The sequence below is a fragment of the Phaeobacter sp. G2 genome, assembly GCA_025163595.1.
Taxonomy (GTDB): domain Bacteria; phylum Pseudomonadota; class Alphaproteobacteria; order Rhodobacterales; family Rhodobacteraceae; genus Pseudophaeobacter.
Genome location: CP104100.1, coordinates 170366 through 226900, shown reverse-complemented (window position 1 = coordinate 226900; position 56535 = coordinate 170366). Strand labels below are relative to the sequence as shown.

The window sequence follows — 56535 nt, the reverse complement described above, 5'->3', positions numbered from 1 at the left end:
GGATGTGGTCTCGCGCACCTCGGCCAGCTGCACGCCTTCTTCCTCGTCGATGGCTGCATTGGTACGCGGCACCACCACGGTTTCGCCATCAGTAAAGGGACTTGGCTGTGACACCAGCGGTGCCTCTTCGATCCGTAGCGTCAGGTTGCCCTGAGCCACCGCCACCCGGGAAATCCGCACATCGCTGCCCATCACAATGGTTCCGGAGCGCTGATCAACCACCACACGGGCCTTGCGCTGCGGTTCCACCAAAAGATTTTCCATCCGCCCGACAGCATGGGCGGTTGAGCGCGCATTGGTGCGTTTGATGTCGATCTCGACAGTTCCGGAATCGCGCATCAATGCAACGCCACGGCCAAATTCATCATTCACCGCGCGTTCGATCCGCTCTGCGGTGGTGAAATCCGGCTCCCGCAGGGCCAGACGCATGGTCGACAGCGACGACAGATCAAAACCGATCTCGCGCTCTACCCGCGCCCCCGAAGGGATATTGCCAGAGGTCGGAACCCCCTGGGTAACGCTGGCACCATCGCCTTCGGCAACAGCCCCACCCGCAAGAATGGTCCCCTGCGCCACCGCATAGATCTGACCATCAGCGGCGTTCAGCGGCGTCATGATCAAGGTGCCACCCAGCAGGCTTTTGGAATCGCCAATGGCCGACACCGTGACATCCACAGTACCGCCAACACGGGCAAAGGGCGGCAAGGTTGCGGTCACAAAGACCGCTGCCACGTTTTTCGGCCGGAACTGTTCGCCGGTTACATTGACCCCGAGACGTTCCAGAATGTTGGTCATGATCTCTTCGGTGAAGGGCGAGTTTCGCAACCCGTCCCCGGTTCCATTGAGACCCACCACCAGACCGTAGCCTACCAGATCGTTGCCGCGCACCCCGTCGAATTCGACAAGATCCTTGAGGCGAATTGCATTGGCCTGCGCCAAAGTCGGCAGCAGCAGGCAGGCGATCAAAAGGCGAAAAAATTTCATCATCACATGTGCTTTACAAGGCTGAGTTGGGCGCTGCGCGCAGTCACCGTATAAAGGATTTCCAGCTGGGTCTCTGTCGACTTCATCTTGGAGGAAACTTCATACTGATCGGCCAGAACAATGTCGTTGAAGGCCAGGCTGAGGCTGGTTTTACTGGCCTGATTGCGCGTGCTGACCCGTTCGAGCTGAGATTCCATAAAGCCGATATCCGCCTGCGCCTCAACCAAACGAGAGCTGCTGTCAGCCATTTCAGTAATGCCTGCGCGGGTCATGTCGATTTTGACTTCATCTGACAGCGCCACACCGGGTTCATCCATCAGGGCAAGGATCGCAAAGCTCTGCAAGGAATGGGTCAGGTCCGGGTCATCGGCCCGCAGAGACAGCGATACCGTCTCGCCATCGCCAATTTCGACCGGGGAAAGATCAGTGGTCGACCCATTGTACATCAACGTGTTAAATCCGGCGGGGTCTGCAAACCAGTCTTTCACCGCTTGAATAATATCGGCCGCATCGGTCAGACCGGCCGTTTCGAGCACCAGTTCACTCATCATTGTGTCGGCATCATTCAACGGTGATGTTCCCGTCGCCGTGCCGGAAAACAAGCTGCGTCCACCAGCCCAACCATTCAATGAACTGATTGCCGCGTCCAACTGACGACTGGCCTCCTTGGCGAACTGCTCCGCGTCGGTCGCGTTCAGCGTGGTGGAGACCGAAACGATGTCGTCACGCATCAGCTGCGTTCCTTCCTGAATACGCGACAGATTACTCTGCATGCTCAGGGCGAAGAGTTTGGTCTCATTGGTGGCGACGGTTTGGCTTTCGATCCGGTTCAGATTGTTTTCGATATCGGCCAGATAGGAAAAGTCACCGCCCAACTCCGCAGTCAGGTTGGATTTTTTGCCTGTGGAAACTTCTTGTGACAGCGTCGCCAGATCCAGCTTTAGTTCCGCATTGCGATTGCGCAGGAAACTATGAGTGGTCAGGTCGCCGTAGGAATTATAGATCATTCATTATATCCTCAGAAGAGATTCCATCATGTCATCAATGGTCGACAGCATGCGTGCATTTGCTGCGTAGGCATTCTCGATGAGCATCATGTTTTGCAGCTCGGCGTCCGAATCAACACCAAGGGCAAGCTCTGCCTGAGCCAGCTCGGTGTAACTGGTGGCAGCAAAGCTTAGCGAATTGTTGGCGCTGTCACTGTCTCGGGCAAACCGCGACATAAGAGAGGCGCTCAGCGTGTTGAGATCCGAAGAAATTGTGCCCAACTTGGTGGTCGAAACCGTCCGGTTTTCGCTGATGGCTTCTGAATAGGCGATCAGTTGGCTGGCATCACCGGGATCGCCTTCGGTGGCAGCATAGAGCCCATCCCGCAGACGCCAGGTTTCTGCCTGACCGTCCATGGCCACCAGATCATTCAATTCCAGCCGCGCCGCCAGGCCCACTGTATCAGCGGGATCAAAGGCACCGCCGCTGTCGGTAAAGATCCCCGCATCGGTCAGGCCAATAGTGGCATCCAACGCCGGATCCTGGAAGCGCTCCACCAGATCGCGGGCTACGGCATCCAGATCATTCTGCGCCTCAACCGCGACATTGTCGCGAATATCAAAGGCCGCAATCAAGGTGCCACCCCGCAACGGCCCGTTGATAGAGGTATCCATCGCCAAGCCATTGATCTCCAGCCCTGACAACAACCCGTTGTCCTGGGTCATCTGTGGCTCGATTGTGCGCTTGGCGTCAAAGCTCAGCTCTGATGCCCGACCATCCAGCAAGGCGACACCCCCAACGGTGAACAGAGCAACCCGGCCCTGATCCCGCTGCACGACGTTGACCGGGATCGCCTGGTTCACAGTATCAATCAACAGATCTCGCTGATCTTCCATTGCTGTGGTGCTACCACCTGCCGCCTGAGCAACAACAATACGGGCATTCAGCTTTTCCAGTTCTTTCAACTGACTGTTCAGTTGGTCAACCTGCAGATCAATCGAGGATTCAGCTGCAAGCCGCTGATTGTTCAACCCGTCGGCTGCGTCAGTAATGGATTGAACAATCAAGTCCGCCTTTACCGAAAGATCATGCAACCGTTCGGTTGAATCCGGGCGTGAGGTTGCTTCGACCAATGCCGCGTCAAAGTTTGAGATCTGCGTAGAGATCGACATATTGTCGTCCACGGTGCCAACAAAGTTGGACATCCGGGAATAGAAATCCGAGTAGACTCCGATCTTTGCATATTCAGCTTCCGCCTTGCGGGTGGTGGATTGCAATGCCGGATTAACATTGCGCTCCACATCCCCGATCCTGACACCAGCCGCATATTGGCTGGTGGACAGGTTCAGCTTTTGAGAGGAGTAGCCAGGCGTTAGCGCATTGGCCAGGTTCTCCGAAGTTACTTGGGACAGCCGCGCATTCGCGGTCAGTCCGGTCATCGCGGAGTTAAGTGCACTTGTGATAGACATGTCAGGCGCTCTTTCTAAGCCGGAGTCAAAGTATCAGCGACGCTTATCGCTTGATGTTGGTGGTTTCCTGAAGCATCTCATCGACGGTCTGGATCACTTTGGCATTGGAAGAATAGGCCCGCTGCGTCTTGATCATATCCGTCAGTTCGGTCGCCACATCGGTGGCTGATTCTTCCCGCGAATAAGAGGCAACTTCCCCTGTTGGTCCGTCACCCGCGTCCCACAAGAAGTAGGATCCACTGTCCGACGAGGGCAGATAGGTCTGGTTATCAAGTGATTTCAGGCCATTCAAATTAGGGACATCCACCAGTGGGATCTTGTAAATCACACGGCTGGCACCGGAATCATAGTTGGCGCGGAGATAGCCCTGCGGGTCAACTTCGACACCAACCATGGTGCCGACTTCGGAACCGTCTTTGGTGACCGAAGCCGGTGCAAAGGTATCGGAAAGCTGGGTGAACCCATCGCTCTCACCAATGGTGCCGACTTTGATTTCCATCGGCCCGCCATCAACATTGACCACAATGCTGCCGGTTGCCGGATCATAGGCACCGCCCGAAACCGCCGTGACCGAGGCAAGTGAACCACCCGCGGTACGACTGTCATTGAACGTCATGGTGTATTCGCCAATCACCGCGCCGCCAGAGGCGCTATCGGTGATCTGCATGGTCCATTCGTTCGAGCTGCCGCTTGCAGGAACCGTTGGCGTATAGGTAATGCCCAGTGTCTGCGAGCTGCCAAGGTTGTCATAATATTCAACCGTCATGTTGCGCACAGTACCCGCGCTGCCGGCCTCGGTATCAGTGGCGGGAAGGTTCACGCCCAGACCAACAGTTGTTGTCGGCTCGCCAGTCAGCTGGTTCATGTTGTACTGAACCGGCTCCAGCCCTTCGGCTGTGTCGCGTGGACCGTCTGAAACTGTACCATCCGGGTTGGCAGGCCAGCCGAGCAGGACCAGACCTGATTTTGTCGTCAGGTAACCTTCGTCATTGGTGCGGAAGGACCCGGTCGTGGTCATCAACATGGTTGGAGACCCATTGTCGCCCTGCACTTCGGTCAGGGAGGCGACGGGCAACATGCCACGGCCACTTACAGCCAGATCGGTTGCATTGTTGGTTCCGACAAGAGGTCCGCGCTGGTCAATCAGGCGCATATTGCTGGCGGAGACACCGCCCGCAGAATACCTGCCGCCAGAAGAGCCGACCACCATGGATTGGAAGTCTGTCTCTACTCTCTTGTACCCGCTTGTGGAGGAGTTTGCGATATTGTCCGAAATTGCGGCCAAAGAGCTCGCGTTTGCACTCAATCCGGAAACACCGGCATTCAGGGCGGAAGAAATGGTCATGTTGCGCCTTTCTGCTGCAATAAGTCGTTCTTGGAGCAACAGCTAGCGCATCAGCACTTAACGGGCGGCTAACAGATAAAATGCAATTTATACTGCGCCGCCCGAGGGTGAGTTATATAGGGTTCATTCACGCAAGAGGATGATTTCCACCCGGTTATTCCGGACCGCCATCGGATTTTTCACTGCCAGTTTTCTGTCCGCGTGCCCCGTAATCCGATGGATTCGGCTGGATTTCATACCACCCGATTCGAGCAGAGTTCGGGTAACATTTGCCCGGTTATGAGACACTTCCCAAACCGGATTCTGTGCCAGAACAACCGGATGCGACTGAATGTGCCCGCTGATCGCAATGTCATTGGTCACACTGCCACTCACCCGCGCCACCATGCGCACCAGGTCACGGAACAACGGAGTCGGCTCCGCACCACCGGCGGCAAAAAGATTGACCCCGTCTGTCTCGAACAGTTCGACAATCAGACCTTCATCGGTGACACGCGTAATGATGTGGCGTGACATCTCAACCGAAACCATGCTCTCACCACCGCGGCCCTGAAGCTGCTCTTCGATGGCGCGGAACTTGCTGTCTTCCTCGGCTTTCTCGGCATCACTGACGCCGGTCTGACCCTGGGCTTTCTGCGCATCCATCGGATTGATGTCAGAAGCCCCCGTACCGGACTGCGGCTGGATGTCTTCGGTAAACATACTGTCGCCCTGGAAGGCACCATTGCCGCCACCGGAAATCCGGCTGAGCGGAATCGATGGCGAAAAGTAATCCGCCAGACCCTTACGTTGCTTTTCAGTTGTTGCGTTCAACAGCCACATCAACAAGAAGAACGCCATCATGGCTGTCACAAAGTCTGCATAGGCCACCTTCCAGGCGCCCCCATGGTGGCCACCGCCACTAACGACTTTTTTCTTCTTGATGATAATAGGCGCCATTCCATTTTGTGCGCTCATATCCACCACCACTATTTTTCACCCACTCATGGGATATCAGGTGGGGTGCTAACTGGCCCTTAACAATTAAACTTGCCGGCAGTTAAGGCTTATAAACAGGGGGGTGGCATAGCCCAGTGCCCTGCTAGGGCCAGGGCTGCGGACAAAAAAGGTAGATGACTGCGCCCCGGCTTTGGCTGCTGGGGCGCAGGTCAGTTCTGTTAGGACTCAATCAGGATAGAGCCAAACGATTCGCGCAGCTTATTCTTCAGCACCTTACCGGTCCCGCCCAACGGCAGTTCAGTCACAAAAACCACCTTGTCCGGGATTTGCCAGCTGGCTACACGACCCTCATAATGGGCCAGAAGATCAGCCTCGGTCAGATCCGCGTCAGATTTGATTGCGATCACCACCGGGCGTTCATCCCATTTGGGATGCTGCGCCGCAATGGCAGCGGCCTGCGCCACCTGCGGGTGCGACATGGCAATATCTTCCAGTTCCACCGTCGAAATCCACTCGCCGCCGGACTTGATGATATCCTTGGAGCGGTCGCGGATAATCATGTAGCCATCGCCGTCAATGGTGGCGACATCGCCGGTGTCAAACCAGCCATCCATGGTCAGGGCACTTTTGTCCTGGCCAAAGTAGGTGTCGATAATCCAGTGGCCACGGATCTGAAGCTCACCCTGGGTTTCCCCATCATTGGCCAGCACATGGCCTGATTCGTCGACAATACGCAGCTCGACCCCATAGGGTGGACGGCCCTGGCCTTCGCGGATGGCGCCTTTTTCGGTGTCGGACAGATCATGATGCTTTTGCAGCAGATGATTCATCGTTCCCAACGGGCTGGTTTCCGTCATGCCCCAGGCATGGATCAGCTCCACCCCGTATTTGTCGCGGAAGGCCGGGATCATCACCGTTGGCAGCGCCGAGCCCCCCACAACGGTGCGGGTCAGGCTCTCGGCCTTGCTGCCGGTCTTTTCCAGTGCCTGCAACAGTCCCATCCAGATGGTTGGAACGCCCAGCGCCAGGGTCACCTGCTCACCGTCGATCAGCTTGACCAGGCTTTCGCCGTCCAGGTTTGGCCCTGGCAGCACCAGTTTGGCGCCAACACCAGCGGCAATATAGGGCACGCCCCAGGCATTCACGTGGAACATCGGTACCACGGCCATCACCGTATCCCGCGCCGAGATCGCCAGCCCATCCGGCTGGTTGCCCCCCAGCGAGTGCAGCACGGTGGTGCGGTGGGTATATTGAACCCCTTTGGGATTGCCGGTGGTGCCCGAGGTATAGCACAGGCTCGACGGCATGTTTTCATCCAGCTCTGGCCAGCTGTACGCATCACCTTCGGCGGCAATCAGCTCGTCATAGAACAGGATACCCGGCACAGCCTCGGCGGCGGCTTCATCGCGCGGGCCCATCAGCACGATGTGTTTGACGGTTTTGAAATGCTCCTTCAGCTGACCCACCGCGGTCACAAAGGTGGCATCAATGAACAAGACCTGATCTTCAGCATGATTGATGATATAAATCAGCTGCTCGGGTTTCAGGCGCGGGTTGATCGTGTGGCAGATCATTCCGGCGCCGGCGACACCAAAATAGATTTCCAGGTGCCGCTGGTTGTTCCAGGCAATGGTACCGCAACGGTCCCCCTGGGCCACGCCCAGACGCTCCAGCGCGGCGGCCAGTTTGCGGGCGTTGGCCTCAACCTCGCCCCAGCTGGAATGCACCACCTCCCCAGAGGTTTCGACTGAGGTCACTGTGGTTTCGCCGTGATAGCGCCCCGCATGTTCAATCAAAGAGCTGATCGTCAGCGGATTGTGCATCATCTTGCCAAGCATTTCGCCTGTCTCCTCCAAATTATTCTGCAGCCAGCGCTGCATGGCCACGGATCAGATCCGCAGCCTTTTCTGCAATCATAATGGTGGGGGCGTTGGTATTCCCCCCTATCAGCCGCGGCATCACAGAGGCATCTACAACGCGCAGCCCCGCCAGGCCCCGCACCTTCAAATCCGGATCGACAACAGCCATGTCGTCCTGCCCCATCTTACAGGTTCCCACCGGATGATAAATCGTATCCGAGCGCGCCCGGATGTGCTGCTCCAACGCTGCGTCATCCGGCTCTTCTTTGATAAAGAGTTCTTTGTGGATGTAGCCGGACAGCGGTGCGGTTTGCATCAGCTGTCGCGTCTTGCGCGCGCCCTTGATCAGCACGGCCAGATCTTCGGGATCCGACAGGAACTGCGGATCAATGCGCGGCGGCGCCATGGGATCACCGGAGGTCAACCCGACCGAACCCCGCGATTTTGGCCGCAACACACAGACATGGCAACTAAACCCATGGCCCATATGCAGTTTTCGCGCATGATCATCCACGATTGAGATGACAAAATGTAGCTGAATATCCGCGCGCTCCAGATGGCTTTCGGTCTTGAGAAAGGCCGCGCCTTCGGCAAAGGGGGTGGCAATCATGCCCTGGCCCGAAGACCGCCAGTTGGTGATATGTTTCAGCAAAGATAGGCTGCCCGGCAGGGATATGCCAAAGTTGTCGCGATCCTTGCTTTTGTAGGCCAGGGTGAAATCCAGATGATCCTGCAGGTTCTGGCCCACTCCGGGCAGCTCGTGCAGCATCTTGATGCCATGTGGTTCGATATCCTCAGCCCGGCCAACGCCCGACAGTTGCAGCAGTTGCGGCGAATTGAACGTTCCACCACAAAGCAGCACCTCGCGCTGCGCCATGACCTCTTTGTCCTGCCCCCCCTGGCGATAGGCAACGCCAGTGGCGCGCTTGCCTTCAAACAGCACCCTGGTGGCATGGGCTTTGGTCAGCACCGTCAGATTGGGGCGATCCATCACCGGATGCAGATAGGCCGCCGCCGCCGAGCACCGCTCACCGTTCTTATCCTGGGCATGAAACTGGGTGACCTGGTATTCGCCAATGCCCTCGTTATCGCCGCTGTTGAAATCGGCGACTTCGCGGATCTGCAGCGCCTGACCGGCCTCGACAAAGGCGCGGGTGATGGGGCGTGGGGATTTCTGATTGCTGACCTGCAGCGGCCCGCTGTCCCCGTGCACCGCATCGCCGCCGCGCTCGTTATTTTCGGCACGCTTGAAATAGGGCAACACCGCGTCCCAGTTCCAGCCGTCGCAGCCCAGATCGGCCCATTCGTCATAGTCCTTGGCATGGCCACGAACATAGAGCATGGCATTGATGGCGCTCGATCCGCCCAGGGCCTTGCCCCGTGGCTGATAGCCCTTGCGGCCATTCAGCCCCGGCTGCGGCACCGTTTCAAAGGCCCAGTTGTTGATCTTGGGTCGCCCCGGCAGCATCGCAACAACCGCAGCCGGAGCGCGCACCAGAATACCGTCCCCCTTACCGCCGGCCTCAATCAGACAGACCGTAGTGGCAGAATCCTCACTCAAACGGGCAGCCAATGTCGCCCCGGCAGAGCCACCTCCGACAATTACATAGTCAAATTTCATTGCGTTCCTCCCCATACAACCCTGTGGGTGGTAGCAGAGCCAAGCCAGCAGTATCTGTCCAGACTTACACCGCGTAAATCTGGACTATACCCAAACAGATGGCTTACGGGAAGAAACGGGGGGGGGGACAACTGGCACCTGCGCGCCTGCACCCCCGGTTTGCTTTGTGAAGTCTTTATGCTTTGGCTTGGGCGTCGCCGCCTTCTTCTGACCCGGCGCTGTCATCCGCCTTATCAGCCTCAGCGCTGGCGTCGATCTCCTCAACATCAACGATGTCTTGCACCACCACAGCGCCCGTGGCCGCGTTGCTTGCAGCTGCTGCGCCGGTGATCAGCGGTAGCATATGCACACCGGTGGCGCTGGCGACCTCCGGGGTTTCCGGGCGTTGCCAGCTCAGGGTGTCAAAGCTGGTGCAATGTTCACAAACCGGTGCCCAATCGGCATGGATATGGTTGCAGTTGCTGCACAGCCACTGCGGCCCCCGCGGCGCCGTCAAGGCCCGCGCCAGCCAGGCCTGGGTCACCGCATTGTCAGCGCCCTCGCCTTTCTCAATCGCCGCCATCAGCGTCAGCACCCGCGCATCCGGCGCCCGTTCCACCAGATCTCCCAACGCGCGGCGCGCCTCGGGGAAATCTTCGGCGACGATATGCAGCTCGGCCATGACCAGCCGGGTTTCGTCATCCTGTGGCTTTAGCCGCGCCAGCTGGTCAAAACGTTTCACCCGCTGCGCGGCGGTTTCCTCTGGCTCAACCTCGGCAAAGACATGGGCAAGGTCCGGGTGCGGCTGTGCCTCCCAGGCCTTTTTCAACACCTTGACTGCATTGCGTTTCTTGCCCTGCGCCAAATAGGCTCGCGCCGCCATCGCCGCTGCCGGAACCAGATCGGGCGATAGCCGATTGGCCTCAATGGCCTGTTCGCGCTGCGCGACTGTTGCCTCTTCGTCGATAACCCCACGAGAGGCGGAAAGCGCCAGCACCGCATCGCGACGTTTAAACACATCGCGCGGCAGCGTGCCCGATTTCAGCTTGGTGGACAGGGTTTTACGCGCCCCCGCCCAGTCTTCGGCCTGGGCCTGAAGCTGCAGCAACGTGTCCTGAACTTCTTCGTGTTTGGGACGCAGTGCTAGGGCCTTTTCGGCCAATTGCAGCGCGGTGACCCTGTCCCCCTCGGACAGCTTTTGCTTCATGATGCCGCGCACCCCGACAAAGCGGGTGGTCTGATTGCTCAGCAGGCGCTTATAGGCCTCTGCGGCCTTATGCGTATCGCCGGCCATTTCCGCCGCCTGCGCCGTCAACAGGTCGGTAAGTTCCGGATTATCCAGATACCGCGCCGCCTTTGACGCCTTGGTCAGCGCCAGACGCCCCTCGCCAGAGGCCAGCGCCATCATACCATCGGACAGCGCCTGATAGCCCTTGCGCTCGCGTCCCTTGTCAAAATAGCGCGACATCGCCGTTTCGTCCCCGTTGAGGAACTTGAGCGTGGCGATAAGCAGGGTCAGCAGCTTCAGGAAGATCCAGACCCCCAGCACCAACAGACCCAGCGCCAGCACCGATTGCAGCGCCCCCAGGGTGTATTCGGTCCCCGCTACGGTGATCTGCACCCCGCCTGCGGTTTCCATCAGAATACCCGCTCCAAAGGCAAGCAAGGCCACGAGGGCAACAAAGACCAGAATTTTCAACAATGACCAGAGCATGGCGGCTTCCTTATTTTGCGTTCAGGCTTTGGGCCAGTTGATCAACAGCGGCGATCGCTGCCAGACGAGTTTGCGCGGAGGCCAGCCAATCAGCAAAGACTGCACGGGCGGGCGCGGGCAGGGTCTCTACCTCTGCAAGTGCATCGGCGATTGAGCCAGATTGCAAAGCAGCCTCGGCGCGGGACAATACGGCGTCCGCCCCTTCGCCGTCTTGTGGAGTCACCGAACGGGCCCCCAGATGGCGGTTGACGTAGTCCATCAGGCTACCGCTTTCTGCGCTGTCCTGCCGCGCCAGGGCCAATGCCTCGCGGGCGAGGGGCGGATAGCTGGCCTGCAGACCAGACAGCGGGGTCACACCGGCGTCACCGCTGCCGGACAAAGCGGCGGGAACCGAGACCTGCAATCCCTGCAACTCAGCCAGTGGCGCGGCAAAGCTGCCGCCGGCATCCAGCGAGATGCGAATTTTAGCCAAGGCCAATTGCGCCGAGGCAATACGCGCCGATTCCAAACTTGCCTGTTCCGTAAGACGGGCCTCAGCCAGCATGTCTTCGACCTCAGACCGCTGGGTGGCCAGGCTTTGTTGCAGCTTGGCCAACTCGCCCTCAAAGGCGGCAACCGCCTCGGGGGAGGCCGCATCGGTGAGCGGGCGCGCCTCAATCTGATCCAACCGGGCGGTCAAAGCGGAAATTTCATCTGCACTTGCAGACCCGGATGCCGGATCATCGCGCAGGGTTTCTACAGTAGTTTCAAGCTCATCAAGCCGGGTCTGCAAAGGCGCCAGATCTGGCAGCTCAAGACCGCCCAATTGCCCCTGCAGCGCAGCAAGCTGCTCCTTGATCTCCGCCTGTTCCTTTGCATGAGCCGCCATATCGGCCTCATAAGAAGCCTTATCAAAGCCAGCGGATCCCAGCAGGCCACTCGGCAATACCGAGTTGAGAAGCCCGCCCTGGCCAACGGCAAAGCCCAAGACAGCGGCCACAGCCCCACCCAGGAGCGCCGCGCCGAAGCCACCGCGTTTTTCGATGATGCGTTCAATTTCGGGCTGAGCTGCGGGGGGCGCAGTCACGTCAGAAGACACGTCTTCCTGGTCTTTGGCCTCGACTGGATCTTCTGATGTCTCAGTCTCAGTCTCAGTCTCAGTCTCAGTCTCAGTCTCAGTCTCAGTCTCAGTCTCAGTCTCAGTCTCAGTCTCAGTCTCAGTCTCAGTCTCAGTCTCAGTCTCAGAAGAGATCACCGCGTCATCCGCGTCCTGATCAACCCCCTCGGCTGTGATCTGATCCTCAGCAACCGCGCTCTCTGTTTCAGAGATTGGTGCATCTTTTGCCCCAGGGTCCTGCGTGCCAGCCGCAGGCTTGGTCACTTCATCCGCAGTTGTCTTGTCAGCCACACCGGCCTCCCCTCGATTCTCAAATCACCTAAACGCCCTACAATGCCCCGACCCTACTGCGCCGGATTGCCACCCTCAAGGTGCGTCAATCGAACTGCGGCATCGCGGACCATCACAGCCATACTACTGGCATCTGGCGTCCTACTTACCTGCAAGTCCTTGTAGTTCAAACCCTTCAGCTCAGCCGCAACGGCCTGACTTAACGCAATCAAAGACAAATTAACTTGATCCAGCCCCAGACAGGCAAAATGCCGCGCAGTTCGTGGTGAAAAAAGCGGCGCAATAACGGCATCTTGCGCCAGGATGCGCTGCTTTGCCTCCTCGCTGGGCGACAAAAGCTGCTGATCGTAGATCACCTGCCCCTCACAGGGCAGACCAGCACTGGTCAGCTGTTGCGCTATATCGCCACGGGTATGGCGCCCATGCAGATGCAGCAGGGGCGTGACAGGTCTGGCTTTGGAAAGATGAGCAATCAGCTCTGCTGCGGAGGCACCACAATACCGCGCCTGCCACCCTGCCTGTTCAGCGGCTTGGGTCGTGCGTTGCCCAACGCAAAAGGCGGGCAGCGCGGCGGGGGCGCTACGGGCGGCGGCCACCCCATTGGCGGAGGTGAAAATCACGCCCTGGTAGCCCGTGAGATCAACCGCAGTTGCAAGCGGCGTCACCTGCATCAGCGGTGCATGAATCACCTCTAACTGCGCCAGAATCTCCGCAGGCAGCTGCGCCACAAACCGCAAAGAGCCCTCCTGTGGCCGCGTCATCAACAGGGCAACCTTGGGCATTTTGCTACGGGATCCAGAGACCGGGGCGTCAGGCATGCTTTGGGCTCCTGGGATTGTTTGCATCACGTATAGGTGCTAGCTCCACCAGCAATCTGATGCAACGGGTAGACCATGACACAAAGCCTGACACTTTTGGGGTTGGAAAGCAGCTGTGACGATACTGCCGCCGCCGTGGTGCGGCAAGAGCCGGGTAAACGCGCCCAGGTGCTGTCTTCCATCGTCTTTGGCCAAACCGAACTGCACAGCGCCTTTGGCGGTGTTGTCCCCGAAATTGCCGCCCGCGCCCATGCGGAAAAACTGGATCTCTGCGTTGTAGATGCGCTGCAGGCTGCCGGGGTAACCCTGCAGGATCTCGACGCCATCGCCGTCACCGCCGGGCCGGGGCTGATTGGCGGGGTGATGTCTGGCGTGATGTGCGCCAAGGGCATTGCCGCCGCCACCGGTCTGCCGCTGGTGGGGGTCAACCATCTGGCCGGTCACGCCCTGACCCCGCGGCTGACCGATGATGTGGCCTATCCCTATTTGATGCTGCTGGTCTCTGGTGGTCACTGCCAATATCTGATCGCCCGTGGCCCCGAGGATTTCACCCGGCTGGGCGGCACCATTGATGACGCCCCAGGCGAGGCCTTTGACAAGACCGCGCGACTGCTGGGCCTGCCGCAGCCCGGTGGTCCTTCGGTGCAAAAAGAGGCCGAGACGGGCGATCCCAAACGCTTCCGCTTTCCCCGCCCGCTGATCCAGCGACAGGATTGCAACCTGTCCTTTTCCGGGCTGAAAACAGCGCTGATGCGGATGCGCGACCAGATTGTCGATGAAAAATCCGGCCTGACACGGCAGGACCGCGCCGATCTCTGTGCTGGGTTTCAGGCGGCTGTGGCGGATGTCCTGGCCTCCAAAACCCGCCGGGCGCTGGCCATCTATCTGGCGGAAAACCCTGCCACACCAACCTTGGCCGTGGCCGGCGGTGTGGCGGCAAATACCGCCATTCGCGCCGCGTTAGAGACTGTCTGTGGCGAGCTGAACACCCAGTTTACCGCGCCTCCGCTGGCCTTGTGTACGGATAATGCCGCGATGATCGCCTATGCAGGTCTAGAGCGGTTCCGGGCCGGGGCGCGTGACGGCATGGATCTGACCGCCCGCCCCCGTTGGCCGCTGGATCAATCCAGCCCCGCCATGCTGGGATCTGGCCGCAAAGGAGCCAAGGCATGACAATTTCCGTGCTGGGCGCCGGCGCCTTTGGCACCGCCCTGGCCATTTCCCTGGCCAAGGAAACGCCAGTTACCCTATGGGCCCGCGACAGCGCTCAGGTGGCGGATATGCAGCGGCAGCGATGCAACACAGCGCGCCTGCCTGATGTCCCTTTGCCAGCGCGTTTAACCCCGACCAGTGATTTCAGCCAGGCGACCGAGGCAGAGGTGCTGCTGCTGGCGGTCCCCATGCAAAAACTGCGCTCCGTTCTGCAGGCCCATCGCGCCGATTTGACGGGTAAGGTGCTGGTGGCCTGCTGCAAAGGGATAGAGCTGGAAACCGGGTTTGGCCCCATTTCGGTAATCAGCCAAGTCCTGCCCGCTGCCAAACCCGCCTTGCTGACCGGCCCCAGTTTTGCCGCTGATATTGCCCGGGGCCTGCCCACGGCCCTGACTCTGGCCTGCGGTGATGCCAAGTTGGGTCACCAGCTGCAACAGCAGCTCACCACCGCCAATCTGCGGCTTTACCGTACCACCGACACCAGCGGCGCCGAATTGGGTGGGGCGCTGAAAAACATCATCGCCATTGCTTGTGGCGCCGTCATTGGCGCCGGATTGGGCGAGAGCGCCCGCGCCGCCCTGATGACACGGGGCTATGCCGAAATGCAGCGTATGGCGCTGGCCTGTGGGGCAAAGCCGGAAACCCTGGCAGGGCTTTCAGGCTTTGGCGATCTCACCCTGACCTGCAGTTCCCCCCTGTCGCGCAACTATCAATTGGGATTGTCCATTGGCCGGGGCGACGGGTTTGATCCAAACATCACCGTCGAAGGTGCCGCCACCGCCCGCGCCACCGCTGCCAAAGCAAAAACTATGGGGCTGGATATGCCCCTGACCGAGACCGTCGTTGGGTTACTGAATGGTGACTTGACGATTGCCACTGCCAGCGCTCAACTGCTGGCACGCCCTTTGAAAGAGGAATAATATGCTGATAGCCCTGATCGCCCGTGACAAGCCGGATCACCTGCAAACCCGCGTGGACAACCGCGCCGCGCACCTTGCCTATATTGAAGACACCGGCGTTGTTGCACAGGCAGGACCCCTGCTGGACCAAAACGGTGAAATGGCCGGATCACTGGTTATCCTCGACGTTGAGGATATGGCCGCGGGCGAGGCATGGGCCGCAGAGGACCCCTATAACAAGGCCGGGCTGTTTGAGGCGGTTGAATTGATCACCTGGAAGAAAGTCATCGGCTGATGCGCTACTGGCTGTTCAAATCGGAGCCTTCGACCTGGAGCTGGCAGGATCAGATCGACAAGGGCGCGCAGGGTGGAGAATGGGACGGCGTGCGCAATTACCAGGCCCGCAACTTCATGCGCCAGATGGCCCTGGGCGACCGGGGCTTTTTCTATCATTCGCAAAAGGAAAAAGCGGTGGTGGGGATTGTTGAGGTCTGCGCCGAAGCACATCGCGACAGTACCGCTGAGGATGATCGCTGGGACTGCGTCGATATCAGGGCTGTTCGCAGCTTTTCCCAGCCCGTGACCCTGGATCAAATCAAATCGGACCCGCGCCTGGAAGAGATGAGTCTGGTCAAGAGCTCCCGATTGTCGGTGCAACCGGTCAGCCCGGAGGAATGGCAGCTGGTTTGTGCCATGGGGCAGACAGAAGCGGACTGATCTGACAATCTTGACCAAGACCTGATCTGGTTATGGGAGAGTAACTGTGGAAATTCTGAATGTTCTGGTGGCCGCCGCATCAGGTTTCGCCCTGGGCGCGGTCTATTACGGGATCCTGGCAGAACCCTGGATGGTCGCCGCCGGGATAAGGCGCGGCACCGATGGCAAGCCTGAAAGCGGCCAGACTGCGCTGACATTTGCGCTTGGCTTTGTGTTGCAACTGGTTGTGGCTGGCATGATGCGCCATGTCTTTACCCTATCGGGTATCAGCAGCGCCGGGGCCGGGTTTGTGGCTGGGCTTGGCGTGGGATTGTTCTTCATCACGCCCTGGATTGCGCTGAACAACCTGTATGCAGGGCGCCCGGTCAAACTGACAGTGATTGATGGTGGCTATGCCACCTTGGCCTGTGCTGTTATCGGCCTGGTGCTGTCGCTGTTCTGACAACCAGGCCGGGCAAAACCGCGCCAGGGTCGGCTGTCACAACAGCGCCCCAAAGCCTTTAAAATAGAAAAGGGAAGATCCAACCAAACAGTAGGATCTTCCCTTCCACCCCGCGTGCTCCACAGTCCACCACACGCGTATGAAAATTCCGTCCTAGCCGTCCTGGCTGGTTTCTTTGTGGTAGCTCACTTGTGGATGTTTTTGCAAACCCAATGCACGGACAATACCATTCAAATGCAAAGCACCCAGCGATTTTCGCCGGGTGCTTAACTCTCAAGAGCTATAATTTACATTCTAAAGCAATATCTTAGATAGGGTATTACTTCGCCTCTGGCTTAGCCGTAGACAGATTCTTTGCCAAAATGTTTGGTCAGCATGTAGTAGACAACCGCGCGATACTTATTGCGCTCGGACTTGCCATAGATCTCAACAACCTTGCCAATGGCTTCCATCAGCTCTGGCCCGTCCGCCAGGCCCAGCTTTTTGATCAGGAAGTTGTCTTTGACGGTTTCCAGCTCGCTCTCCTGGCTGGAGGCAACGGTGGAGGCGTCGGCATTATAGATCGCAGGACCACAACCAATGGTGACCTTGGTCAGCAGGTCCATATCGGGTTCCATACCGCATTTGTTTTTCAGATCATCAGCATATTGCGCGATCAGATCGTCTCTCTTACCCATAAACGTTCTCCAGCTACAGTGTTGTGGTCGGCCAAAATCAAGAAATTGCAGAGGCTTAACATAAGCCTAACGCCAGACGCCCGAGAGACAAAGGAAAAGATTCGCCTGCTTTTCCCCGCTGAAAGAACTCTGGGGCTCTTATGGTGGACGACAAGGATCGGACGGAGACCAACCATGACAGCAAGCAACAGAGACATCGCAATCTCATATTTGGACATGGAAGCTGCTGAGGATGTCGCTTGGGTAAAACAACGCGTTCAAAAAGCGTTGAAAACGAAGAGCAGCGCTGAGCTGCCATTTAACACTTTTTCTTTGGAAGTAGACCCCAAAAAGCAGACAGTCACCCTCCACCAAGACTGGTTCGGCTGTCAGCCAGAAATCTTTTCGGCCGACGAATTTTTCGACCTGGTTAGCACCAGTCGTTCTCGAAGAAAGAATGCGTAGAGCGAAGCGCTTGGGGAACGTGCTAAAGCGCTGAAAACACAAACGCCACCCAAGGTCTCCCTTGGATGGCGTCAATTTTCAGATCTGTATCAGATCTTAGTAGCGGTAATGCTCGGGCTTGAAGGGGCCTTCTGGGGTCACGCCGATATAGGCGGCCTGCTCTGGGGTCAGGCTCGAAAGTTTCACGCCAATGCGCTCAAGGTGCAGACGGGCCACTTTCTCATCCAGGTGCTTTGGCAGGATGTAGACTTCGTTTTTGTACTCATCACCACGCAGCCACAGCTCGATCTGAGCCAGAACCTGGTTGGTGAAGGAGGCCGACATAACAAAGGACGGGTGACCGGTGGCATTGCCGAGGTTCAGCAGACGACCCTCGGAGAGCAGGATCAGACGGCTGCCCGAAGGCATCTCGATCATGTCGACCTGTTCTTTGATGTTGGTCCACTTGTGGTTCTTCAGGCTTGCGACCTGAATTTCGTTGTCAAAGTGACCGATGTTGCCAACGATCGCCATGTCCTTCATCTCGCGCATATGCTCGATGCGGATCACGTCTTTGTTGCCGGTGGTGGTGATGAAGACATCAGCGCTGGAAACAACATCTTCCAGACGCACAACTTCAAAACCGTCCATGGCGGCCTGCAGGGCGCAGATCGGATCAACTTCGGTGACTTTGACGCGGGCGCCAGCACCAGCCAGCGAGGCGGCAGAGCCTTTGCCAACATCACCATAGCCACAGACAACGGCAACTTTACCGGCCATCATGGTGTCGGTGGCGCGGCGGATGCCGTCAACCAGCGATTCCTTACAGCCGTATTTGTTGTCGAACTTCGACTTGGTGACCGAATCGTTCACGTTGATCGCAGGGAAGGGCAGCTGGCCGTTCTTCTGCAGTTCATACAGACGGTGAACACCGGTGGTGGTTTCCTCGGACACACCCAGGATCGCTTCGCGGGTCTTGGTGAACCAGCCGGGGCTTGCCGCCATACGCTTTTTGATCTGGGCAAAGATGGCTTCTTCTTCTTCCGAAGTTGGCACTTCGATCAGATCGGTCTCACCTGCTTCCACACGGGCGCCCAGCAGCACATAGAGTGTTGCGTCGCCACCATCGTCGAGGATCAGGTTGGCGCCTTCTGGGAACATGAAGGAGCGGTCGAGATAGTCCCAATGCTCAACCAGGGTTTGGCCCTTGATGGCAAACACGGGAACACCGGCCTGCGCGATGGCGGCAGCGGCGTGGTCCTGAGTCGAGAAAATGTTGCAGGACGCCCAGCGTACATCGGCACCCAGCGCCACCAGTGTTTCAATCAGAACAGCTGTCTGAATGGTCATATGCAGCGAGCCAACGATGCGCGCGCCCTTCAGCGGCTTTTCTTCACCGTATTCAGCACGCAGCGACATCAGGCCCGGCATTTCGGTTTCTGCGATGTCCAATTCCTTGCGGCCAAACTCAGCAAGCGCAATGTCTTTTACAATATAATCCTCGGCCATGGTCCGCTCCGTTCTGGTTACGAGTTCACTTTGTCGCCGCAGGTAACATTGCAATGGTTTATAAGCAACGAATATAGGGGCATTCTCTGCCCAGAGCCCGCGTTTCCTGATGAAATTTTTATTTTCATCGCCGCAGCCCCGGGTTGGAAAGCCACCCCGGCGCGTGCAGGCTATCCGGCAAGACCCCGACCTGAAATAGCCTCGTCGCCCCCATAAAATCGCTTCCACAGCGGGACCCAAATCGCTAGGCAGGGGCAATCGCCCTACCACCGGACTTTACCCATGCCTGCTAAACCCGCCCGCGCCTGGCAACGTATGCTTTCAGGCCGCCGCCTGGATCTGTTGGACCCGACCCCGATGGATATCGAAATCAGCGATATTGCCCATGGGCTGGCCTTTGTGGCCCGCTGGAACGGTCAGACGCACGGCGATTTTGCCTATTCGGTTGCAGAACATTCGCTGCTGGTAGAGGTGCTGTTTTCGCGCATGTACCCCAAGGCGCCGGTAAAGTGGCAGCTGGCAGCTCTGCTGCATGATGCGCCTGAATATGTCATCGGCGACATGATATCTCCGGTGAAAGCCGCCGTGGGGCCGGGCTATAGCGAGCTGGATCAGCGTCTGACCTCTGCCATTCACATCAAATTTGGTCTGCCTGCGCTTTTGCCAAAAACCATCAAGGCGCAAATCAAACGGGCGGATAAGGTCAGCGCCTGGATGGAGGCGGTACAGATTGCCGGGTTTTCCGAATCCGAAGCAAACAAGCTGTTTGGCCGCCCCAAACCCGAAGTCATTTCCGGGCTGGCCATTGATCTGCGGCCGCCGCTGCAGGTGCGTCAGGCCTTTGTCGCCCGCCATGCAGATCTGTTGCGCAATCTGTAACAGCGCAACAACGCCCGGATCAGTCAGGTTTCTTGTTTTTGCGCTTTGGCTTGGCCTCGACAAAACCGCTCTGCCCACCGAGACCTTTTTCGTGCAAAATCTGGTCGCGCTCTTCCTCGGACAAGACCTGCCACTCAGCTGTTTCAGAGATGAAACCAAGGCGCGACAGGGTTTCGCCAATGATCTTGTGATTCAATTCACCAAAGCTCAACCGGCTGGATTTGCCGCCTTTTTCGGGCACCCATTCGGCGCGTAGCCCACCAATCACCACCGGATTGCATTTGCAAAAACTCTCAACGTGTTTTGCCAACAGATTGTTGGCACCGGAACTGCGCCGCAGGATCATCGCCACCTTTTGGTCAGGCCGGCCAACCATGGCAAAAAGATGTAACGCAGAGCCATCGGCGGCAATCACCTTTTTGGCGGCCTTGTAGCGGGCAACCTGCACCGTGAGACTGTGCTCCTGAGGATGGAAGATCTCATAGCCTTCGCCCTCAAGCAGGGACTCCAGCTGTTCTTCGCCCAACAACCCGCCCTTGCCCAGGCCCAGTTTTGAGCGGGAAATATAGATCTTTTCCGAGCCCTCGGGCTCTATGTGGGTGGCAAAACGGTCATGCACTGCGCGACGGAATTTGCGCGTCCCAACGGTGATCTTACCCAGGCCAAAGCCCTGCCCCGGCACCACCAGCTCTTCGACACAGGTTGGCCTGTCAACAACCTGAATAGGCAAATCCGTGCCAAACAGTGAGAGATACTCACGATGATAACCGCGCACCTCTTTGCCGACTTTGGGACGTTTGGGAATAAAGATAATGCCTCTGATATCCTCTTCGACACTGGGCAAAGCCCACAGACGCGAAGAGCTTTCGACCAGGAAATGGCCAAAATGTGCCCAAAGCACCCCTCCCCAGAGCCAACGCCCCTGCAGGGTTTCCCGCACCCTTTTGGGCCGTTCCGGTTCAATGGAAATGGGGCGAAACTTGCGCCATAACGCAGCTTCGGGGCAATAACTGCCATCTGCGTAAAAAACCCCCGCCGGCTGCACCAAGGCGCTGATCTTGGGGGGCACCACACAGGCGTCCGCCAGATTCAGCAGCTCTTCGGACCATCCTCCCGTTGGCAGAGGCTGGCCATCCGGATCAATTTCCGGTCCGCTGGTGTTGTTTGACATTTTGATCCCTACCGAGGGCTGCGTTTTGCCAGAATACGCTGCAGCGTCCGGCGGTGCATATTGAGCCGCCTCGCGGTCTCGGAAACATTGCGGTCACACAGCTCATAAATGCGCTGGATATGCTCCCACCGGACCCGGTCGGCACTCATCGGGTTTTCGGGGGGTGGCGGCAATTCGTCGTCGCCGCTCAGCAGAGCATTCATAATATCCGCCGCATCCGCAGGTTTGGACAGATAATCCGTCGCGCCAATTTTCACCGCAGCAACAGCGGTGGCAATAGCGCCATATCCGGTCAGCACCACAACCCGGCTGTCCGGGCGCTTTTCACGCAGCACTTCGACCACATCCAACCCATTGCCATCTTCCAGCCGCAGATCAACCACGGCAAAGGCCGGGGGGCGGGCGGTGGCGATGGCGCGCCCGCCGGCTACGGAACCAGCAGTTTCTACTTCAAAACCGCGTTTTTCCATAGCTTTGGCCAACCGCCGCAGAAAAGGTTCGTCATCATCAACAAGCAAAAGTGACTTGTCTGGTCCAATGTCCTGCAGTGCGTTCTCGGCCATACCCGGTTCTCCGCCAATTTTGCGCGTATTTATAAGCACATTCTTGAATTTGATACTAGCGACCCGGGCAGGAAGGTCAAACAGCTCATCCGCTGTTACATGTTTTCGACAAAGCAGCTGACCTTGTCCGCAATCTGTTCGGGGGTTTCATCGCGGCGGAAGAAATCGACAAAGCCAATTTCTGGAAGCACCAGATAGGCAAAGGTCGAATGATCGACCAGATAATAACCGTCATCGCCGGGCTGGCGTTTGAAATAGGTCTTATAGGCCCGGCTCGCCGCCTTGATCTGCTCCAGAGAACCCGTCAGACCGATCATCTTTTCATGCATGTTATAGGCAAAATCGCCCACCACTTCGGGGGTGTCGCGCTCTGGGTCGATGGAGACAAAAACCGGCGTGGCACTGATGCCCTGCTCAGCCAGAACGTCAATGGCTTCGGCATTGCGAGAGACATCCAGTGGGCAGACATCCGGGCAGAACGTGTAGCCAAAGTACAGAATCGACGGCTCGGTGAAGACGTCTTTGTCCGTCACCGTCTCGCCCTTGCTATTAACCAGCTCAAACGGGCCACCAATGGCATCACCACCGCTGGCGATCGTGCTGCCACGACATTGTGCAAACTGATCCGTCTCCCCACCACGGGTGAAAAACCAAGTGCCCCCAGCGAGGGCAGCGATAAATGCAACAGCAAGAAGAGAGTAGAGGCGAGCCATGTGATCACACTTTATGTTGGAGGAGGAGAGTTGATCGTTTTCGCCGCCAGACCTATCAAGAAACTCAGGCAATGCAACTGGGCGAGATGGTCACAGGTCTGCGAGCCGTCGTAAAATATCTCAAGCTCCAGGAGCTTTCGCATGCCCGACACAGAATTTGGCCTCATGCAGGGCGAAGACCGCAGCCATTGGATCCGGCTGCGGACCCTGATTATGCTGCGCTGGATCGCTATTGCAGGGCAGCTCATCGCCATCACCGTGGCGCAGCTGCTTTACAATCTGCAACTGGATCTCGGCCTGTGCCTTTTGGCCATTGGTGTTTCGGTGATCAGCAATCTGTTGGCGATCTTTGTCTTTCCTGAAAATAAACGCCTGTCAGAGTTTGAGAACTTTCTGATGGTGCTGTTCGATCTGCTGCAGCTGGGTTTCCTGCTCTACCTCACGGGTGGGCTGCATAATCCCTTTGCCTTGCTGGTGCTTGCGCCTGTGACCATTTCCGCTGCGATGATGGGGCTTCGGTCGACCCTGATCATTGGCGGCACTGCCATCATTCTGGTCACCCTGATGGCCGAATTCCACATGCCGCTGCGCACGGCGCAGGGCTTTGTCCTGCGCATCCCGGACATCTTTATTTTTGGCAATTGGACCGCCATCGTCATCGCCATTTTGTTCATGGGTGCCAACTCCTTTCGCATCAGTACAGAAATGCGACGCATGTCTGATGCGGTCGCCGCCACTCAGCTTGCCCTGTCGCGCGAACAAAAGCTCACCGATCTGGGCGGCGTTGTCGCTGCTGCCGCACATGAGCTGGGCACCCCACTGGCCACCATCAAGCTGGCCAGCGGAGAGCTGATTGACGAACTGGAAGACCATCCCGACCTGCGCGATGACGCCCAGCTTATCCGCGAACAGGCAGAGCGCTGTCGCCATATCCTGCGTGACATGGGCCGGGCTGGCAAAGATGACCTGCATCTGCGCCAGGCGCCGCTGTCGACGGTGATACACGAAGCCGCCGAGCCCCATCTCAATCGCGGCAGGGAGATCCTGTTTGATGAAGGTCCGCTGGAAGATGGCAGTTTTCAGCATCCAACTATTTTGCGCAAACCCGAGATCATTCACGGGCTGCGCAATCTGGTGCAAAACGCCGTCGATTTCTCCCGCACCAGAGTGTGGATTGATGCGACCTGGAACGACGATCAGATTTGCCTGCATATCTATGACGACGGGCGCGGGTTTCCACCGCATCTGATTGGCCGCATTGGCGATCCGTTTATGCGACGGCGACGCAGCGAAAGTGATCGAAAACAGCGCCCCGAGTATCAGGGCATGGGTTTGGGATTGTTCATCGCCAAAACCTTGTTAGAGCGTACCGGAGCCGAGCTGACCTTTGCCAATGGCGCCAGTAAACCACTGCCACATCCAACGGAGCGGCGCGGGGCCATTGTCAACGTAACCTGGCCGCGTGAGAAAATTGACGCCTTGGTGGGTGAAAATGCTGTACCCAAGGGAAAAAATAAATGGATAGAAGTTTAACTATTCATTTTTAGGTAATTAATTAAACTACAGTTAACCATTTCCGCGCCATCATAGGGAAAACCAGTCCAGACTAGAGGCAGAAAAATATGCAGAACATCATCTCGATTGAGTGGTTGATGCTGGCCACACTTTGCTGCGCCACTGCAGCCGTAGCCGTCTGGTGGCTGTCGCCCGAACAGCGTTCCAAAGGAATGGAGCAGGATCTGTTGGTCGGCGACGGGCGCACGGATGCCGTCTTTCTTTTTGACGACACCAACCTGATTGGCTGGTCCTCTGGTGCACGCAAATTCATCGGTGAACACGCGGAACATTTCAGCTGGAACATGCTGCGGGACCAACTGGCCCGTAACTATCCCGGCCTGCCGCAAAGCCCCGGTTTTCTCAAGGATGTGGGGCCGCTGGTTCTGTCTGGCACCGCCTCGGCCGAAAGCCGCGAGGCCCATTGTGAATGGATTGACGGCATCACCCGTGTGCAGCTGCGCCGCAGCACCCTGGAAGAACAAAACAAAAGCCTGGATCAAGAGCTCACCACCCTGCGCGCTACGGTCCATCAGGCCCCCTATCCAGTCTGGCTGCAATCCGACGAAGGCGCCGTGACCTGGTCCAACCTGGCCTATGATGATCTCAGCCATAAACTTCGCGGCCGCGACGCTGAATTCTCGGAACCGATGTTCGACAATCTGGATGAGCCGAAAAAGAGCGGCAAGGCCGAGCGGATCTCGATCCCGATGCCAGAAAGCACCAAACGCCTGTGGTACAATATCTCCACCACTGAAACCGAAGCCGGCTGGCTGTGCCATGCGGTGGATGTGAACGCCGTGGTCGATGCCGAGGTCGCCCAGCGCAACTTTGTGCAGACACTGGCAAAAACCTTTGCCCAGCTCTCCATCGGGCTGGCGATCTTTGACCGCAACCGTCAGCTGGTGCTGTTCAACCCGGTTTTGATTGATCTCACCGCCCTGCCCGCCGGCTTTCTCAGCTCGCGGCCAACTTTGATGACCTTCTTTGATCGGCTGCGCGACCAGCGCATGATGCCCGAGCCAAAGAACTATTCCAGCTGGCGCCACCAGATCGAAGACCTGCTCGAGGCCGCCGCCGAAGGCCGCTATCAGGAAACATGGTCGCTGCCCTCGGGCTCTGTCTATTCGGTGTCGGGACGTCCCCACCCCGATGGTGCCATTGCCTTCCTTTTTGAAGACATCACCGCCGAGGTCACCCTGACCCGTCAGTTCCGCTCTGAGCTCGAAATGGGCCAGTCGATCATGGACCAGATGGGCGAAGCCATTGCGGTATTTGCCAATGACGGCACCATGACCTTCTCGAATGAGACCTATCATTCGCTGTGGAAAATGGACCCCGATGCCAGCTTTGCCAAGGTTTCCATCATGGATGCCGCCCGCATTTGGCAAGACACCTGCAGCGCCACCCCCGTCTGGGGAGAAATCCGCGACTTTGTTGCCGGCAGCGATGGCCGCACACCCTGGTGGGCACGGGTGCAGCTGCGAGACGGCACGCCGCTGCTGTGCAAGGTGACTGCGATCCAGAACGGCGCAACCATGGTCAGCTTTCAGACCCCAGAGCCGGGCCTGCCGCCAAAAGAACAACAAAAGTTCGCCATCACTGATCAAAGCGGCTCTGTCTGACGACTACGGCAAGTCTCCAAAATCCAGGACCCAGAAGGGCGCGATCATCAACCAGGTGATTGCGCCCATCGCGCTTGCAGCCCGTGCAGCCCAGAGGCATTGTACGGCCATGACCAAACCCAGTGATCCAGCCCTCTCTGACCCGCCCTCTGCAACACCGGCACAGAGCCCAGTTTCCTGTCAGCTGACCTCTCCCGAGGCAACAACACAGCTGGCCAAACAGCTTGCGGCACAGTTGCAGCCCGGCGACTGTCTGTTGCTGGAGGGGCCGATTGGGGCAGGAAAAACCCATTTTTCCCGCAGTCTGATCCAATCGCTGATGACACATCCCGAAGATGTGCCTTCTCCCACATTCACTTTGGTGCAAACCTATGAGGTCCCCTCGGGTGAGCTGTGGCATGCGGATCTCTACCGTCTTTCTGCCCTCGAAGAGATTGAGGAACTTGGCCTGTCCGAGGCCTTTGATGACGCCATCTGCCTGATTGAATGGCCCGATCGTCTGGCCGAGCTGACACCGACGCATGCGCTGCACCTGGAGTTCTCGCTTGATCCGGCAGAGGAAGATTGCCGACACCTGACCCTGACCTGGAGCGATGCCAAATGGCAAAGCCGCATGGATGAGATTGCACATGACAGACCGTGACAGCCAGATATTGGCATTTTTGCACCGCGCTGGCCGGGGAAACTGGTGCCGTGCACCCTTGGCCGGCGATGCCTCGGCGCGCCGCTACGAGCGGCTGACCAGCCCGGATGGCCGCAGCTTGATCCTGATGGATGCCCCCCCGGGCAGTGGCGAGACCATTCGCCCCTTTGTCCGCATCGCCAATTACCTGCGCTCCCTTGACGTCAGCGCCCCCGCCATCCTGAGCGAGGATGCGGATAACGGCCTTCTGTTGACCGAAGATCTGGGCGATCAACGGTTCTACGAGGTGCTTAAACAGGACCCCAGTCAGGAAAAACCGCTCTATGCACTGGCCACCGATTTTCTGGTCCAACTGCACAAAGCCTCAGACGCAACTCCCCTGTCCGGTCTGGACACTCTGGGGCCCCGCGGCATGGCCGAGATGTCCAGCCTGGTGATCGAGCGCTATTGCGACGCCATCACCGGATCGGCAAACCCGGACATGAAAGCCCGGTTTGAAAACCAGTTTGAGGATATCCTGCGCGACACCGTGAAAGAGAGCATGGTTTTTGTGCACCGGGATTTTCACGTGCAAAACCTGATGTATCTTCCAGAACGCAACGGGTTGGCTCAGGTCGGCGTGATTGATTTTCAGGACGCCCTAATCGGACATCCCGCCTATGATCTTGTCTCGCTCCTGCAAGACGCCCGCCGTGATGTGCCAGCCGCCATCGAGGCGCAGATGATCAACCGTTACCTGCAGGCCACCGGATTGGACGACTCGGGGTTTCGCAGTGCCTATGCGGTGATTGGCGTCCAGCGTAACCTGCGCATTCTTGGTGTTTTTGCACGGTTGTCGCAGGATTTTGGCAAACCGCAATATCTGGAGCTGATGCCACGAGTCTGGACCCATGTCATCAACGGCTTGGAGCACCCTGCTCTCGCCCCTCTGGCGCAATGGCTGCTGCCAAAACTGCCTACTCCCACGCCTGAAAACCTGGCAAAGCTGCGCTGATGAGCGGCGCAACTTCCCCCCGCAGCTGCCCCAATGTGATGCTTTTTGCCGCCGGCTTTGGCACCCGAATGAAGGCGCTGACCCAGTCCTGCCCCAAACCGATGATTCCCGTCGCCGGCCAGCCGCTGATAGACCATACGCTACAGCTGGCTCAGGCGATCCAACCACAACGGATTGTTGCCAATCTGCACTATCTGCCGCAACTCCTGGAGGCGCATCTCACACCCAAGGCGGTGCTGCTGAGCCATGAAAGCCCGCAGGTGCTCGATACTGGCGGCGGGCTGCGTCAGGCGCTGCCGCTGCTGGGGACGGACCCCGTCTTTACCGCTAATACCGATGTGATCTGGAAAGGGGATAACCCATTTCAGGTGGCGCTGAACGCCTGGGATCCGGCGCGGATGGACGCACTATTGGTCTGTATCCCGATCAGCCGCTGCCGCGGCCGCACAGGCAGCGGCGATTTCACCTGCGACAGCGAAGGCCGCATCAGTCGGGGTGGAGATCTGGTCTATGGCGGCGTGCAGATTCTCAAAACCGAAGGGCTGCACCGGATTGAAGAAGAAGTGTTTTCCCTCAACCTTTTGTGGAACGATATCGCCAGCCGGGACCATCTGTTTGCGGTGGAATATCCGGGCCACTGGTGCGATGTGGGCCATCCCGAAGGGATCGCCATTGCCGAGGATCTGATTGCCAATGATGTTGTTTGAACCTCAGGACAGCCCACGCGTCTTTGCCGTTCCAAACGGCGTTGATTTCCCCCGCGCCCTGGCCCAGGGGTTGATCCAGCGCAGCAGATCGCTGCCGCCAGAAAACTTGGCGCGGGTCGAGGTCATTCTCAATACCTCGCGGATGATGCGCCGCTGCCGCGCCCTGTTTGAGGAAGGCCCGGCCCTGTTGTTGCCACGCATGCGTCTGCTCACCGACCTAGCGCGCGAGGCCAGCCTGCAGGGTTTGCCCCCGGCACTGCCGCCGCTGCGCCGCCGGTTGGAGTTGTCGCAGCTCATCGCCAAACTGCTGGATGCCCAGCCCGATCTGGCAGCGCGGTCCTCGCTCTATGATCTGTCGGACAGCCTGGCCAATCTGGTCGATGAAATGCAAAGCGAGGGCGTCAGCACTGAGGTCATTCGCAACCTGGATATCTCTGATATGTCCGGGCATTGGGCACGGGCACAGCAGTTTATCGGCATCGTCGACCAGTTTGTTGATCTACATAGCGACACCGTCGACACCCAGGCTCGGCAACGCCAGATGGTCGAGACCCTGATCGCCAAATGGGAAGTGGATCCGCCGCAGCATCCGGTGATCCTGGCCGGCTCTACGGGTTCGCGCGGGACCACGCATATGCTGATGGAAGCCATTGCCCGCCTGCCCCAGGGCGCGGTGGTGCTGCCAGGTTTTGACTTTGAGCAACCGCCCGAGGTCTGGCATCACCTGCGCGATGCACTCACCTCCGAAGACCACCCGCAATACCGCTTTGCCAAGTTGGTGGCGGATCTCGACATGGACCCCGGCGATGTGCAGCGCTGGAGCCCGGATCAGCCGACGTCACCAGCGCGCAACCGTCTGGTCTCGCTGGCCCTGCGCCCCGCCCCCGTCACCCACGCCTGGATGAGCGAAGGCCCAAGGCTCACCGAACTGGACGAGGCCTGCGCCGATGTCACCCTGGTGGAGGCTGCAAACCCCCGTGCCGAGGCCCTGGCGATTGCCCTGCGCCTGCGCCAGGCCGCCGAGGACGGCAAAACCGCCGCGCTGATCTCGCCGGATCGTATGCTCACCCGGCTGGTGTCCGCCGCATTGGATCGCTGGGGCATCTTGCCCGATGATTCCGCCGGCCTGCCGCTACAGCTGACGCCTCCGGGGCGTTTCCTGCGCCACGTGGCAGAGCTGTTTTGCCGGCCGCTCACGGCGGATGCATTGCTCACGCTGCTGAAACATCCGCTCACCCATGATGGCGCCAGCGCCGCTGCGGCGCGCGGCGAACATCTGCGCCACACCCGTGATTTTGAGCTGGACCTGCGCCGCAATGGCCCGCCCTTTCCCGATGCGGCAAGCTTTGAAGCCTTTGGGACGGACCGCGCCCTGACGCCCGGTTGGACGGAGTGGCTGTCGCAAAACTTTGCCGACCAGCAGGTCGCCAAAACACTGCATTTGACCGATTGGGTGGCGCTGCTGCGCACCCGCGCCGAGGCCATTGCCGCCGGCAGTCAGGTGCTGGCAGAGGGGGAATGCGGCACCCTGTGGGATAAAAAAGCCGGGCAAGAGGCGCGCGCGGTCTTTTCCAATCTGGAGGCTGAGGCCGCATATGGTGGTGCGATGTCAGCCCGTGATTTTGCCGACCTTTTGTCCGCCATCCTGTCTCAAGGAGAGGTCCGGGACCGCGACGCGCCCTATGGATCTATCATGATCTGGGGCACGCTGGAGGCCCGTGTGCAGGGCGCCGATCTAGTGATTCTGGGCGGCCTGAATGAGGGCAGCTGGCCGGAAGCGGCCAAACCCGATCCTTGGCTGAACCGACAGCTGCGCCATCAGGCCGGATTGCTGCTGCCCGAACGCCGTATTGGCCTGTCGGCGCATGATTTCCAGCAGGCCATTGCCGCACCCGAGGTCTGGCTGACCCGCGCCGCCCGCTCGGATGAGGCCGACACAGTGGCCTCCCGTTGGCTCAACCGCCTGACAAACCTGCTCTCCGGGCTGCCGGATCAGGGCGGGAAAGCGGCCCTGGATGCGATGCGGCAACGTGGGCAGGAATGGCTAGGCTGGGCAGAGGCTTTGGAACAACCAACCGAGTTGCCAAGTGCCCCACGCCCCTCCCCGCGCCCGCCCGTTGCCAGCCGCCCGCGTCGGCTGACCATCACCGAAATCCCACGCCTGATCCGTGACCCTTATGCGATCTACGCCAAACACGTGCTGCGCCTAAAGCCTTTGAACCCGCTGGTGCAGGAACCAGATGCCCTGCTGCGTGGCATCGTGGTGCATGAAATCTTTGAGGTGTTCATTCGTGACAGCCTGGAAGACCCCAGCCGCCTGACCCCTGAAAACCTGATTGAAACCGCCCGCAGCCTGCTGGAGCGGGATGTGCCCTGGCCGGTGGCGCGGATGTTGTGGCTCAGCCGGATCCAGCGCCTGGCAGGGGATTTCATCCTGGCGGAGCAAAACCGACAGTCCCGCGGCAAACCCCTAAAACTGGAAGCCCTGGGCGAGGCCCGGTTGCAGCCTTTTGATTTCACCATCGCCTGTCGCGCTGACCGCATTGATCAGGACGATCGCGGCTTTTTGCATCTTTATGACTACAAAACCGGCGCCCCCCCCTCGGAAGCGCAACAAAAGAAGTTTGAAAAACAGCTGCTGATCGAGGCCGCCATGGCCGAAGAAGGCGCCTTCAAGGAGATCGGCCCCGCCGAGGTCGCCCGCGCCGCCTTTATCGGGCTGGGCAGCACCCTGAAAGAAGTGCCCGCGCCGCTACAGGATCAGCCCCCGGCCAAGATCTGGGAAGAGTTGAAACAGTTGATCGGTGCCTATTTTGAACAGGACCAGGGCTATTCCAGCCGCCGCATGGTGCACCGGGATGACATTGCAGGCGATTATGACCACCTGGCCCGGTTTGGCGAATGGGACCGCAGCGCCATGCCCGAACCCGAGGATCTGACATGAGCAGCAGTGCCCCAAAACACCGCGATGCCGCCTCTGAGGCGCAGTTTCGCGCCGCCCGGCCTGACGCCTCCACCTGGCTGGCGGCCAATGCCGGCTCGGGCAAGACCAAGGTTCTGACGGACCGGGTGGCGCGGCTACTGCTCAAAGGTGTGCAGCCACAGCATATTCTTTGCCTCACCTATACCAAGGCCGCCGCCAGCGAGATGCAGAACCGTCTGTTTCAGCGACTGGGGGAATGGGCAATGCTGCGCGATGATCAGCTCACCGCTGCGCTCAGCGAGTTGGGGGAAACCAATACAGCTTCTGAGGATCTGGCCCAGGCGCGCACCCTGTTTGCCCGCGCGATTGAAACCCCGGGTGGGCTGAAGATCCAGACCATCCATTCGTTTTGTTCCTCCCTGCTGCGGCGTTTCCCGCTGGAGGCCGGGGTCAGCCCGCAGTTTTCCGAGATGGAAGACCGCGCCGCATCCCTGTTGCGGGCCGAGATTGTCGAGGACCTGGCCAAGGGCGATCTGGCGCATCTGGTAGAACCGCTGGCACGCCATGTTGGCGGCAGCGATTTTGAGGACCTCACCGCCGCCCTGTGTCAGCGCCGCGCCGAGTTTGAAACAAAGCTGGATTGGTCTGCATTGCTGGCCCGGTTTGATCTTACCGATGGGTTTGATCCGGCCGCGCTGGAGGCGCTGGTGTATCTGGGCGGCGAGGCAGAGCTGCTGTCGCGCACCCGCGCCATGTTGGAAACCGGCGGCACCACAGATCAACGCGCCGCCGCCAAACTGGCGGGGATCACCACCCCGACACTGGGTGATCTGGCCACACTGGAAGACATCTTTCTGACAGGGGCCGGCGCCGCTGAGCCGTTTACAGCCAAGATTGGCAAATTCCCCACCAAGAAGCTGCGCGAAGCAAATGTCAGCCTGATGGATCAGCTAGAGCCGCTGATGCTGCGGGTGGAAGACGCCCGCGCCAAACGGCTGGCCTTGGTGGCGGCGCGAAAATCCCACGACCTGCATCAGTTTGCCCAGGCCTTCCTGCCGGAATATGAGGCGCGCAAACAGCAGCGTGGCTGGCTCGACTTTGATGACCTGATCCTCAACGCCCGCCAGTTGTTGAACGATCCGGCGGTGGCCGCCTGGGTGCTGTATCGCCTGGACGGGGGCATCGACCATATTCTGGTAGATGAGGCCCAGGACACCAGCCCGGTTCAATGGGACGTGATCGAAAAGCTGGCGCAGGAATTCACCGCCGGGATCGGCGCGAGATCGGACGTGGAGCGAACGATCTTTGTGGTCGGCGACAAGAAGCAGTCGATCTATTCCTTTCAGGGCGCTGACCCGGATGCCTTTGACCGGATGCAGGTGGAATTTGCCAATCGCCTGTCCGAATCCGGCTCAAACCTGCAAAATGCCGCCCTGGAGTTTTCCTTCCGCTCCTCTGCCGCGATCCTGCGGCTGGTGGATCTGGTGTTCAAGGACAGCCCGCGCGCCGGGTTCCACAGCGACGCCCTGCACCGTGCCTTTAAATCTGACCTGCCTGGCCGGGTGGACCTGTGGCCTGCCGTGGACAAAACCGACGACGACGATGACAGTGATTGGACCGACCCGGTGGATCGCCCCGGCAGCCGCCATCACACGGTTATTCTGGCGGAACGCATTGCCGGCCAGATCAAGGAAATGATCGACAGCGGCGTGACCATCCCCGAGGATGGCCCACAACGGGGCAGCTTTCAGCGCCGTCCGGTCCATGCGGGTGATTTTCTTATTCTGGTGCAACGCCGGTCTGAGCTGTTTTCCGAAATTATCCGCGCCTGCAAGAATGCCGAGCTGCCCATTGCCGGCGCCGACCGGCTCAAAGTCGGGGCAGAACTGGCAGTCAAAGACATCGCCGCGCTCTTGTCTTTTTTGGCGACACCAGAGGATTCGCTGGCCCTGGCCGAAGTGTTGAAGTCGCCGCTGTTTGGCTGGTCCGAACAGATGCTGTTTGATCTGGCCCACCGCCGCAGCGGCAAACATCTGTGGCCGGCCCTGCGCGACCGGCGCCAAGAGTTTCCAGACACCCTGGCGGTGCTGGATGACCTGCGCGATCAGACCGATTTCCTGCGGCCCTTTGATCTGATCGAACGCATCCTGACCCGCCACCAGGGGCGGCAGAAATTGCTGGGCCGATTGGGACCTGAGGCCGAGGATGGCATCAATGCGCTGCTGTCTCAGGCGCTGGCCTATGAACGCTCCGATATTCCCAGCCTCACCGGGTTTCTGGTCTGGATGCAGACCGATGATCTGGAAATCAAACGCCAGATGGGGGCCTCGGGTGATATGATCCGGGTGATGTCGGTACATGGCTCCAAAGGATTGGAAGCGCCAATTGTGATCCTGCCCGATACCGCCAAACGCAACGCCCCCAGTGATGCGGAAATCATGGTGGCGAATGGCACCCCTGTATGGAAATTGCCCAAGGATCAGATGCCGGAACTGTTGTTTTCCGCCCGCGAGGCGGCGCAGGAAAAGCAGCAGAACGAACGGCTCAGACTGCTCTATGTGGCGCTGACCCGCGCCGAGAAATGGCTGATCGTCGCCACAGCCGGAACGCTGTCGAAAGAGGGCGACAGCTGGTATCAGCGGGTCGAGACGGCGATGCGTGAGGGCGGGGCCACGGCCTGCGATCTGCCCGGCGGCGAGGGCCTGCGGCTGGCCCATGGCGACTGGGACGGGCTGGATTTTGTCGCCCGAGAGGTGGCCGAAAAATCCACGTCAGTGTTGCCCGAGGTCTTTACCCGACCAGCGCCCGGCTATCTGCCGCCTGCGCAGACGCTCAAACCTTCCGACCTAGGTGGCGCCAAGGCCTTGCCCGGGGATCAGGGGCTGGACGAGGAAGAAGCCATGGCACGTGGCAGCAGGCTGCATCTGCTGCTGGAGTATTTGCCGCAAACGCCCCGTGCCGACTGGCAGACCCTGGCCAAGCGCCTGCTGCCGGAAGCCGCTGATCGGCAAGAGCTTTTGTCTGAGGCAAGCGCGGTTCTGGAAAACCCGGCGCTGGCGTCCATTTTTGCCCCTGAGACCCTGGCAGAGGTGCCGATCACAGCCCAGCTGGGAGAGCAGCGCCTTTATGGTATCATTGACCGGCTGATCGTGACGCCCGAGAGGGTGTTGGCGGTGGATTTCAAATCCAATGCGCAGATTCCAGAAAGCGCGCGACACTGCCCCAAGGGCCTGTTGCGACAGATGGCGGCCTATGGCCATGCCCTGTCGCAGATCTACCCCGGCCGCCAGATTGAGACTGCGCTTTTGTGGACCCGCACCGCCAGCCTGATGAGCCTGCCGCACGATCTTGTGACAGATGCGCTCAAGGAGGTGTTGGAACCTTGACGATCTGTTACGCTCTACCTAGGTTCCAACTCCAGTTGCCATAGATCTCAGGAGACATTCCCATGTCCACCGTAGCCGTCACCGACGAAACATTTGACGCCGAAGTCAAGAATTCCGCAGTCCCCGTTGTGGTGGACTTCTGGGCCGAATGGTGTGGTCCTTGCAAACAGATCGGCCCCGCTCTGGAAGAGCTGGCGGCAGAGTATGGCGACAAGGTAAAAGTCGTCAAAGTGGATGTGGACAGCAACCCGAACTCCGCAGCTGCCATGGGCGTGCGCGGCATTCCGGCGCTGTTTATCTTTAAGGATGGCCAGGTTGTATCGAACCGTGCCGGCGCCGCCCCCAAGGCCGCGCTGCAGAGCTGGATCAACGAGTCCATCTGATCCGATCCGCACAGAATTTTCGAAAGACGTCCCCGGGTGGGGGCGTCTTTTTCATTTCAAGGACAGTTTTATGACACCGGAATTTCGCCAAAAGGCCATTACCACCTGCAGCGACAAAATCGCCAAGAAAGGGGAGGGCGTTGGTCTGTCCTTTTACGCCTTTTTCAAGAACAAAAACGATGACCCTGAGCTGTTGATGCAGGTGGCAACCTGGTGGATTCGGGACCATCAGCTGGACCATTTTGAAAAGGCGGCAAAAATTCGCGATATGATGCGGGCCATATGATGCGGGCCGTTGCCTGAGCTCGCTGATCTGGCCAGATCGTTGTGCGCATTCGTCAGGCAGGGGGGCTTGCCCCCGTCGCCGCAGGTGGCTCCCCAGGGATATTTTTGGCCAAATGAAGATATGGGGTTTTCTTTTGGGCCGTGGCGCGGAGAGTGGCGGAAGAAAACGACTGGGAGACAGCCATGGCCAAGACAAGAGTATTGGTGGAATTCGGAATGGGCAGCTCGCTCAGACGGCAGGATTACACCGAGGCAGCAAAGCGCGCGATCAAGGATGCGCTGTGGCATAATTCGGTAAGCATCGCAGAGCTGTTTGATTTCCCCAAAGAAGCCATGATCATTGATGCGGAAATTGGTCTGGCAAAACCGGAACTGGTGGATGTGGCGGCGTTGAAAGCAATCTTTCCCTATGGCCAACCCAATATCACGGTGACAAAGGGCGGATTGGACGTGGCAAAACCTGATGGCGCGGGCGTGACCATCATTGCCAATGCTGCAGTCATTGTTTCCTTTGATATGGAGCGCCAGTCATGAGCGAAAAACGTATCATTTTAGAAATGGGCACCGGCAACGATCTATATGGTCAGGACTACACCAAGGCAGCGCGCCGTGCGGTGCAGGATGCCTTGCACCATTCCTCGATCACGCTGTTTTCCAAGCTGGGCATTGATCATGGCGAGATGCGGGTTGATGTCACCATTGCGGTGCAGGAGCCGGCGCAGGTGGATTGTGATCTTGTGGCACAGGATCTGCCACGCGGACGCGCCACAGTGCGGGCTGTCAAAGGCGGCTTGAATGTCACTGACCCCGCGTCCGATGGGGTGCATGTGGTGGCCACGGCCGCGATTGAGGCCTGGTTGCCGGATCAGTCTGCCAGCTACAAGCTCAGCTCCTGAAAAAGACAAAGCCGCCCCAAACTGGAGCGGCTTATCGCGTCTGGTGCTTCTGCACCCGGTCTGTCGGTCTCACAGTTTGTCGATATCCGCGCGGGTCACGCCGATGTCTTCCAGCTGTGCCGGAGAGAGCTGCGACAGCGCTTTGCGGGTCTGCCGGGATTCATTCCACTCAACCAGGTTGGTTTTGAAATTCATGATTCCGTCAACCAAACGAAGAACGGAGACTGCGCCCAGCGGCGCATGGAGGTTTGCGGTCGTCATTGCACTAGTCCTTTAAATTCGTGTGTGTTCGTGTTGTCTGTTTCTACGCCCCATGTAGGAGGGCTTACTGAGTCCTACAATTGCCCATTAAACAGCCCTGATTTGCGTTCTGTGCATAGCAAGTAAGCAATTTATTAACGCCCTCTTTAGGCGTCATGCTGAAAGCCGGAAAAACAGGCCGCCCCGACCGAGCCTTGTACCGGATCGGAGATGGATCCATATAGAAGGCAACAAAACTGGAGGCATAAATGGCAGATGATCAATTTCCCGGCTGGCACGGAACCACCATTATTGGTGTCAAAAAGGGTGATGAAGTGGTTGTTGCCGGCGATGGCCAGGTCTCGCTGGGGCAGACCGTGATCAAAGGCACCGCCCGCAAGGTGCGTCGTCTGTCCCCAGGAGGATTTGACGTTGTCGTTGGCTTTGCCGGATCCACCGCAGATGCCTTTACCCTGCTGGAACGGCTGGAAGCCAAGTTGGAAGCCTCGCCGGGTCAGCTGGCGCGGGCCAGTGTTGAACTGGCCAAGGACTGGCGCACCGATAAATACCTGCAAAAACTCGAAGCCATGCTGATTGTCACCGACGGAACCGAGCTTTTGGTGATCACCGGGGCAGGGGATGTGCTAGAGCCAGAGAATAATGTGGCCGCTATTGGCTCGGGCGGGAATTTTGCCCTCGCTGCTGCGCGTGGTATGATGGACAGTGACCGCAACGCCGAAGCCATTGCCCGCGACGCCATGGCGATTGCCGCTGATATCTGCGTCTATACAAATGGGCAACTGACCGTCGAAAGCATCGCTGCCGAAACTGGCACAGATAAAACCACCTCGGAGAGTTGATGTGAGCCAGATCGACCAGAACGACATTCGCGCCGCCGTTGGATCTGGCCTGATCAGCGAGGCCCAGGCGGCCTCATTGCTGGCGATGTCCCATAGCCGGCGTGGTGCGCGCGAAAACCTGGCACCGGGTGATGAACCCTTTGAGCTGTTCAAAGGGTTCAACGAGATATTCATCGTCATCGGTATGCTCATTCTGGCTTCGGGCTGGGCAGCGGTCACCGCTGCCTATATCGCTGGCTCTTTGGGGGGGTATGTCGAGAAAACCATCTCCTCTGCGGCGCTGGGGGCCGTGGTGCTGTGGGTCTTTGCCGAGTATTTTATCCGCCGTCGCCGCATGATCGCCCCGGCCATTGCCCTGTCTCTTTTATGGGCTGCAAATGCCGGGACCGGAATCACCGCCTTCTTTTCCGAGCCCTTTATGGTGGCGCAGAACGATCTTTCCAGCCTGCCGCTGCCAATGGCGCTGACCACTGCTGCGGTGGCGCTGTTCTGGCTGCGTTTCCGCGTGCCCTTTGCCATGGCGCTGATTGCCCTTGGCGTCTTTGCGCTGACCCTGTTGGTGGCAGCAGAACAAGCGGGCCGCCCAGAGGGGATCAGCGACTTCTTCCTGTTTTCCGCCTCTGGTCCCTTTGCCTGGGTGACACTGGCCGTTGGGATTGCCGTCTTTGCGGTGGCGATGCTGTTTGACCTCAGCGATCCTCATCGTGTCACCCGCCGCGCGGCACAGGGGTTCTGGCTGCATGTTGTTGCCGCCCCCGCACTGGTCAATACTATCGCGCTCAGCCTGCTGGAAAGCGGCACCTCCAGCGCCCAGATGACACTTGTTGCGGTGCTGCTGGGTTTTGCCCTGGTGGCCATTGTGATCGACCGCCGGTCTTTCCTCATCGCCGCGATCGGCTACAGCGTGACCCTGGCCGGCACCGTTTTTGACGGCGAAGGCGCCGCTATGACCGTCCTTCTGCTTGGCTTCTTCCTGGTGATCCTTGGTGCCTTCTGGGCCCGGATCCGGGCGGCCTTGCTCTCTCCTTTGGCTGGAGTGTTGCCGCTGCACCGCCTGCCTCCCTCTCACTAAACGGGACATCCCATGACAGACCTGACCCCCCGCGAAATCGTTTCTGAACTTGACCGCTTTATTATTGGCCAAGCCGATGCAAAACGCGCCGTGGCTGTAGCCATGCGCAACCGCTGGCGCCGTAAGCAGCTGTCGGATGATCTGCGCGACGAGGTATACCCCAAGAACATCCTGATGATCGGACCCACCGGTGTCGGTAAAACCGAAATCTCGCGTCGGCTGGCAAAGCTGGCCCGGGCGCCATTCATCAAGGTGGAGGCAACCAAATTCACCGAAGTCGGCTATGTGGGCCGCGACGTGGAACAGATCATTCGCGATCTGGTGGACAGCGCCATCGTTCAGACCCGTGCCTTCATGCGCGAAGACGTCACGGCCAAGGCTCAGAAAGCCGCTGAAGAGCGGGTCATCAGCGCCCTGGCCGGCGAGGATGCCCGCGAAATCACCCGCGAAGTATTCCGTAAAAAACTACGTGCAGGGCAGCTTGACGATGCGCTGATCGAACTGGATGTCGCTGACAGCTCCAACCCGATGGGCAATATGTTTGATGTCCCCGGCCAGCCTGGCGGCGGCAATATGGGGGTGCTCAACATCGGCGATCTGCTGGGCAAGGCAATGGGCGGGCGTACGGTGCGCAAAAAGATGACCGTTGCCGAAAGCTATGATGTGCTGATCGGCGACGAGGCTGACAAATTGCTGGATGATGAGGTCGTTAACCGCGCCGCCATTGAATCCGTAGAGCAAAGCGGCATCGTCTTTCTGGATGAGATCGACAAGGTCTGCGCCCGATCTGATGCCCGCGGCGGCGATGTCAGCCGTGAAGGCGTGCAGCGGGATCTGTTGCCGCTGATCGAGGGCACCACTGTCAGCACCAAACATGGTCCCATCAAAACCGACCATATCCTGTTCATTGCCTCCGGTGCCTTTCATGTCGCCAAACCCTCTGATCTGTTGCCAGAATTGCAGGGGCGTCTGCCGATCCGGGTCAATTTGCGCAGCCTGAGCGAAGCCGATTTTGTCCGCATCCTGACCGAAACCGACAATGCGCTCACCCTGCAATATACTGCGCTGATGAAAACCGAAGATGTCGAGGTAACCTTTACCGAAGATGGCATTTCTGCGCTGGCCAAGATCGCAGCCGAGGTAAACCATTCTGTGGAAAACATCGGCGCGCGTCGTCTGTATACGGTGATTGAACGGGTGTTTGAGGATCTGTCTTTTAATGCCCCGGAGCAGGGCGGCGAAAAGATCATCGTCAATGCCAGCTTTGTCAGCAAACACCTGGGCGAGCTGGCCAGCAAAAGCGACCTCAGTCGCTACGTGCTGTAGCACAGGGTGTAGCGCCGGGACTGTCCCCCAACAGAGATGTATTTTCATCTGGCTGTAGGCTTGCTAGCCTATGGCCAGTTTATCCGGCATGTTTCACCAAAGGTTATTTATGATTTTCCTCCGTTTGGCTGCTGGTCTCAGCCTTTGTCTGACCCTGGGCTGCACCGATCGCAGCCTGTCTCCGGTCACCCCCGAGGCATTGGAGCTTGGCACCCCCAAAACCATATTTGTCGCCACAAACCGGGTTGAACTGCCAGATGGATCCTTTGGCCCGGAACGAAGCGAAGACAACAGCCTGCTGGAGCTGACAGTCTCCATTCCGCCAAATCACACGCTGGGAAAACTGGAGTTCGGATATGCCGACCCAGACCCAGAAACCCAATTCACCCTGGCCGCGCGTCACCGGTTTCAAAACCCTGGTGATTTTGACCGCCGCCTGAATGCTGTGCTGCGTCAGTCCCCTGCCAACAGCCGAGACGTGGTTGTCTTTGTGCATGGCTACAACAGCACCCAGGCCGAGACCGCTTTTCGTGCGGCCCAGCTTACCCATGATCTGAATACGCCGGGCGCAACGGTGGTGTATTCCTGGCCAAGCCTGGGCAGTCCTTTGGGCTATGCCTATGACGGCGATAGCGTGATGTTTGCCCGCGATGGGTTGGAGCAGCTTTTGCGTCGCCTGAAAAACTCAGAGGCGCGGCGGATCATCCTGGTGGCCCATTCCATGGGCTCTGTCCTGACAATGGAAGCCCTGCGGCAGATCGAAATCAGATCCCCAAATTGGGCAGAGCAGAACCTAGCCGGGGTCATCCTGATCTCGCCGGACCTGGATCTGGATGTGTTTCGTAGCCAGATACGGCAGTTCAACAAGGTGCCTGAACCCTTTGTCGTCTTTGTGTCGAGCAAAGATACCATTCTCAACATCTCAAGACGTATTCGCGGAACCTATAGCCGCGAGCGCCTCGGTAGTCTCAGCTCCATCGAGGCGGTGTCAGACCTGCCCATAGATATTATCGACACAACTGCCTTTTCTGAAAATGCGGAATCTGGTCATTTTGTTGCGGCCACATCGCCCACGCTTTTGACCTTGTTGGTTGAGGCACAGGTCACCGAAAAAGCCTTTGATGCCAGACCCCATGATGTAGCGGAGTTCACAAAAGTTGTGCCAAGCGCTGGTCTAGGTAAAACAAATGTGGGCGAGGCCGTGTTGTTCACCCTCACCGGCGGCGAGCGCTGAACTGGTTAAGATCCTGACCCTGGCCTAACGGGTGCGACGGAGGTAGACATAATACGCGCCTTCGCCCCCATGGGTGACATGGGACTGGCTCACTTGCAAAACGGCCTGCGCCAGTGGCGGCAGCGCAAGCCATTGCGGCACGTGATGGCGCAACACACCACGCGGTACCGGGATAGGGCCGGGCTCATCGCGATCTTTACCCTTGCCCGTGACCACCAGAACCAGACGTTTGCCCGAGGCCTGTGCAGACAGGATAAACCGGGTCAGCGCCGGATGGGCGCTATCCACCCGCATCCCGTGCAGATCCAGTTTCCCTTCGGGTTTCAATTTGCCACGCTTCATCCGGCGAAAGGCTTTTTCGTCCATCTGCAAGGGGCTTGCAGCCAGCGCCTTGGCTGGCGTTGGTTTCAGACTATGCCGTTGCGGTTTTGGCTTTGCCTTACTTCCCAGCTCAAAAGCCTCCAAGAAGCTTTCAGGGCGCACCTGAGGCGCCTTTGCTGGTTTTGGCTTGGGCAAGGGCAGGCTGGGCGGCGAGGAATGGCTGCCCGGATGCAGGCGCTCGGTGTGCTCTACCACCTGATGCCAGAGTTCAACCTCTTCGGAAGTCAGCTTGCGCCTGCTCATTAGTATTCATCCGGTACCAGCGCAAAGGCGCGTTGAATTGGCAACAGAACCACCATCCGGCCCGGATCGCGCAGCCGACCTGCCGCTTGGCCTGCACTGTCGCCGGTGCCGTAGAAAACATCGGCGCGTTGCGCGCCTTTAATAGCGGATCCCGTATCCTGCGCAATCATCAAGCGGTGCATTTTTGTCTCACCGCCCTTTTCCATCCAGACCGGCGCACCAAGCGGCGTGTATTTGGGATCAACAGCCAGCGTGCGCAGCGTCGTCACCGACCTGTTCATGGCACCAACCGGACCTTTGGAGGGACGGATTTTGCGGATTTCCCGGAAGAAGACATAAGAGGGGTTATGCAACAACAACTCGCGGCCAGCAGCCGGATTGCGCCGTACCCAGGCCTTGATCACCTGAGCACTGACCTGATGGGCCTTGTAGATCCCACGCCGGACCATTTCGGTGCCAATTGACCGATAGGGGTGCCCATTGGCACCACCATAACCGATCCTGATTGTACCGCCGTCACTCAGTCGGATACGGCCGGAGCCTTGAATTTGCAGAAAGAACAGCTCAACCGGGTCATCCACCCAGGCGATTTCCAATCCCCGCCCCTGCATCACCGGCCCGGTGAGGATATCGCGACGCGGCAGCCAGGGGTTACTGTGCTTTGCTTCGGGAGGCATGCGGTAGACCGGGTAGCGAAACCGCGACGTGCGATACCGCGAGCCCTCCAGCTCGGGTTCGAAATAGCCGGTGAACAGACCCGGCGTTCCATCCTCGATCAACACGGGTCGAAAGAACAACTCAAAGAAACTACGCGCCCCGGCTTTGCCCTGTTCCTGCGCCAAGGTCTGCGCCTGAGCCTGCGCCAAGGCACACAGGTTTTGCCAGTCCTGATCCTTGAGATCGGGACAGGTCTCCAGAAATACCTTCAGAGCCGCTGCGTGGTTGTCTTCCTCCCAGCCATCCAGCTGAGAGAAATCCAACATTTTGTAAGTGGTTTCGGCATCTGCGCCGCTGGCCGTCATCGCAGCCCCCGCAAGAGCCGCTGCCCGGAAAAAATCCCGGAGCACTGCACTCATCCGTCCGTGGCCACCAACTGCCAGTTCGGATCATCACCGCCCATGCTGCGCGCAAAGACCCAGGTATCTTTCTGGCGTTTGATCGCTTTGGCATCGCCTTCGACGATTTCGCCTTCACGATTGCGCACAACCGAGGTCAGCTCGCCGACAAACCGCATGGTCAGTTCTGCCACGCCGCTTGCCTCATCAAAGATCGCATCAACCACGGCGGTTTCCCGCACGCCAATGAACTCAGCCTCAATGGTCAGGCCCTGATCTTCGCGCTGCGCAACGGCTTCGACAAAGCTGTCGAACACATCTTCGGCCAGAAAGCCCTGAAGATCGTTCAGCTCACCGTGTTCAAATCCCATCAGGATCATCTCATAGGCGCTGCGGGCGCCCTGGACAAATTCGCCCACCTGAAACGAAGGTTCCACCCGCTTCATTGCCGCCAAAGCCTTTGCCGGCTGCGATCCTTCTTCGACATAGTCTGTAATGTCGCGGTCTGGTCCGCCCTCGATCACCTCGAGATCAGGTCCGCTGCTGCGCTTTTGCGAGGGGGCAACGGCTGGTTTTTCAAAACCCTCGCGAGTGCCCAGAACGCTTCTGAGACGCAGGATCAAAAACACCGCAATACCGGCCAAAACCAAAAGACTAATCAAAGGCGACTCCATAAGAACCTCTCGCTGGATATTCCAAGCCCGGTTTGAAACCTGGGCGATCTCTCCTTATGTAGGGTGTCGGGGGTGGCAAGTCTACCGTCCAGCGTCTGTTCAGAGGAAACCGCTATATGTATATTTTTCTCGCCTTTCTGATGGTGCCACTTATTGAAATTGGCCTGTTCATACAGGTGGGCGGCGCCATTGGCCTATGGCCGACATTGGCCATTGTGGTGCTGACTGCAGTGCTGGGAACTGCCCTCGTGCGGTCGCAGGGGCGGCTGGCGCTGGGACAGATGCGTAACTCCTTTCAAAACCTGTCGGATCCGGCTGAACCTCTGGCCCATGGCGCGATGATCCTGTTTGCTGGTGCGCTGCTGCTCACGCCCGGTTTTTTCACTGATGCCATTGGCTTTGCCCTGTTGATGCCCCCGGTGCGGATTGCGGTGTATCACTATATCAGCAAGCGGGTCACAGTGGCGCAGTTCCAGATGGGATCCGGCGCCATGCATGGGCAGCGGCCAGGACAGGAGCGCGGACATCCCCACAGGGACCACCCCGCTGGAAGCGGCGACATCATTGATGGCGATTTTGAAGACGTAACGCCAAGCCGTCCCGGAAAAAAACCTTCGGGCTGGGTTGAAGGCCCAAAATAGACCCTGCCGTCTTTGCAGATCTTCCTAGCCGTTGAGATACCGGAACCAAGCTGTTAAGCACGGACCAAACAAAATTTTAGGAGTTTCTCAATGGCCGAAAATGGCACAAACGGGGCCACACAACAGCCCCAGGTTCAGATGAATATTCTGGGCCAATATATCCGTGATATGTCATTTGAAAACGTCATGGCCCAAAAAGGGGCCGGTGGCGAAGTTCAGCCCGACGTCAGCGTTGCGGTCAATCTGGATGCCAAGAAACGCTCGGTCGAGAACCAGTATGAGGTCATGACCAAGCTGAATATCGAATCCAAAAACAAAGAGGACGGCGACGTTCTGTTTGTGTTGGAACTGGAATATGTCGGCGTTTTCAACATTGAAGGCGTTCCAGAAGACCAGCTGCACCCCTTTTTGCTGATCGAATGCCCGCGCATGACCTTCCCCTTCCTGCGGCGCATCGTGTCGGATGTCACCCGTGACGGCGGTTTCCCACCGCTGAACCTGGACAATATCGATTTTGTTGCGATCTACCGCAACGAACTGGCGCGCCGTCAGGCCGACGCCGCTCCACAGCAGTAATCTGCACTGACACCAAAACAAAAACGCCGCTGACTTTGGTCAGCGGCGTTTTTTGTAGCTCTGAGGTATATTAGACCTAGGCCGGCTTTTGGTTCCAAAGGGCATCTTCACCCATCTTGGCAACAAAGGCCTCATGGGCCTCTGCCTCTTGCGCTGTCAGGCGCGATGGAAGCGGGGTAGGGCGCGGGGCAGGGCGCCAATCTTCGGCCATCTGCCCACCAGAGGAGGCATTGGTCGACAGGCCAAAGTCCGGCTGACGGCCCCCGATGAGCTCCAGATAGACCTCTGCCAAAATTTCGGAATCGAGCAGCGCGCCGTGTAGGGTCCGGTTGCTGTTGTCAATCTGGAACCGTCGGCACAGGGCATCCAGCGTCGCCGGCGAACCGGGAAAGCGTTTGCGGGCAATGGCCAATGTATCCAGCGCCTGCTCCATCGGCAGCTTGGGCAGGCCCATCCAGTCCAGCTCGGCATTGAGGAATTTCATGTCAAAGCTGGCGTTGTGGATCACCATCCGGGAATCACGCACAAAATCCAAGAAAGCCTGACCAAACTTGGCAAAAACAGGCTTATCCCGCAGGGTGACCTGGCCTTTTTCAGGTTTTTGCGGCGGCTCCAACAGGTCGGGACCAATGCCATGCACGCCAAAGGCTTCCTGCGGCATACTGCGTTCGGGATTGATATAGACGTGAAAGGTCTCGCCGGTTGGCATGTGGTTCAACAACTCAACCGCGCCGATTTCGACGATGCGATCGCCGGAAAACGGGTCAAAGCCGGTGGTCTCGGTATCGAGAACAATTTCACGCATCTGCTGATGTCTTTCCGCCCAAAGCCGGTTTCGCCTGGGTCTGTCTGATCTGGTCCAATATCGCGCTTACCTGCGTCTTTGCATGGTCCAGTGTGTCCGTTTCAATGACATAATCCGCGCGGGCAGATTTTTCATCAATGGGCATCTGTTTTGCCAGGATCTGTTCAAACTGGGCCTCCGTCATGGTGCCCCGCTCCAACACCCGGGCGCGCTGCGTAGCGGCGTCGACCCGAACACAAGCCACCGCATCCATCGCGGAGTCACCACCGGTTTCAAACAGCAGTGGAATATCAAAAACCAGTATATCGCTGGTGGCGGTGTCTTTGAACATCTGACGGTCCGCTGCCAGCAGCGGGTGCACTATTGCCTCCAGCTGCGCAAAAGCTGCGGGATCAGCGGCTAGAATCTGTTTCAAGGCCTCCCGGCTGACCGCGCCATCAAAAATCGCCGATGGAAAAGCCTGCTGCAGGGGCACAACAGCCGCGCCACCCGCTGCATACAGCCGATGCACCGCAGCATCAGCATCCCAGACGGCGCAACCCGCCTGCGCAAAGATCGCTGCGGTGGTGCTTTTGCCCATGCCAATGGAGCCCGTCAGCCCAAGATAAAATGTCATCGCAAAGCCGCCGCCCTGGTCGCGTCATCCACATCCGGGCGCTGGCCAAACCAACGTTCAAATCCCGGCACCGCCTGATGCAGCAACATGCCCAAACCATCAACCACAGTGCAGCCGACATCTTCGGCGGCCTGCAACAGGTCGGTTTTGAGTGGGGAATAGATCAGATCAGTCACCACCATATGCGGCTTTAACCCATCCAATGGCACCCGCAGGCGCGGTTTTCCCACCATACCCAGCGAGGTGGTGTTTACCACCAAAGCTGCCTCTTCGATAATGTTGCCGGCCAGAACCCAGTCAACAACCTGAATACGCTTGCCAAATTCCTTTTGGAGCTGCTCAGCACGGTCGCGGGTGCGATTGGAGAGCAGGATTTCCGGCACTCCGGCCTCAATCAGCGATGCCACCACCGCGCGGCAGGCCCCACCAGCCCCAAGAACCACTGCAGGGCCACTGCCCGGAACCCAATCCGGCGCGCCCTGATGCAGGTTGGTGATAAAGCCATAGCCATCGGTGTTATCGGCCAGGATACTGCCATCACTGCGAAAGATCACGGTATTGGCCGCACCCATCAATTTGGCCCGGTCGGTGACTTTATCCGCAATCTTCATCACCGCTTCTTTGTGCGGGATGGTGACGTTGACGCCAACAAACCCCGCCTTTGGCAGGGAGCGGATCACAGTCTCTAGGTCTTCCGGCTCCACATGCATCGGGATATAATGTCCAGCGATGCCATGCGTCTCGAGCCAATGCCTCTGTAACTGTGGCGATTTAGAATGCGCTACCGGACAGCCAATCACACCGGCCAGAGGGATTTTTTTATCACTCATTGTTCAATGACACCCTGTAGTCCCAAGTAGTTGAGAAGTTCTACCAGAGGTAGACCCAAAACATTAAAGTAACTCCCTTCAATGTTAGAAAACAAGCGTACGCCTTCTTCTTCCAACTTATAAGCGCCCACCGCGTGCTGGATGCTCTGCCAGTTGCGCGCCACATAAGAGGAGAGATAGCTGTCCGAACAGTTGTGCATTCGCAGCCGCACCTGACCAACATGACGCCAGATCGGTTCCCCATCCCGGTAGATCACCGCAGCCGACAGTAGCATGTGACGTTTGCCGCGCATGGCGCTAAGCTGGGCCAGCGCCTCTTCTTCGCTTTTGGGCTTTGACAGTAACCTGCCTTCAAAATCCAGCACCTGATCACACCCCAGGACCAGCGGGCCGGGGGTTTTCATGCTCACCTTGCGTGCTTTTGCCTCGGCCAGGGCATCGGCAATATCGCGCGGATCAGCGGCTTCGGCCAAAAGCGCCGCTTTGATCGAGTCTTCATCAACGCGGGCAACCTGGACCTCAAAGGGCACACCAGCCTGACGCAGAAGCTGCGCTCGGATCTCGGAACCAGAAGCCAGCAGGATGTGGGCAGACATGTGGAAAACCCCATGGAAAAGATGCGAAAGTTTATAGGATGGTTTGTATGGTTTTCCCAGATTTTGGCAAGTGCACAGGGAAAAGGGAAATTCCACCAAACTGCGCGCTGATTCCTCCGCCGGGGATTGGGATAACTTCTGAAGTCGGGATATCTTGTTCGTCCCCGATTCCTCCAAAGGTTATCCCCATAGTAATCTAGGTTAACAAATCGTTAATTATCCTTATTCATAAGGGTGTTAACCAAAGTGTCACCAATGTGGCAGCAATGAGGCCGCCTAGTTTTCCCCACTGGGGATAAGCGGGTGAAAAACTGAATAATCCACTGAAATCCTTGTCCCTACAAAAACATCATCCTTTAAATCTTTCTTTATTATTATAAGGGTGGACCATCTAAGCGTGAGAGAGAGACCGATGGACCTGACAGACTGGATGTTCACCCTCTACCCATATGCCAAATCGCTGCACATCATGGCGGTGCTCAGCTGGATGGCGGGTTTGTTCTATCTCCCACGGCTGTTTGTGTATCACGTGGAGCAGGCTGAGAAGGTTCCTGAAAGCCTGTCGATCTTTGTAACCATGGAACATAAATTGCACCGTTTCATCATGCGCCCAGCGATGATGGCGACATGGGGGGCAGGGCTGTTCATGGCGGCGACGCCTGGATTGGTCGATTGGGGCTCTGTGTGGCCCTGGAGCAAGGCTCTGGCAGTGATTGGTATGACCTGGTTCCACTATTGGCTTTTGATGCGTCAGCGGGACTTTGCTGCAGGGAAAAACAGGTTCACTGGGCGACGCTACCGCCTGATGAACGAAGTCCCGACGCTTTTGATGGTGGTGATTGTCATCTCGGTGATCTTCAAGTTCTGACACAACCGCCCCATAGCCGCTCTGGACGGGGCTCTGAGCGACTTTAAGCCTCTGTGAGAGGGTTTGACTTACGAGGTCTCACCCCCTATGTATGGCGTCCAACAGGCCCGTCCGGGCCCTCGTGTTCTCCGAACTTGATAATAATCGCTCACCCCAAATAGCCGGGGCAAAAAGGCCATATGTTAATGACCGTCGAATCCCTCAATCTTTCTGATCTCAAGGCGCAAAGCCCAAAAAACCTTCTGTCTATGGCGGAGGAGCTAGAGATCGAAAACGCCTCGACCATGCGCAAGGGCGAGATGATGTTCCAAATTCTGCGTGAACGCGCAGATGAAGGCTGGGAAATTGGCGGTGATGGCGTTCTGGAAGTGCTGCAGGATGGATTCGGTTTCCTGCGCTCGCCCGAGGCCAACTATTTGCCGGGTCCGGATGATATTTATGTTTCGCCGGAAATGATCCGCAAACATTCGCTACGCACTGGCGATACCATCGAAGGCCAGATCAAGGCCCCGCTGGAGGCAGAACGCTATTTTGCCATGACCAGCGTCACCAAGATCAACTTTGAAGATCCTGAAAAAGCGCGTCACAAGATCGCCTTTGACAACCTGACGCCGCTGTACCCGGATGAGCGTCTGAAGATGGAAATCGAAGATCCAACGCTCAAGGATCGCTCAGCCCGGGTGATCGACCTGGTTGCGCCTATCGGTAAAGGCCAGCGTTCGTTGATTGTGGCGCCGCCACGCACCGGTAAGACGATGATTTTGCAGAACATCGCAAACTCGATCGAACAGAACCACCCAGAGTGTTATTTGATCGTTCTGCTAATCGACGAACGCCCTGAAGAAGTCACCGATATGCAGCGGTCGGTCAAAGGCGAGGTTGTCTCCTCTACCTTTGATGAACCCGCAACACGCCACGTTGCGGTGTCGGAAATGGTGATCGAAAAGGCCAAGCGATTGGTCGAACATAAGCGAGATGTAGTTATCTTGCTTGATTCGATCACAAGACTTGGTAGGGCCTTCAACACCGTTGTGCCTTCCTCTGGCAAGGTTCTGACAGGTGGTGTGGATGCAAATGCTCTGCAACGCCCCAAGCGATTCTTTGGTGCAGCCCGGAATATCGAAGAGGGTGGTTCGCTCACCATCATCGCGACCGCACTGATCGACACCGGCAGCCGTATGGATGAGGTGATCTTTGAAGAATTCAAAGGGACCGGTAACTCTGAACTGGTTCTGGATCGCAAAATTGCCGATAAACGGGTCTATCCTGCCATCGATATTCTCAAATCCGGTACCCGGAAAGAAGAGCTTTTGGTGGACAAGGCCGATCTGGCCAAGACCTTTGTATTGCGGCGGATCCTCAACCCGATGGGCACCACCGACGCTGTGGAGTTCCTCCTGGGCAAGTTGAAGCAAACCAAATCCAACGCGGATTTCTTTGATTCGATGAACACCTAAAGCGCGAAGGCCAGTTAAAGAGGAAGGCCAAGATGGATACGATCTTTGCACTGGCCTCCGCACAGGGGAAGGCTGGAGTTTCAGTCATTCGCATTTCTGGCCCTCTGGCACTGACCGCAGCCAATCAGATTTGTGACCATCCTCTGCCTGCAAAAGGGCGGGGGCTGCGCTGCCTTCTGGATTTGGACGGCAGTCAGCTGGACGAAGCTCTGGTTCTTAGCTTTGCGGCGCCGGCCAGCTTTACGGGCGAAAACATTGTCGAATTTCAAGTCCACGGCAGTACAGCCGTGGTTTCGGCAGTTCTGGACCGTTTGACCAAAACCCCTGATCTTCGTCTGGCAGAGCCTGGTGAATTCACCCGGCGGGCGTTGGAAAATGGCAAATTGGACTTGGCACAGGTCGAAGCCCTGGCAGATCTGATTGACGCGGAAACCGAAGCCCAGCGTAAGCAGGCTCAGGTGGTTCTGTCTGGTGGTCTGGGACAGTTGGCCGAAAGATGGCGGGTGGATCTCATCCGGGCAGCATCGCTGATTGAGGTGACCATAGATTTTGCCGATGAAGATGTCCCTGTGGATGTCACTCCTGAGGTGACAGCCCTGCTGAGGGCAGTCGCCCAGGACCTGCAGGCAGAGACCGAAGGCGTCAAAATTGCAGAGCGCATTCGAGACGGTTTTGAGGTTGCAATCATCGGTGCGCCAAACGTCGGAAAATCTACGCTTCTCAATATGTTAGCAGGTCGTGAGGCGGCTATCACTTCAGAATATGCCGGCACGACGCGGGATGTGATTGAAGTCCGAATGGATCTTGGCGGGTTACCGGTGACACTTCTGGATACTGCCGGCCTCAGAGATACTGACGATCACGTTGAAGGCATCGGAATTGAGCTTGCCCGCAAACGCGCTGAACAGGCAGATCTTCGTGTTTTTCTGGTAGAACCGGATGAAGCGATTGATTTGAAAATGAAGCCTGGGGATATCCGTCTTCAGCCCAAGGCTGATATGCGGCAGGACTCGGATAGCGCCATTTCCGGGAAGACAGGGCAGGGCGTAGATCGCCTGGTTTCCCATATCTCTGATACATTGAAAGATCGCTCCACTCAGGTTGGCGTTGCCACCCGGACTCGTCACCGTGAGATGATGCTTGCCGCAATGCACAGCTTGACCGAAGCTCAACTTGTTTTGCAACGGGGATCGGAGTTCTATGAAATTGCCGCTGAAGATATACGGTCTGCCGTTCGATCCCTTGAAATGCTTGTGGGTCGTGTTGGCGTCGAGAATCTCCTTGATGAGATTTTCTCAAGTTTCTGTCTTGGAAAATAGGGAGTGTTTCACGTGAAACATTCAGATTTTGATGTCGTCGTCATTGGTGGAGGTCACGCAGGAAGCGAGGCAACCCATGCTTCGGCGCGCATGGGCGCGCGTACAGCCCTCATCACATTAACACGCGATGGTATTGGGGTGATGTCTTGCAACCCGGCCATCGGTGGCCTGGGTAAAGGCCACCTTGTTCGCGAAATTGACGCGATGGATGGCGTAATGGGGCAAGTAGCTGATCTTGCCGGTATTCAGTTTAGACTGCTCAACCGCCGCAAAGGCCCTGCTGTTCAAGGCCCCCGTGCGCAATCTGACCGCGGTATCTATCGTCGTGAAATGCTCAAAAGAACAGAATCCCAAGAAAACCTTGAGATCATCGAGGGGGAAGCGACAGATTTTTTGATGCGGGGCGCTACAGTGGGCGGCGTGGTCCTGTCAGATGGAAGTGAAATTCACAGCAGGTTCGTAATCCTAACGACTGGTACATTCCTACGGGGGGTGATCCATATTGGCGATGTGTCAAAGCCTGGTGGCCGAATGGGGGATCGACCTTCCGTAAAACTGGCAGAACGGTTGGACAGCTTTGAACTGCCGATGGGTCGACTAAAGACCGGCACGCCACCGCGCCTGGATGGGCGCACGATCAACTGGGATATACTCGAAGGACAGCCAGGAGATGAGGATCCCACCTTCTTCTCCTTTATGACTAAGGCGTTGTCGGCCAAACAGGTTATCTGCGGCATTACGCACACCAATGAAAAAACCCACGACATTATTCGGAAGAACCTTTCTCGATCAGCCATGTATGGCGGGCATATTGATGGTGTTGGTCCCAGGTACTGCCCTTCAATCGAGGACAAAATTGTCCGATTTGCAGATAAGACCTCGCATCAGATTTTCTTGGAACCCGAGGGGGCGACGGATCACACCGTCTATCCAAACGGAATTTCGACAAGCCTACCAGTGGATGTACAGTCGGATTACGTTCGTTCAATTGTCGGTTTGGAAAAGGCCGAAATTCTGCAGCCCGGGTATGCGATCGAATATGACTATATTGATCCACGGGCGCTCTCCTTGGATCTATCGCTTAAAGATGTTCCAGGTTTATATCTAGCGGGGCAGATCAACGGCACTACAGGATATGAGGAAGCAGCTGCGCAAGGTTTGGTTGCTGGCCTTAGTGCTGCCGCTAAATGTCGGGATGAAGAGCCGGTAATGTTTGGCCGGTCCAACAGCTACATTGGTGTCATGGTTGATGATCTTACCACGCATGGCGTTATAGAACCCTACCGAATGTTTACCTCGCGGGCTGAATTCCGTCTATCCCTGCGCGCGGATAATGCGGATCAAAGGCTAACACCTCTTGCGATAGAGGCAGGGTGCATCTCTGAAGAGAGAAGGATAGCCTTTTCGGAAAAGCTGGACCGTCTGGAAACCACCCGAAACGGTCTGGAAGCTGCTGTATTCACACCAAAGCAGATTTCGGCAGCGGGGATTTACGTCAATCAGGACGGGAACAAGAGAACAGGTTTTGAAATTCTCGCTTTCCCTGATGTGGGGTTTGAAGATCTCATCCCTTTGCTGCCAGATTTCGCTGATACAGATGTCGAGACAATGCGGCAATTGGAGAGAGACGCGCTATATGTGCACTATATCGCGCGTCAGGAGAAAGAGATCGCAGCGGTCAAGCGTGACGAAGGCCATGTGATCCCAGATGATTTTGATTATACAGCTATCGAAGGTCTTTCGGCGGAGTTACAACTGAAACTGACCGTCGCGAGACCTGAAACCTTGGCAAAGGCCAGTCGTATCAATGGGATGACGCCAGCAGGGCTGGCTCTGGTGTTGGCGCGGTTGCGTAAGAATATGCGTTCACAGGAGAAACTTGGATGAGCGAGAGAGCTCTGTTAGATCAGTTGAATGTTTCACGTGAAACAATAGAGCGGTTAGAAAAATTCGAGGAGGTTTTGCTAAAGTGGAACCCGCGAATAAATCTGGTCTCCAAAAGCAGCCTAACAGATCTCTGGCAGAGGCATATCGTAGATTCGGTACAGGTCTTCACCTGCGTAGAAGATGCAGGTCAGAGCTGGGTGGATATCGGCAGCGGCGGCGGGTTCCCGGGAATTGTTGTCGCCATCATGGCCGCAGAACGCTCACCTAAAACCAAGGTTACGTTGATCGAAAGCGATCAGCGAAAATCGGCTTTTCTGCGAACTGCAGCGCGGGAATGTGGAGTTTCAATTTCTGTATTGACCGAGCGAATTGAACAGGCTGTGCAGCAGAATGCAGACATACTGTCCGCGCGAGCGGTTGCTGATCTAGATGCTCTTCTTGAATTTTCCCAACGCCACCTGGCTGTTGACGGTACAGCTGTGTTCCCCAAAGGGGTGAACTGGAAAAAAGAAGTGGATAAGGCAGCTCAGCGATGGCGATTCGACGTTGAACCAATTACAAGTTTGACTGAGACTGAAGCAGTTATTCTTAAGATCAAGGGAGTCGCTCGTGCCTGATTTATCCCGCCCGGAGGGGCCTCGAATTATCGCGGTTGCAAATCAAAAGGGCGGGGTGGGTAAGACAACAACAGCAATCAACCTCGCGGCCGCTTTGGTTGAGACAGGACTGCGAGTGTTGGTGGTGGATCTGGACCCCCAGGGGAATGCTTCCACCGGCTTGGGCATCGAGAGTGCGGATCGAGATGCCACTACATATGATCTGTTGGTTGATGACGCCCCACTAAATGAAGTGATTCGTACTACAGAAATCGAAGACCTTTGCGTGATTCCTGCGACTGTTGACCTTAGTTCCGCTGATATTGAGCTTTTTGCCAATGAAAAGCGTAGCTTCTTGCTGCATGATGCGTTGCGGCAAACGGCGATGGACGAATACGATTGGGATTATGTGCTGATCGACTGTCCGCCTTCTCTTAACCTGTTGACCGTCAATGCGATGGTTGCATCCCATTCGGTGCTGATCCCCTTGCAGAGTGAATTTTTTGCCCTGGAAGGTGTATCGCAACTGCTGCTCACAATTCGGGAAGTCCGGCAATCGGCCAACCCTGATCTTCGGATTGAAGGGGTTGTTTTGACGATGTTCGACCGTCGCAATAACTTGTCGCAGCAGGTTGAACAGGATGCGCGAGACAATCTGGGCGATCTGGTTTTTCAAACAAAAATCCCGCGCAATGTGAGGGTCAGCGAGGCCCCGTCCTATGCTTTGCCAGTGCTCAACTATGATAGCAACTCCCTAGGGGCAAAGGCGTACCGTGCTTTGGCGCAAGAGTTGATATCGAATAACCAAACAGTCGCGGCTTGAGAGCGGAGTAGAAAATGTCAGAGAAAAGAAACAAACCCCGCGGATTGGGCCGTGGCCTGTCTGCCTTGATGGCGGATGTGAATTCCGAGCCGGTGAGCACAGAAGTGCAGGCCGCACGAAACGCAGAGGTTCTGGTCCCGATCGAGAAGGTGATTGCCAACCCTGATCAGCCGCGCCGTCAATTCCTGCAAGAGGATCTTGATGATCTAACGGCGTCGATCAAGGAAAAGGGGGTCCTGCAGCCCCTGATCGTGCGACCTCGGGATGGCGACATGTATGAAATTGTTGCGGGTGAGCGGCGCTGGCGCGCGGCCCAGGCAGCGCAGCTGCACGAAGTTCCGGTTCTCATTCGGGACTATTCCGATGTCGAGATGATGGAAGTTGCCATCATTGAAAACATCCAGCGCTCTGATCTGAATGCAATGGAAGAAGCCCAGAGCTATAAACAGCTGATGGAACGCTTTGGGCATACGCAGGAACGCATGGCAGAGGCGTTGGGGAAGAGCCGGAGCCATATTGCCAATTTGGTCAGGCTGCTGCACCTGCCAGAGGACGTGCGCGCCCTGGTCAATGACCGTAAACTGTCAGCGGGCCATGCGCGGGCTTTGATCACCTCGGACAATGCCTCTGAACTGGCGAGTAAAATTGTCAAAGGCGGGTTGTCGGTCCGGGCTACGGAAGCTTTGGTGAAAAAGGATGCCGCCGGGCTTCAGGCTTCTGCGGCTCCGCGCAGGTCGCCACGGTCAACAGATAAGGATGCAGATACCAAGGCGTTAGAGGGCGATCTTTCTGCCATTCTACGGATGAAGGTGTCGATTGATCACAAGGCAGGTGGCGAAAGCGGATCTGTCACCATTAGCTATGAGACGCTCGATCAGCTGGATGAGATTTGTAACATCCTGAGCAAATAGTCAGGCGCCAGGGCGGGTCCAGATAAAGGTCAGGACTGCTGTCAAGACGACAACCTGGATGAGCACCACATGGGAGGGGGCTCCCAATATAAGAGATAGCAACAGAACGGCGGCAATCGAAACGGTTGCCGCCTTTTTTGCGGCTGGACGAATGGCGCCACGTTCATTCCAATCCAGGATCAGGGGGCCAAATGTGCGGTGGTTGATCAACCAGGAATGCAGGCGTTCGGATGAGTTGGCAAAGAAGAAGGCCGCCAGCAGAAGAAAAGGCACGGTGGGCAGAAGCGGCAGCACGATACCTATGACGGCCAGACCCAGTGACAGTAACCCAAGCGCGGCATAGAGAAATCTCATCTGTCTAATCCAACTTCAATTAGGTCAATCAACCAGAAGTTCCCGAAGTACCGCATTCAGGACTGCGCGGCCCTGATCTGTCGCGCGAATTACCTGATCCGATGTAGTTACCATGCCAAGATTAACAAGGTCGTCAACGCGGTCCTGTGGCAGGGCCTGACCCGACAGTGCCGTATAGCGCGGGATGTTCATGCCTTCGGCAAGGCGCATCGACATCATCATGTACTCAATTGCGGTATCTTCACGGGGTAGGGCTTGGCACAGGCTCTCCCCGGAGCCATCGGCCACCGCTTTCAGCCAGGCGCCAGGGGCACGATGGGTTTCGGTGGCATAGCGCTGGCCGTTGCGTGTGACGCGGCCATGGGCCCCCGGACCAATGCCGAGGTAGTCGCCATAACGCCAATAGATCTGGTTGTGACGGGATTCCTCACCAGGGCGGGCGTGGTTGGAGATCTCATAGGCGGGCATGCCATGGGCGGAACAGATTTCTTGTGTGGCCTGGTACATGTCAGCTGCCGTGTCATCTGTGGGCAGGTCGCGCAGTTTGCCACGGGCGTAGCGATCGCCAAAGGCGGTGCCTTCTTCGATGGTGAGCTGATAGAGCGACAGATGGTCAATCGCCATATTCAAGGCTTGGGAAAGTTCGCGCTGCCAATGGGCCAGGTCCTGTCCCTGACGCGCATAGATCAGGTCAAAGCTGACCCGGTCAAAACAGGTGCGGGCAATGTCAAAGGCGGCGCGGGCCTCCTCCACGGAATGGATACGCCCAAGGCGGCGCAGGTCCTCATTGTTGAGCGCTTGAATGCCCATCGAGATACGGTTGACGCCGCCGTCGCGATAGCCGGCAAAACGTCCTGCCTCAACAGAGCCTGGATTGGCTTCAAGAGTGATCTCGATGTCATTGGCAAAGGGCCATATTTCACGTGCGCCTTCAATCACGGCGGCGACGGTTTCAGGCTTCATCAGCGAGGGGGTGCCACCGCCAAAGAAGATAGAGTTAAGAACCCGGCCCTCCATCCCCTGTGAGACTCTTTTGAGCTCACTCAGGTAGGCTCTAACCCATAGTTTCTGGTCTATATTTGCGGTGACATGACTGTTGAAGTCGCAATAGGGGCATTTGGCCTGACAAAAGGGCCAATGTACATATAGGCCAAAGCCCCCATGTCGCCAATCATCCACTAAAACAGCCTTTGATAAAGGCGCTGACCGCGCGGCCACGGTGGCTGATACGGTTCTTTTCGGCCTTGTCCATTTGGGCGCAGGTCACGTCATAGCCCTCGGGCATGAACATCGGGTCATAACCAAACCCAGCTTCACCGCGAATGGGCCAGACCAGATCGCCGGCCATGACGCCTTCGAATACTTCATCATGGCCATCGGGCCATGCCAGAACCAGAGTACAGCAGAATTGGGCGCTGCGCGGAGCATCGGGGCCTTTTGCGGTGATTTCATCATTGGCGCGAGTCAT

The 56535-nt window shown here is 57.6% G+C and carries 57 protein-coding genes (2 of these 57 only partly in view); 31 read left to right on the top strand and 26 right to left on the bottom strand.

The annotated features are described in order from the left end of the window. From N1037_01105 to N1037_01060, 10 genes are all read right to left on the bottom strand, one after another. Window positions 1–987, bottom strand: the 5' portion of a protein-coding gene (locus N1037_01105) for a flagellar basal body P-ring protein FlgI (protein ID UWS79645.1). 117 nt of this gene lie to the left of the window's left edge; 987 of the gene's 1104 nt are visible here — the first part of the coding sequence; it begins with the start codon at window positions 985–987; the stop codon falls past the left edge of the window. After that, the gene (locus N1037_01100) at window positions 987–1991 is read right to left on the bottom strand and encodes a flagellin (GenBank protein ID UWS79644.1); all 1005 of its coding nucleotides are present in this window, start codon (window positions 1989–1991) and stop codon (window positions 987–989) included. The genes N1037_01105 and N1037_01100 overlap by 1 nt, the downstream gene beginning before the upstream one ends. A 3-nt stretch (window positions 1992–1994) precedes the next feature. Continuing rightward, window positions 1995–3440, bottom strand: a complete 1446-nt coding sequence (gene flgK, locus N1037_01095) for a flagellar hook-associated protein FlgK (GenBank protein UWS79643.1) — start codon at window positions 3438–3440, stop codon at window positions 1995–1997. Between the two features lie 43 nt (window positions 3441–3483). Next, window positions 3484–4785, bottom strand: a complete 1302-nt coding sequence (locus N1037_01090; GenBank protein UWS79642.1) for a flagellar hook-basal body complex protein — start codon at window positions 4783–4785, stop codon at window positions 3484–3486. A gap of 123 nt (window positions 4786–4908) precedes the next feature. Then, window positions 4909–5742 (bottom strand): chemotaxis protein MotB, encoded by an 834-nt coding sequence (locus tag N1037_01085; protein UWS81416.1) that lies wholly within the window; start codon window positions 5740–5742, stop codon window positions 4909–4911. Window positions 5743–5942: 200 nt separating this feature from the next. After that, window positions 5943–7562 (bottom strand): long-chain-fatty-acid--CoA ligase, encoded by a 1620-nt coding sequence (locus tag N1037_01080; protein ID UWS79641.1) that lies wholly within the window; start codon window positions 7560–7562, stop codon window positions 5943–5945. A 19-nt stretch (window positions 7563–7581) separates the two neighbouring features. Next, complete coding sequence (locus N1037_01075) at window positions 7582–9204, bottom strand: GMC family oxidoreductase N-terminal domain-containing protein (protein UWS79640.1); 1623 nt, start codon at window positions 9202–9204, stop codon at window positions 7582–7584. Between the two features lie 175 nt (window positions 9205–9379). Continuing rightward, the gene (locus tag N1037_01070) at window positions 9380–10897 is read right to left on the bottom strand and encodes a tetratricopeptide repeat protein (GenBank protein UWS79639.1); all 1518 of its coding nucleotides are present in this window, start codon (window positions 10895–10897) and stop codon (window positions 9380–9382) included. Window positions 10898–10907: 10 nt separating this feature from the next. Then, window positions 10908–12284 carry a hypothetical protein gene (locus tag N1037_01065; protein UWS79638.1) on the bottom strand — a complete coding sequence of 459 codons (1377 nt, stop codon included), beginning with the start codon at window positions 12282–12284 and terminating at the stop codon, window positions 10908–10910. 53 nt (window positions 12285–12337) lie between these two features. Then, window positions 12338–13102, bottom strand: coding sequence for a uroporphyrinogen-III synthase (locus N1037_01060; protein UWS79637.1), 765 nt, complete (start codon window positions 13100–13102; stop codon window positions 12338–12340). Window positions 13103–13177: 75 nt separating this feature from the next. Between N1037_01060 and tsaD the strand changes: the two genes are divergently transcribed. Genes tsaD through N1037_01035 form a run of 5 tightly spaced genes read left to right on the top strand, consistent with a single transcriptional unit; the run spans window position 13178 to window position 16372 of the window. Further along, window positions 13178–14275: a tRNA (adenosine(37)-N6)-threonylcarbamoyltransferase complex transferase subunit TsaD gene (tsaD, locus tag N1037_01055; protein ID UWS79636.1), complete on the top strand. Its 1098-nt coding sequence runs from the start codon at window positions 13178–13180 to the stop codon at window positions 14273–14275. Continuing rightward, entirely contained in the window at window positions 14272–15234 is a 963-nt protein-coding gene (locus tag N1037_01050; GenBank protein ID UWS79635.1) for an NAD(P)-dependent glycerol-3-phosphate dehydrogenase, read from the top strand. The genes tsaD and N1037_01050 overlap by 4 nt, the downstream gene beginning before the upstream one ends. A 1-nt stretch (window position 15235) precedes the next feature. Continuing rightward, the gene (locus tag N1037_01045) at window positions 15236–15508 is read left to right on the top strand and encodes a YciI family protein (GenBank protein UWS79634.1); all 273 of its coding nucleotides are present in this window, start codon (window positions 15236–15238) and stop codon (window positions 15506–15508) included. Next, window positions 15508–15930 (top strand): EVE domain-containing protein, encoded by a 423-nt coding sequence (locus tag N1037_01040; protein UWS79633.1) that lies wholly within the window; start codon window positions 15508–15510, stop codon window positions 15928–15930. The genes N1037_01045 and N1037_01040 overlap by 1 nt, the downstream gene beginning before the upstream one ends. 46 nt (window positions 15931–15976) lie before the next feature. Continuing rightward, entirely contained in the window at window positions 15977–16372 is a 396-nt protein-coding gene (locus tag N1037_01035) for a DUF1761 domain-containing protein (GenBank protein ID UWS79632.1), read from the top strand. A gap of 335 nt (window positions 16373–16707) precedes the next feature. Here N1037_01035 and N1037_01030 read toward each other — a convergent pair whose 3' ends face one another. Beyond that, entirely contained in the window at window positions 16708–17049 is a 342-nt protein-coding gene (locus tag N1037_01030; protein UWS79631.1) for a DUF2853 family protein, read from the bottom strand. Window positions 17050–17223: 174 nt separating this feature from the next. Between N1037_01030 and N1037_01025 the strand changes: the two genes are divergently transcribed. Further along, on the top strand, window positions 17224–17493 hold the full coding sequence (locus N1037_01025; GenBank protein ID UWS79630.1) for a hypothetical protein: 270 nt from the start codon (window positions 17224–17226) through the stop codon (window positions 17491–17493). A 96-nt stretch (window positions 17494–17589) separates the two neighbouring features. Here the strand turns inward: N1037_01025 and ahcY are convergent, their stop codons facing one another. Continuing rightward, window positions 17590–18981, bottom strand: coding sequence for an adenosylhomocysteinase (gene ahcY, locus N1037_01020; protein UWS79629.1), 1392 nt, complete (start codon window positions 18979–18981; stop codon window positions 17590–17592). Window positions 18982–19263: 282 nt separating this feature from the next. Here ahcY and N1037_01015 point away from each other — a divergent pair, with 282 nt between their 5' ends. After that, window positions 19264–19860, top strand: a complete 597-nt coding sequence (locus tag N1037_01015; protein UWS79628.1) for an HD family hydrolase — start codon at window positions 19264–19266, stop codon at window positions 19858–19860. Window positions 19861–19879: 19 nt separating this feature from the next. Here N1037_01015 and N1037_01010 read toward each other — a convergent pair whose 3' ends face one another. The 3 genes from N1037_01010 to N1037_01000 form a co-directional block, all read right to left on the bottom strand. Then, window positions 19880–21031, bottom strand: coding sequence for a glycosyltransferase family 61 protein (locus N1037_01010; GenBank protein UWS79627.1), 1152 nt, complete (start codon window positions 21029–21031; stop codon window positions 19880–19882). A gap of 8 nt (window positions 21032–21039) precedes the next feature. Next, complete coding sequence (locus N1037_01005) at window positions 21040–21594, bottom strand: ActR/PrrA/RegA family redox response regulator transcription factor (protein UWS79626.1); 555 nt, start codon at window positions 21592–21594, stop codon at window positions 21040–21042. Between the two features lie 95 nt (window positions 21595–21689). Further along, window positions 21690–22307 (bottom strand): SCO family protein, encoded by a 618-nt coding sequence (locus tag N1037_01000; protein UWS79625.1) that lies wholly within the window; start codon window positions 22305–22307, stop codon window positions 21690–21692. Between the two features lie 141 nt (window positions 22308–22448). Here N1037_01000 and N1037_00995 point away from each other — a divergent pair, with 141 nt between their 5' ends. From N1037_00995 to N1037_00945, 11 genes are all read left to right on the top strand, one after another. Beyond that, window positions 22449–23840, top strand: coding sequence for an ActS/PrrB/RegB family redox-sensitive histidine kinase (locus N1037_00995; GenBank protein UWS79624.1), 1392 nt, complete (start codon window positions 22449–22451; stop codon window positions 23838–23840). An 89-nt stretch (window positions 23841–23929) separates the two neighbouring features. Continuing rightward, window positions 23930–25486: a PAS-domain containing protein gene (locus N1037_00990; GenBank protein ID UWS79623.1), complete on the top strand. Its 1557-nt coding sequence runs from the start codon at window positions 23930–23932 to the stop codon at window positions 25484–25486. Between the two features lie 109 nt (window positions 25487–25595). Further along, entirely contained in the window at window positions 25596–26129 is a 534-nt protein-coding gene (tsaE, locus tag N1037_00985; protein UWS79622.1) for a tRNA (adenosine(37)-N6)-threonylcarbamoyltransferase complex ATPase subunit type 1 TsaE, read from the top strand. After that, on the top strand, window positions 26116–27123 hold the full coding sequence (locus tag N1037_00980) for a phosphotransferase (GenBank protein UWS79621.1): 1008 nt from the start codon (window positions 26116–26118) through the stop codon (window positions 27121–27123). The genes tsaE and N1037_00980 overlap by 14 nt, the downstream gene beginning before the upstream one ends. Further along, window positions 27123–27830, top strand: coding sequence for a nucleotidyltransferase family protein (locus N1037_00975; GenBank protein ID UWS79620.1), 708 nt, complete (start codon window positions 27123–27125; stop codon window positions 27828–27830). Before N1037_00980 ends, N1037_00975 begins: the two co-directional genes overlap by 1 nt. Beyond that, window positions 27820–30774 carry a double-strand break repair protein AddB gene (gene addB, locus N1037_00970; GenBank protein UWS81415.1) on the top strand — a complete coding sequence of 985 codons (2955 nt, stop codon included), beginning with the start codon at window positions 27820–27822 and terminating at the stop codon, window positions 30772–30774. The genes N1037_00975 and addB overlap by 11 nt, the downstream gene beginning before the upstream one ends. Then, window positions 30771–34139, top strand: coding sequence for a double-strand break repair helicase AddA (addA, locus tag N1037_00965; GenBank protein ID UWS79619.1), 3369 nt, complete (start codon window positions 30771–30773; stop codon window positions 34137–34139). The genes addB and addA overlap by 4 nt, the downstream gene beginning before the upstream one ends. Before the next feature lie 62 nt (window positions 34140–34201). Then, window positions 34202–34522, top strand: coding sequence for a thioredoxin (gene trxA / locus N1037_00960; protein ID UWS79618.1), 321 nt, complete (start codon window positions 34202–34204; stop codon window positions 34520–34522). A gap of 70 nt (window positions 34523–34592) precedes the next feature. Beyond that, window positions 34593–34808, top strand: a complete 216-nt coding sequence (locus N1037_00955) for a DUF6500 family protein (protein ID UWS79617.1) — start codon at window positions 34593–34595, stop codon at window positions 34806–34808. A 182-nt stretch (window positions 34809–34990) separates the two neighbouring features. After that, window positions 34991–35341 (top strand): Lin0512 family protein, encoded by a 351-nt coding sequence (locus N1037_00950; GenBank protein ID UWS79616.1) that lies wholly within the window; start codon window positions 34991–34993, stop codon window positions 35339–35341. Further along, on the top strand, window positions 35338–35703 hold the full coding sequence (locus tag N1037_00945) for a Lin0512 family protein (GenBank protein UWS79615.1): 366 nt from the start codon (window positions 35338–35340) through the stop codon (window positions 35701–35703). Before N1037_00950 ends, N1037_00945 begins: the two co-directional genes overlap by 4 nt. A gap of 69 nt (window positions 35704–35772) precedes the next feature. Here the strand turns inward: N1037_00945 and N1037_00940 are convergent, their stop codons facing one another. Continuing rightward, complete coding sequence (locus tag N1037_00940) at window positions 35773–35964, bottom strand: DUF1127 domain-containing protein (protein UWS79614.1); 192 nt, start codon at window positions 35962–35964, stop codon at window positions 35773–35775. Window positions 35965–36212: 248 nt separating this feature from the next. On the opposite strand from N1037_00940, the gene hslV reads away from it, so the two are divergent. The 4 genes from hslV (at window position 36213) to N1037_00920 (ending at window position 40435) form a co-directional block, all read left to right on the top strand. Next, complete coding sequence (gene hslV / locus N1037_00935; GenBank protein ID UWS79613.1) at window positions 36213–36803, top strand: ATP-dependent protease subunit HslV; 591 nt, start codon at window positions 36213–36215, stop codon at window positions 36801–36803. 1 nt (window position 36804) lies between these two features. Further along, on the top strand, window positions 36805–37875 hold the full coding sequence (locus N1037_00930) for a hypothetical protein (protein ID UWS79612.1): 1071 nt from the start codon (window positions 36805–36807) through the stop codon (window positions 37873–37875). Between the two features lie 12 nt (window positions 37876–37887). After that, the gene (gene hslU / locus N1037_00925; GenBank protein UWS79611.1) at window positions 37888–39201 is read left to right on the top strand and encodes an ATP-dependent protease ATPase subunit HslU; all 1314 of its coding nucleotides are present in this window, start codon (window positions 37888–37890) and stop codon (window positions 39199–39201) included. Between the two features lie 109 nt (window positions 39202–39310). Further along, a complete protein-coding gene (locus N1037_00920) occupies window positions 39311–40435 on the top strand; it encodes an alpha/beta fold hydrolase (GenBank protein UWS79610.1) in 1125 nt (374 codons plus the stop codon). Between the two features lie 24 nt (window positions 40436–40459). Here N1037_00920 and N1037_00915 read toward each other — a convergent pair whose 3' ends face one another. Genes N1037_00915 through N1037_00905 form a run of 3 tightly spaced genes read right to left on the bottom strand, consistent with a single transcriptional unit; the run spans window position 40460 to window position 42788 of the window. After that, window positions 40460–41059: a Smr/MutS family protein gene (locus tag N1037_00915; GenBank protein ID UWS79609.1), complete on the bottom strand. Its 600-nt coding sequence runs from the start codon at window positions 41057–41059 to the stop codon at window positions 40460–40462. Beyond that, the gene (locus N1037_00910; GenBank protein ID UWS79608.1) at window positions 41059–42135 is read right to left on the bottom strand and encodes a murein transglycosylase A; all 1077 of its coding nucleotides are present in this window, start codon (window positions 42133–42135) and stop codon (window positions 41059–41061) included. The genes N1037_00915 and N1037_00910 overlap by 1 nt, the downstream gene beginning before the upstream one ends. Next, entirely contained in the window at window positions 42132–42788 is a 657-nt protein-coding gene (locus tag N1037_00905) for a Tim44/TimA family putative adaptor protein (protein ID UWS79607.1), read from the bottom strand. The genes N1037_00910 and N1037_00905 overlap by 4 nt, the downstream gene beginning before the upstream one ends. A gap of 116 nt (window positions 42789–42904) precedes the next feature. On the opposite strand from N1037_00905, the gene N1037_00900 reads away from it, so the two are divergent. Both N1037_00900 and secB read left to right on the top strand, forming a co-directional pair. Then, window positions 42905–43429, top strand: coding sequence for an FxsA family protein (locus N1037_00900; GenBank protein ID UWS79606.1), 525 nt, complete (start codon window positions 42905–42907; stop codon window positions 43427–43429). A gap of 90 nt (window positions 43430–43519) precedes the next feature. Next, window positions 43520–44005, top strand: coding sequence for a protein-export chaperone SecB (secB, locus tag N1037_00895; GenBank protein ID UWS79605.1), 486 nt, complete (start codon window positions 43520–43522; stop codon window positions 44003–44005). 76 nt (window positions 44006–44081) lie between these two features. On the opposite strand, the gene dnaQ is transcribed toward secB, so the two are convergent. From dnaQ to N1037_00875, 4 genes are read right to left on the bottom strand one after another with little or no spacing between them, the layout of a single operon-like run. After that, window positions 44082–44810 (bottom strand): DNA polymerase III subunit epsilon, encoded by a 729-nt coding sequence (gene dnaQ / locus N1037_00890; protein ID UWS79604.1) that lies wholly within the window; start codon window positions 44808–44810, stop codon window positions 44082–44084. Beyond that, on the bottom strand, window positions 44803–45426 hold the full coding sequence (coaE, locus tag N1037_00885) for a dephospho-CoA kinase (protein UWS79603.1): 624 nt from the start codon (window positions 45424–45426) through the stop codon (window positions 44803–44805). The genes dnaQ and coaE overlap by 8 nt, the downstream gene beginning before the upstream one ends. After that, window positions 45423–46256: a shikimate dehydrogenase gene (locus N1037_00880; protein ID UWS79602.1), complete on the bottom strand. Its 834-nt coding sequence runs from the start codon at window positions 46254–46256 to the stop codon at window positions 45423–45425. The genes coaE and N1037_00880 overlap by 4 nt, the downstream gene beginning before the upstream one ends. Next, entirely contained in the window at window positions 46253–46852 is a 600-nt protein-coding gene (locus tag N1037_00875) for a Maf family protein (GenBank protein UWS79601.1), read from the bottom strand. The genes N1037_00880 and N1037_00875 overlap by 4 nt, the downstream gene beginning before the upstream one ends. Before the next feature lie 412 nt (window positions 46853–47264). Between N1037_00875 and N1037_00870 the strand changes: the two genes are divergently transcribed. The 7 genes from N1037_00870 to N1037_00840 all read left to right on the top strand — a co-directional run bounded on the left by N1037_00870 (window position 47265) and on the right by N1037_00840 (window position 54713). Then, on the top strand, window positions 47265–47720 hold the full coding sequence (locus tag N1037_00870; GenBank protein UWS79600.1) for a CopD family protein: 456 nt from the start codon (window positions 47265–47267) through the stop codon (window positions 47718–47720). A gap of 185 nt (window positions 47721–47905) precedes the next feature. Beyond that, window positions 47906–49177 carry a transcription termination factor Rho gene (rho, locus tag N1037_00865; protein ID UWS79599.1) on the top strand — a complete coding sequence of 424 codons (1272 nt, stop codon included), beginning with the start codon at window positions 47906–47908 and terminating at the stop codon, window positions 49175–49177. Window positions 49178–49209: 32 nt separating this feature from the next. Beyond that, the gene (mnmE, locus tag N1037_00860) at window positions 49210–50496 is read left to right on the top strand and encodes a tRNA uridine-5-carboxymethylaminomethyl(34) synthesis GTPase MnmE (protein ID UWS79598.1); all 1287 of its coding nucleotides are present in this window, start codon (window positions 49210–49212) and stop codon (window positions 50494–50496) included. 12 nt (window positions 50497–50508) lie between these two features. Next, on the top strand, window positions 50509–52383 hold the full coding sequence (gene mnmG, locus N1037_00855; protein ID UWS79597.1) for a tRNA uridine-5-carboxymethylaminomethyl(34) synthesis enzyme MnmG: 1875 nt from the start codon (window positions 50509–50511) through the stop codon (window positions 52381–52383). Next, on the top strand, window positions 52380–53000 hold the full coding sequence (gene rsmG / locus N1037_00850; GenBank protein ID UWS79596.1) for a 16S rRNA (guanine(527)-N(7))-methyltransferase RsmG: 621 nt from the start codon (window positions 52380–52382) through the stop codon (window positions 52998–53000). The genes mnmG and rsmG overlap by 4 nt, the downstream gene beginning before the upstream one ends. Next, entirely contained in the window at window positions 52993–53802 is an 810-nt protein-coding gene (locus N1037_00845; protein ID UWS79595.1) for an AAA family ATPase, read from the top strand. The genes rsmG and N1037_00845 overlap by 8 nt, the downstream gene beginning before the upstream one ends. Window positions 53803–53816: 14 nt before the next feature. After that, the gene (locus N1037_00840) at window positions 53817–54713 is read left to right on the top strand and encodes a ParB/RepB/Spo0J family partition protein (protein ID UWS79594.1); all 897 of its coding nucleotides are present in this window, start codon (window positions 53817–53819) and stop codon (window positions 54711–54713) included. On the opposite strand, the gene N1037_00835 is transcribed toward N1037_00840, so the two are convergent. The 3 genes in view from N1037_00835 to rdgB are tightly spaced (at most 24 nt apart) and all read right to left on the bottom strand, a layout consistent with a single transcriptional unit that may run on beyond the window. Beyond that, a complete protein-coding gene (locus N1037_00835; protein UWS79593.1) occupies window positions 54714–55067 on the bottom strand; it encodes a YbaN family protein in 354 nt (117 codons plus the stop codon). A 24-nt stretch (window positions 55068–55091) separates the two neighbouring features. After that, window positions 55092–56246 carry a radical SAM family heme chaperone HemW gene (hemW, locus tag N1037_00830; GenBank protein ID UWS79592.1) on the bottom strand — a complete coding sequence of 385 codons (1155 nt, stop codon included), beginning with the start codon at window positions 56244–56246 and terminating at the stop codon, window positions 55092–55094. After that, window positions 56239–56535: the final stretch of an RdgB/HAM1 family non-canonical purine NTP pyrophosphatase gene (gene rdgB / locus N1037_00825; protein ID UWS79591.1), read on the bottom strand. 318 nt of this gene lie beyond the right edge of the window; the window shows 297 of its 615 coding nt (coding positions 319–615); its start codon lies beyond the right edge, outside the window; its stop codon occupies window positions 56239–56241. The genes hemW and rdgB overlap by 8 nt, the downstream gene beginning before the upstream one ends.

What these genes read in the sequence shown, in the direction of transcription:
- N1037_01100 (UWS79644.1), bottom strand. Translation starts at nt 1,991, where the DNA reads ATGATCTATAATTCCTACGGCGACCTGACCACTCATAGTTTCCTGCGC.
- flgK (UWS79643.1), bottom strand. Translation starts at nt 3,440, where the DNA reads ATGTCTATCACAAGTGCACTTAACTCCGCGATGACCGGACTGACCGCG.
- N1037_01090 (UWS79642.1), bottom strand. Translation starts at nt 4,785, where the DNA reads ATGACCATTTCTTCCGCCCTGAATGCCGGTGTTTCCGGATTGAGTGCA.
- N1037_01085 (UWS81416.1), bottom strand. Translation starts at nt 5,742, where the DNA reads ATGAGCGCACAAAATGGAATGGCGCCTATTATCATCAAGAAGAAAAAA.
- N1037_01080 (UWS79641.1), bottom strand. Translation starts at nt 7,562, where the DNA reads ATGCTTGGCAAGATGATGCACAATCCGCTGACGATCAGCTCTTTGATT.
- N1037_01075 (UWS79640.1), bottom strand. Translation starts at nt 9,204, where the DNA reads ATGAAATTTGACTATGTAATTGTCGGAGGTGGCTCTGCCGGGGCGACA.
- N1037_01070 (UWS79639.1), bottom strand. Translation starts at nt 10,897, where the DNA reads ATGCTCTGGTCATTGTTGAAAATTCTGGTCTTTGTTGCCCTCGTGGCC.
- N1037_01060 (UWS79637.1), bottom strand. Translation starts at nt 13,102, where the DNA reads ATGCCTGACGCCCCGGTCTCTGGATCCCGTAGCAAAATGCCCAAGGTT.
- tsaD (UWS79636.1), top strand. Translation starts at nt 13,178, where the DNA reads ATGACACAAAGCCTGACACTTTTGGGGTTGGAAAGCAGCTGTGACGAT.
- N1037_01050 (UWS79635.1), top strand. Translation starts at nt 14,272, where the DNA reads ATGACAATTTCCGTGCTGGGCGCCGGCGCCTTTGGCACCGCCCTGGCC.
- N1037_01045 (UWS79634.1), top strand. Translation starts at nt 15,236, where the DNA reads ATGCTGATAGCCCTGATCGCCCGTGACAAGCCGGATCACCTGCAAACC.
- N1037_01040 (UWS79633.1), top strand. Translation starts at nt 15,508, where the DNA reads ATGCGCTACTGGCTGTTCAAATCGGAGCCTTCGACCTGGAGCTGGCAG.
- N1037_01030 (UWS79631.1), bottom strand. Translation starts at nt 17,049, where the DNA reads ATGGGTAAGAGAGACGATCTGATCGCGCAATATGCTGATGATCTGAAA.
- N1037_01025 (UWS79630.1), top strand. Translation starts at nt 17,224, where the DNA reads ATGACAGCAAGCAACAGAGACATCGCAATCTCATATTTGGACATGGAA.
- ahcY (UWS79629.1), bottom strand. Translation starts at nt 18,981, where the DNA reads ATGGCCGAGGATTATATTGTAAAAGACATTGCGCTTGCTGAGTTTGGC.
- N1037_01015 (UWS79628.1), top strand. Translation starts at nt 19,264, where the DNA reads ATGCCTGCTAAACCCGCCCGCGCCTGGCAACGTATGCTTTCAGGCCGC.
- N1037_01010 (UWS79627.1), bottom strand. Translation starts at nt 21,031, where the DNA reads ATGTCAAACAACACCAGCGGACCGGAAATTGATCCGGATGGCCAGCCT.
- N1037_01005 (UWS79626.1), bottom strand. Translation starts at nt 21,594, where the DNA reads ATGGCCGAGAACGCACTGCAGGACATTGGACCAGACAAGTCACTTTTG.
- N1037_01000 (UWS79625.1), bottom strand. Translation starts at nt 22,307, where the DNA reads ATGGCTCGCCTCTACTCTCTTCTTGCTGTTGCATTTATCGCTGCCCTC.
- N1037_00995 (UWS79624.1), top strand. Translation starts at nt 22,449, where the DNA reads ATGCCCGACACAGAATTTGGCCTCATGCAGGGCGAAGACCGCAGCCAT.
- N1037_00990 (UWS79623.1), top strand. Translation starts at nt 23,930, where the DNA reads ATGCAGAACATCATCTCGATTGAGTGGTTGATGCTGGCCACACTTTGC.
- tsaE (UWS79622.1), top strand. Translation starts at nt 25,596, where the DNA reads ATGACCAAACCCAGTGATCCAGCCCTCTCTGACCCGCCCTCTGCAACA.
- N1037_00980 (UWS79621.1), top strand. Translation starts at nt 26,116, where the DNA reads ATGACAGACCGTGACAGCCAGATATTGGCATTTTTGCACCGCGCTGGC.
- N1037_00975 (UWS79620.1), top strand. Translation starts at nt 27,123, where the DNA reads ATGAGCGGCGCAACTTCCCCCCGCAGCTGCCCCAATGTGATGCTTTTT.
- addB (UWS81415.1), top strand. Translation starts at nt 27,820, where the DNA reads ATGTTGTTTGAACCTCAGGACAGCCCACGCGTCTTTGCCGTTCCAAAC.
- addA (UWS79619.1), top strand. Translation starts at nt 30,771, where the DNA reads ATGAGCAGCAGTGCCCCAAAACACCGCGATGCCGCCTCTGAGGCGCAG.
- trxA (UWS79618.1), top strand. Translation starts at nt 34,202, where the DNA reads ATGTCCACCGTAGCCGTCACCGACGAAACATTTGACGCCGAAGTCAAG.
- N1037_00955 (UWS79617.1), top strand. Translation starts at nt 34,593, where the DNA reads ATGACACCGGAATTTCGCCAAAAGGCCATTACCACCTGCAGCGACAAA.
- N1037_00950 (UWS79616.1), top strand. Translation starts at nt 34,991, where the DNA reads ATGGCCAAGACAAGAGTATTGGTGGAATTCGGAATGGGCAGCTCGCTC.
- N1037_00945 (UWS79615.1), top strand. Translation starts at nt 35,338, where the DNA reads ATGAGCGAAAAACGTATCATTTTAGAAATGGGCACCGGCAACGATCTA.
- N1037_00940 (UWS79614.1), bottom strand. Translation starts at nt 35,964, where the DNA reads ATGACGACCGCAAACCTCCATGCGCCGCTGGGCGCAGTCTCCGTTCTT.
- hslV (UWS79613.1), top strand. Translation starts at nt 36,213, where the DNA reads ATGGCAGATGATCAATTTCCCGGCTGGCACGGAACCACCATTATTGGT.
- hslU (UWS79611.1), top strand. Translation starts at nt 37,888, where the DNA reads ATGACAGACCTGACCCCCCGCGAAATCGTTTCTGAACTTGACCGCTTT.
- N1037_00920 (UWS79610.1), top strand. Translation starts at nt 39,311, where the DNA reads ATGATTTTCCTCCGTTTGGCTGCTGGTCTCAGCCTTTGTCTGACCCTG.
- N1037_00915 (UWS79609.1), bottom strand. Translation starts at nt 41,059, where the DNA reads ATGAGCAGGCGCAAGCTGACTTCCGAAGAGGTTGAACTCTGGCATCAG.
- N1037_00910 (UWS79608.1), bottom strand. Translation starts at nt 42,135, where the DNA reads ATGAGTGCAGTGCTCCGGGATTTTTTCCGGGCAGCGGCTCTTGCGGGG.
- N1037_00905 (UWS79607.1), bottom strand. Translation starts at nt 42,788, where the DNA reads ATGGAGTCGCCTTTGATTAGTCTTTTGGTTTTGGCCGGTATTGCGGTG.
- N1037_00900 (UWS79606.1), top strand. Translation starts at nt 42,905, where the DNA reads ATGTATATTTTTCTCGCCTTTCTGATGGTGCCACTTATTGAAATTGGC.
- secB (UWS79605.1), top strand. Translation starts at nt 43,520, where the DNA reads ATGGCCGAAAATGGCACAAACGGGGCCACACAACAGCCCCAGGTTCAG.
- dnaQ (UWS79604.1), bottom strand. Translation starts at nt 44,810, where the DNA reads ATGCGTGAAATTGTTCTCGATACCGAGACCACCGGCTTTGACCCGTTT.
- coaE (UWS79603.1), bottom strand. Translation starts at nt 45,426, where the DNA reads ATGACATTTTATCTTGGGCTGACGGGCTCCATTGGCATGGGCAAAAGC.
- N1037_00880 (UWS79602.1), bottom strand. Translation starts at nt 46,256, where the DNA reads ATGAGTGATAAAAAAATCCCTCTGGCCGGTGTGATTGGCTGTCCGGTA.
- N1037_00875 (UWS79601.1), bottom strand. Translation starts at nt 46,852, where the DNA reads ATGTCTGCCCACATCCTGCTGGCTTCTGGTTCCGAGATCCGAGCGCAG.
- N1037_00870 (UWS79600.1), top strand. Translation starts at nt 47,265, where the DNA reads ATGGACCTGACAGACTGGATGTTCACCCTCTACCCATATGCCAAATCG.
- rho (UWS79599.1), top strand. Translation starts at nt 47,906, where the DNA reads ATGACCGTCGAATCCCTCAATCTTTCTGATCTCAAGGCGCAAAGCCCA.
- mnmE (UWS79598.1), top strand. Translation starts at nt 49,210, where the DNA reads ATGGATACGATCTTTGCACTGGCCTCCGCACAGGGGAAGGCTGGAGTT.
- rsmG (UWS79596.1), top strand. Translation starts at nt 52,380, where the DNA reads ATGAGCGAGAGAGCTCTGTTAGATCAGTTGAATGTTTCACGTGAAACA.
- N1037_00840 (UWS79594.1), top strand. Translation starts at nt 53,817, where the DNA reads ATGTCAGAGAAAAGAAACAAACCCCGCGGATTGGGCCGTGGCCTGTCT.
- N1037_00835 (UWS79593.1), bottom strand. Translation starts at nt 55,067, where the DNA reads ATGAGATTTCTCTATGCCGCGCTTGGGTTACTGTCACTGGGTCTGGCC.